We start from the raw sequence: 56,990 nt of genomic DNA, 5'->3' as shown, positions 1-56,990 counted from the left end.
AGCTGAGCCGCCCGCTCAACTAGATCAGGCTGACTAAGCGCCACCAGAAGGCGAGTTGCAATCGGCACATTCATTGTGGGCGTGAGAGGAGATGCACTCACAGCATCACGAGGCTTCAGCTTTTCTGTTTGGGCGTCATACACCTTTCCTTCATCCCCATCGACCACGACCCAATCTCCTGTCCGAATCTGCTGAGTTGCTTGCCCCGCTCCCACAATCGCTGGAATACCTAATTCCCTGGCTACGATCGCGCCATGACTCGTCAGGCCGCCTTGCTCGGAAACGATCGCGGTAGCTTGTTGCATCAATGGCAACCAATCTGGCGAAATTTCTGATGCAACCAACACCGTTTCTGGGGGAAGGGTAAGCGGCAGATGATCGCTATTAGTAAGGACTTCAGCCCGTGCGATCGTTCGTCCCCCCGATGCACCAACACCAACGGCGATCACCGACTGAGGCAATTCTGATTTAGCATCGGTGTCCTGATCCGGCTTGCAATACTGAACCTGAGTGACATAGAGAGCGTCTTGATAGAACTGCCATTCCAGCGCGATCGCCATGCCAAACTCGGTTTGCAATTGCTGTGCCAGCCTCAGAAAGCGCTGTAAGTCTTGGGGCTGTAGAACAAGCTGCTGAGAATGATTCCAAGGGTGGCGCTCCAACGGAGAATCTGAATCGCTGATTTGATAAACAATGGTCTGATTTCCGAGAGCTTGCGATGCCACCGTCTCACGAGCCAAATTGAGGTGATAGACATCTGGCAACACTTCACCCCGCTCGATCGACATCGGTAATCCACACGTCGCTAAAATTTCCCAATCAGTTGAATTGGCTTGCAAATACCCCGATGTCTCAGCCGAGCCAATCGGCTGCACAATCACTGCAAAATGAAGATCTTGAAGAGAGAGCTTGGCGCGTTGCAAATACACCAAATTTCGCGCTCGGAAAAGCTCTGCCCAAAGTTGCTTTAAGCCTGAAACAATGCTGTCTACGGTTCGCCTACATACCTGCGGTTCAATCAAATTCGTCAAATCTAATAAGGAAGATTTGGCAGAGCCGTTTTCTCCGAAGTTGCGCTTTGCGCTAATCGGGCTTACAGCAAACGACGGACGAAGAATGACCGCTTGCGAAGCTTCAGCGCTCTTGGGCGGAATGGTAGGCAGAAGTTTAAGACAGGGTTCTAGAGCCTTGATCCAAGCTTGGGGCAGCGGAGTCGCTTGGAAGGTCTGCCGAATTTGCCGTGCGATCGCTTGTAGTTGCTCGGCGTCTTCGACATTTAACCGCAAGGAAGCCTCAGCTAAGTCAGCAAAAAAGGGGTCTTCCTGGTGAATGGACGCCAAAAACTCTCGTAACGCCTGTGCCGAAATCACAAAATTTGGCATCACAGAATAGCCTTTCCGCGCTAGTTGGCTGAGATGAAGAGCTTGCTCTCCAACCCACACGGATTGCTCTGACTTGATTTCTTCTATCCAATAAAAATTGTCCACAGACCACCCATTTCTTCTATGCGGCAAAAACTATCCACAGATTACCCACGGTCTATAGATGGCAACAGCGATCCGTTAGAGCTTGCAAACCGTTTTCCTTGAAGTTCCGCTTTGCACTAATCGCGGTTCCGTCTGATTGTAGAACACCCTTTTTCCAGAGCATAAATTCTGAACAATTTCTGCATGATCGACGAAGCGCGATCGTTGAACATCACATCCTTATCTAAGGGCATTCTGAAAAGGTGTTGCTTGTTCCCCTCAAAACCTTCTGCGCTGCGGAGTCTGCAAAGCAACTCTTCAGTAGCCGAACCTAGCTGTGCCAACCTCAATGCGTCTAGATTCCGTTTTTCGTCTCTTCCTCAAGTCAGCTTGTCCTCTCTGTCAGCGCCCCACATCCACAGAGTTTTGTCTCTATTGCCAGAGAAAACTTGATCAGCAACGGTTTGCCAACTCATCTCAATTTTGGCACGAGTCCCCTCACGTTTTTACATGGGGCAGCTACGGTGGAGCGTTAAAACGTGCGATCGCGCAATTGAAATATGAGCATCGCTCCGATTTGGCAGTTCCGTTGGGTCGGCAGGTGGCTCAAGCGTGGCTCACCTCACCCATCCGTCGAGAGATCCAGCCGATCATTGTTCCGATTCCGCTTCACCCCGAACGACAACGGCAGCGCGGCTATAATCAGGCCGAACTGTTAGCCCGCGAATTCTGTAACCTAACAGGATGCCGATTGCAAGCTCACGCCTTGCAGCGCACCCAAGCTACCGAAGCGCTGTTTAAGTTGTCTGCAACCGATCGAGAACAGACGCTCAACGGAGCCTTCGAGTTAGGCAAAGCGTTTCAGCGTCCTGCTCAAAGCACACCCATTCTGCTGTTTGATGATATTTACACCTCAGGTGCAACAGTGCGATCGGCAATGCAGACCTTCAGACGTTATGAAATTGGTGTCAGAGGTGTCATTGTGTTAGCAAAAGCAATGCCGTCAAAAATAGACAAGCATCAATGCAGACACTAAGCCGCTGTCAATGCAACAAACTAATAACAACTCAACCCGAATCCCCTTTGAAGTATTAATAATGACAAATAAGCCCTTTACTGGTTCTGTTTAAACATTTTTGCGTCGGAGCAATTCATGAACCCTTCTGAACAAGTCGTTTTGATTACAGGTGCCTCCGCTGGTATTGGAGCAGCTTTAGCAAAAGCCTTAGCCCATCGCTGGACAGGAATTCGATTAGTCCTGGCGGCTCGCAGCCAAGATAAGCTCACTCACGTTGCCGATCAGTGCAGCAAAGCAGGAGCCGAAGTCATCACTGTACCAACGGATATGGCAGACGTGGCGCAAGTTGAAGCCTTGGCGCAAACCGCGATCGCGAAGTTTGGACGCGTTGATGTATTGGTGAATAACGCGGGCTACGGGCAAATGGGGCCGATCGAATTAATTCCGGCTGCCGCCGTGCAACGACAGTTCCAGGTAAATGTGTTGGGTACGATCGCGCTGATTCAAGCCCTAACGCCCGTTATGCGGAGTCAAGGCGGGGGAAAGATTATAAATGTCAGTTCGCTCGCTGGCAGAATTGCGTTTCCCTTTGGCGGGTTATACAGTGCCTCTAAATTTGCTCTAGAAGCGCTGAGCGACTCTTTGCGCCGCGAGTTATCCCCCTTCAATATTCAAGTCAGCGTGATCGAACCAGGCCCCGTCAGTACCGAATTCTTTGACGTGATTAATCGCGAAGTTGATGACAAAATTCCCAACGGCGGGCTAAATTCCCCTTACCGCGCTGCTTTTGAGAATCTTGAGAATCTTGACAAAATCACTCGTCGTCAAGCTTGGACCTCTGAACAGGTGGCAAAGGTGATCATCGAAGCCATTCGAGTGCCCCGCCCCCGGTGTCGCTATGTGGCGGCTACTGCCGGAGATTTAACGATATTTATGATGACTAAACTGCTGCCCACTCGACTGGTCGATCTGTTCTGGCAAAAATTCTACAAAATTGATTTAGTTGCCAAAGACTGGAAGAATCAGCATAAAGCAGGTTAAGTTCAAAGTACCTAATTTAATTTAAGCACTTGGGCAACTGCCGCTTAATCACTCAATTTAATCACTCAATCAAACAGCCCACATCAAACAGCACGTGATGGACTTACTGGAATATCAAGCGAAAGAATTGTTTCGTGGAGTCGGAATTCCGGTTCCACCTTCGCAGCGCATTGATCGCCCCGCCGATCTAAAAAGTCTTGCCATTCCCTATCCGATCGCGCTGAAGTCACAAGTCTATATTGGTGGACGCGGACGGCTAGGGGGCGTTCGGTTGGTGTCGAATACGATCGATGCGATCGCGGCGGCGCATACCATTTTTAACCTGCCGATTATGGGGGAATTGCCTAAGGTGCTGTTAGCCGAAGCAAAGTTTGACAGCAAACAAGAACTGTATCTAGCGGTCATTCTCAATCGATCGATTCGTCGCCCGGTGCTGCTTGGTTCGGCTCAGGGCGGCGTGGATGTGCAAACGGCGATCGCGCAAATGCAGCAGATTGTGGTAGATCAAGAGTTTTCGCCGTTCTATGCGCGTCGTCTTGCGCTGAAAATGGGCTTAAAAGGAAACCTTTTAAACGTAGTAACAGACGTGATTGAGCGCATGTATGGTCTGTTCCTCAGCCAGGACTTAGATTTGGTAGAAATCAATCCTTTAGCAGTGAATGCTGAAGGTGACGTAATGGCGCTCGATGGTAAAGTCACGGTTAATGATGCCGCTTTGGGACGCCATGCCGCTTTAGCGGCGTTAGACACGCGATCGGCACAAGGCGCAACACCGCATAAGCCTGCTTTGGCGCGTCTGCCTGAAGTGCTATCGACGGTGGATCCTGATGGGCAAATCGGGATTCTAGCCAATGGCGCAGGCTTAACGATGGCGACGATGGATTTGCTGTGTCAGGCGGGCGGAAAACCTGTTAATTTCCTCAACATTGGTGGCGAAACTCACTCTGATGCCTTGCCTGAAACCTTGTGCCAACGTCTAGAACAAGGGTTAGAGTTGCTAACGCGCAACAAGCAAATCAAGGTGGTTTTGATTAACATCGTGAGTGGAACGTTGTCCTGCGATCGGGTGGCTGAATCAATCTCAAAATTTTTGCAGCACCCGATTTCAATTGTTAAACCCGTCGGGCAGGTGAAGGATGAGATTCGCCTCAGTCGCGTTAAGCCGCTTCCAACTCTCGTAGTCCGCCTCGTCGGATCGCACTTTCAAGATGCGAAAGCGACTTTGGCTAAAACACCAACCATCCTGGTGGAAGACTTGGACAAGGCGATCGCCCAGGCTCTAACTTTAGTTAGAAATCGAGATACTTAACCTTAAATTAACCATTTCTTAAATTACCTTAAATTATAGATAGTGCCGTAAGAATACTGAATTTAACAGCATTATTCTTGTCACCATTGTTTAATCTAGGAAATTCTCAGATTTAGCCACCTATTCAGCAGAACTATAATAAGGTATCTCGTATTCTGCTAGTAGCGCTTAAATTTCTAACATTTAACCTGAACTTAGCTTTCGTTTATCCAGTTCAAACGCTGAGAAACTCTAATACTTGATATCTGAACTACTGTTTGGTAGCGGCTTGCAGGCGCATAGTAGAACGTTTATAGTCCCTACAGAAACGAGGGTTGTAACTCTCGCTATCCTAGTCACCTCAAGCCTAGTCATCCTCAAGTTTAGATTTGTATCCCTAAACTCCTCCCTCTTTATGAATTTTACGGCAGCTAACAAAGTCATTATTCAGGGCATCATCGAACCGTTAGGTGCAAGTTATGCTCCCTTGATGCAAGCCTATGGAACCACGGTGGTCGCTGGAATTAGTCCAGGATATGGAGGGCGATCGCTGGCTGGAATTCCGGTATTTGACATGGTGGAGCAAGCTCTACCAAGCGTTGGCGCAATCGATACATCAGTGATTTTTTCGGCTCCGTACGCGGTGTTGGATGCTGCCCTCGAAGCGATCGCGGCGGGCGTGCGAAAAATTGTTCTCGTGACTCAGGGCATTCCTCCGTTGGATATGGTGCATCTGATTCGCACGGCTGAAGCGACTGAAACCCTAATTGTCGGCCCTGATAGTCCTGGCATTATTGTCCCCAATCAACTGCTGCTCGGAATCCACCCCCCCGACCTGTACCGACCTGGCTCGGTTGGCCTTATCAGCCGGAACGGCACCCTAACTTATGAGATTGCTTGGTCATTAACGCAGGCAGGGCTAGGGCAATCCATTGCGGTAAGCATTGGCGGGGATGCGATCGTGGGGTCAACCTTTCCGCAGTGGCTGCAAATCCTCGATGAAGATGACCAAACGGATGTCATTGTGCTGGTCGGGGAAATCGGCGGAGATAGTGAAGAAATTGCCGCTCATCATATTGCTGAAGCGATTGAGAAGCCTGTCGTTGCCTATGTTGCTGGACGGAGCGCCCCCCGTGATCGACGGATGGGACATGCAGGAGCCATTATTGAGTCTCAAGCCACCGATTTTGGCCCAGACGTTGGCACAGCAGAAAGCAAAATTGCTGCATTAAAGCGCGCCGGAGTGCCAGTGGCAGACCGCCCATCTGAGATTCCAGAGATTGTGAAAAGTTTGTTACAGCAACCCGTGAAGAAGGCGGTTTGAAGGGAGTTCCCGCCCCCTTAGAGGCGTCCTTGCTTAGCAGGACTGTCTCTTACAGTGCTCTGCATCTAGACCCAAATCTGAAAAGGAGAACCTAGCGAAGCAGATGATTTCTCTGCATCTCCTGAATTTTGGCGCGAGATAGACATGCTTCTAGGTAGGGGCAATCTTCGCACCGAAGGTCTTGACCTGGATGTGCGCAGCCGCAGGGTGACTTTAGTAAGCATGCCTCGGGCAATGAGGTAGACTTCTGCCTAGCGCGTTCAGTGCATAGGTAACGCAAAAATACAAAAAAGTTTGGAGATTGCATAATTGGCGCTGTTGATCAGGATATTTAAAAAATAGCGAAAGCACCCTGGCTAAGAGTGCTTCCTTTATCAAAGCAATAGAAATCGGTACAGAACTTAAGATGCGCTAGGCGTCGAGTTGACTTTGACCTCAGCAGGCTTTACAAAGCCGACATAACCAGCCGCGATCGCTGTGAGCGCATTAAACCAAACGTTGTTACCATAGATTGGCATTAGACCAAACGTTGTATTGGTTGCAGGAAGCAATCCCATCAGCGCGATCGCAACGTACATCACTGCGAATCCTTGGTTATAAACCAACGATCCACCGAAGCTAGTTGCTGCGGCAATACCAAGCAGACCAACAACGATGTGAACAGCGTTATGTAAGTAGTTGGTTGGGAAGATGCCAAATAGATGACCATAGCCATCTGAAAACGATAGTCTCGGTACAAGGACATCTGTAACAGGGGCATCACCCGGAAGTTGCATGAATGCTGGAATGAATCCTGCAATTCCTATTAATAGAAATATGATGCCGAGAGTGAAGGCAACAGCACGTTCGCTGCTCACCAATTTTTTGAATAGATCCGAAGTTTGCTCTTGCATGTTATGACCTTGCAGAATAATTAGAGTGCATTTCAAGCAGTAGATCACGAACTAATTTTTGTCCTCTTGATAAGTTTCTGAGCGAAAAATATTAGCAGATCTACTGCTCACCTTTAGTTCCTATTCAAGAAGAATTTGGGCGAAAAAAATCAGCCAAAAGACATTACTTACCTTATCGGAAATCTCGCCCTTAATAGGGGGATAAACCGTTCTCTAAATTAGTCCTTTAGACTGAAGAATTAGAGATAATAGGAATATCTGAAAGAGCAAAGCATAAGTATGAGAATTCAGTCGTCCGTACTGGTTCATTTAGGATTTGGCAAATATGTGCGTTCTGACCAAGTGACTGCCGTTGTTCCCATTGAAGAGGAGCGGGGTCCAGGCCGTCGAACATTTATTCACTTAGAAGGTCAAAGCGAACCACTGGTGGCTTCCCGCGCTGAGGATTCGATTGTGCGGGATTTAGTTCAAGAGCCGCGAGAGGTGACACAAGCTCGGCAACAGCAAGAAGTTTTGCACGATCTGCTATCTGATTTGCAAAACTTGAATGGTACGGTTCGTCGCTTTACTCGTGACGAAGGTGGATTAGATCTCGATCGATTAGAGCGTCGAATTCGAGACATTATTGAAGAATAAGTTATTCAATCGTTTAGGTTCTAGCAACACTGCTAGAACCTTTTTATTTTATTCATTCCAAAGTATTCGACCTTAAGTTGGCATGTTGGTTGTTTAAGTATGGATTTGCTAATTGTTCAGAAACCTTATCTGGTAAATTAGACGATTAAGTAATCGCTGGGTTGGTCACCTCGCTTGTTAAAGGAATGGTGCAACGTAGAAGGGCATTGGGTACGATTAAGGCGATTTACTTCCGAGACTCCGACACCCCCAATTGAACCCCACTATGGAAATTCAGATTCAGACCTTTACAGTACATAAGCGTTTTGCGCTTACGATTAGCCGAGGCACAACGGCGCAAACGACGAATGTTTGGATCAGGATTGAGCATGATGGGGTAGAAGGATGGGGAGAAGCGTCACCGTTTTCGATCGGAGAAAACCCGCAAACGACTGACGCGATCGCACGCTCTCTTCAAGCGATCGCACCCCTGCTAAAGCCGCTCAGTCCGCTCGAACGTCAGCGCATTGAGCAGCTTCTCCACCAGGCAAACGTTCCATCTGCTGCCCGCGCTGCTTTGGATATCGCTTTGTACGATTGGCTAGGTAAATATGTCGGGCTTCCCCTCTGGCAACTATGGGGACTAGATCGCGATCGCATCGTTCCCACCTCGGTGACGATTGGCATCAGCACACCTGAAGCGGCAAAACAACGAGTCTTAGATTGGCTCGGCAAAGGAACGGTAGAATCGCCGTGGCGGGACATTCAAGCATTGAAAGTCAAACTTGGCAGTCCTGAAGGAATTGCAGCCGATCAAGCGATGTTTGAAGCGGTGCAAGAGGCTGCGCCTCAGATTACTCAGATTAGCGTTGATGCAAATGGCGGATGGGATGTGGAATCGACGCTGAAGATGTCACATTGGCTGTGCGATTCCTTCGGAGTTGCACAAGGTGCTAATCGCGGCGTTACGTACATTGAGCAACCCTTAGCGAAAGGGCGAGAATCTGAGTTGCCCAAACTCTTTTACCTGTCGCCGCTGCCCATTTTTGTGGATGAGAGTTGTTTCACGAGTCGAGATATTCCCATGCTGAGCGATCGCGTCCACGGTATTAATATCAAGCTGATGAAATCGGGCGGTTTATCGGAAGCATTGCGAATGATTCATCTTGCAAAAGCACATGATCTTAAAGTAATGTTTGGTTGCTATTCCGATAGTGCATTATCAAATACAGCATTGGCACAGCTATCACCATTAGCAGATTATTTAGATTTGGATAGTCATCTGAATTTGTTGGATGACCCGTTCATCGGCGCATCATTTGAGAATGGTAGAGTTGTCCCAAATGACCAATCAGGATTAGGAATTCGGTTTAGGTAATTGTGTAACTATCTTGTATTTGATTCAACCTTCTAAATATCTCTCTTCAACTGCCCAAACGCTTCAAATACTGCCTCTGGAATCCCTCTCGGACGCATAGTTGAAGTTTCTACCCAAACCCAAACGGCTTGCGCTTTCACTACCAAATTCTCTTCGCCTTGCTTGCGAATCTCGTAGTGCCGCACGGCACGAGTTCCCTTCATCGTTTCCGCCCAGGTTTTAATCTCAAGCAGATCACCCGCAACAGCAAAACTTAAATATTCAATCTCTAATTTACGAACAACAAACGCGCCACCTAATTCACGGAAGCAATTGAGAGTTAATCCTAGATGTTCGCAATGCTCAATCGCAGCTTGTTCTAAATACTGTTGATAAATTGCATTGTTCACATGTCCTAACGTGTCCATTTCATAATGTCGAACTCGCAATTTAGTGATAAACGCATCCATTGTTAACTCAGTTCCTGAGCGAGAGGACGACGAGGCTGATATTTCTCTTTTGCTGTTGCTTTTGAAAACAATTTTCCGGCTTCTTTGATGTCTACATTTCCGCCACTAATAATCACACCAATCCTTGCATCTGGAAATGACACAATTCCTTCCAATAAAGCAGTTGCAGCTAACGCTCCGGTCGGCTCGACTACGATTTTAAGCCGTTCCCATAGAAAGAACATCGATCGCGCGATCGCGGCATCTGAAACCGTTACCATGTCATCCACATACTTTAGAATCAGCGGAAAAGTGAGTTGACCCAGCGATCTCGACCTTGCCCCATCCGCGATCGTAGTCGGATTCTCCACCGTCTGTAATGTTCCAGTGTTAAACGATCGCGTTGCATCATCGGCGCGTTTGGGTTCAACTCCGATCACTTCACAGTTGGGAGAGAGGGTTTTCGCTGCGATCGCGCTTCCCGAAATCAATCCGCCACCCCCAACACACACCAGCAACACATCCAAGTCACCAACTTCTTCGATCAGTTCTTTGGCGGCGGTTCCTTGCCCGGCAATCACAGGCGCACAATCGAACGGTGGAATCAGGGTGAGTTGACGCTCTGCTAAAATCGTTTGCGCTATGTCTTCACGTTTTTGAGTGGTGCGGTCGTAGAACACAATTGTTGCCCCGTATTCTTTTGTCGCGGTTTGCTTCACCGCTGGCGCATCACTTGGCATGACGATCGTGACCGGAGCATGCATAATCTGACCTGCTAACGCCAACGCTTGAGCATGATTGCCGGACGAATAGGCTAAAACCCCTTGCTTGCGTTGTTCCTCGGATAGCTGAGCCAGCGCATTGTAAGCCCCCCGAAACTTAAACGACCCCGACCGCTGAAAGTTCTCACACTTGAAAAAGACTTCTGCCCTAGCTCGCCGATTCACCGTGGCTGAGGTCAAAACCGGAGTGCGATGAGCGATGCCAGAGATGCGATCGCTAGCAGCAGCAATATCTGTAAACGAGATAGACATAGTGAGTAATGCAGACTGCTTATCTAGTCTAATCCTGCTTAATAACTTCCCATGGCTTGAACCACGGGAAGGCTTGATTATTAGGACTATTCATTTTTGCAAAAGGTCTAATCCATCCGCTACCAAATCCGTTGCTACCAATTACTACACCGCTCCGAGCAAACTAGCTAACAGGGCTTTCTGAGCGTGCATCCGATTTTCAGCCTGATCCCAAACTTTAGAATGAGAACCTTCCATCACCTCATTCGTAATTTCCTCGCCTCGGTGCGCGGGGAGACAGTGAAGCACGATCGCATCCTTGTCTGCGTGGCTTAGCAAGTCGTCATTGATCTGATAGGGCTGAAACACCGGAATCCGCGATTCTGCCAAGTCTTCTTGTCCCATGCTTGCCCAAACATCGGTGTAGAGAACGTGCGTCCCTGTTGTGGCTTCAATCGGATCGCTTGTGAGCAGAATGTCAGAGTTGCCGTTTGCAATTTCACGGGCTTGCTCTACGATCGCACTGTCACACTGAAACCCTTCAGGAGCCGCAATCCGAACGTTCATGCCAACCAAAGCACAGCCTAGCAAGAGCGAATGCGCCACGTTGTTTCCGTCTCCTAAATAGGTCAACGTTAATCCCGACAATCCTCCAAAGGTTTCTTGAATCGTTTGCAAGTCCGCCAGAATCTGACAAGGATGCTCCAGATCCGTTAGTGCGTTGATCACCGGAATCTGAGCATACTCGGCAAATACTTTCAAATCCTGCTGATCGAAAGTACGAATCGCGAGGACATCGAGGTAGCGATCGAGGACGCGAGCAGTATCTGCGATCGGTTCTCCGCGACTGACTTGAGTGGCATGAAGCGGCAAATCGAGAACCTGTCCGCCTAAGTGATACATGGCGGTCGAAAAGCTAACGCGGGTGCGGGTGGACGCTTTGTAGAACAGTAGCCCTAGCACTGGCACATGTCCATCGACTTCCGCTCGTGGGCGAATTTTTCCTGCCTTGAGTTGAGCGGCAAGATCGAGCAAGTCTTTCATCTCATCGGTGCTGAGATCTGCCAAGCTCAATAAATCCCGTCCTTTCAGTCCTCCCATTCCGCAGTAGCTCCCTCAGTAAATAGCTGGAACGAAAATCGCTCCTCTGCCCAAAACCTGGTGCTAGAGGAGCGCATCTTAAAACCCTACCAAATCTACCGCAGATAGCCTAGAGGAAATGTCAAGGAAGCTTGGAGTTCACTGACTGAATAGCGGATTGGATGGCAGTTGCGATCGCGCCGCTCGGCATGGCGCTAATGATTTGCGGCTCGTGCTGAGTCAAAAACTGTTTGAACGCTTGATCTTTTTCGGCTTCAGCTAAGATCAATTGCTGGATAAATTCAAGCTGAGTTCCAGAGGTGGTTGCTACCTTTTGCTCGCTCAGTTGCATAAATAAACTTTGGAGAGTTGGAATCACTTGATTAGGATCAGCACTATTTGTAACGAGGCTGCGAACTTGGTCGGCGGCTTCGTGATATTCGATCTGCCCAGAGCCAGCGAGATTTGTGATGGTGCTGCCTGTGATGAAGAAGCTGTTGCCAAATGATTGTTTAGACAATTCCTTCAATGCTTCTGCTTGATTTCCAGTGACCCCAGCAAGCTGTTTAACTAACAGCTCACTTTCTGCCAACCGATGTTTTGTTTCTTCATAGTCTCGGTAAATCGAGTTTTTAATCGTTTCCTCTACAGTTATAGAGCCATCAGAAGGGTCTTGATAGACTGAGGTCAAACGTTCTTCAATGAGCCGTTCATTGAGCAAACTACTGGTGCTCTTGATTTTTGCCACCCAAAGTTTTTCACGCTGTTCTACGCCTCTAAGCTCTAAATTTAGTTCTGGAGCATTCGTCTGCAATTTGTAGAGTGCAAGACTGAGAGCAGCAATATTAAACTCGCCTTTGAAGACTAATTCCACCTCGTCTTCAGGTTCTGCAAACAATGAAGCAAATTCTCCCGGTTCAAAGTTTCTATCAATGGGGTAACGATCGCTAGGTTGTCCATCTTGATATTTGCGAAAAATATAATCACAGCGCACATCAGTAAAGCGAGTTTTACTGCTGACACTCCAGTCTTCAATGCAAATTCCTGTTAAATCTGCTCCTGTAAAATTCGCTCTCGCAACTTGGGCACGAACGAGAATGCTGCCTCGCAGGTCTGCCCCTCGCAAATCAGCTTCAGTGAGGTTTGCATCGATTAAGAAACTGCTCATCAATAAAGGGTGTTGCTCCTCTCAAAAACTTCGTTACTGAAGCGGGCATTACCGTATCATATAGAACATTCTCATATTCAAATTCGATTGTAGAACTGTTGTCAAACGCAGCTTCAATTCCCGCGCTTTTTCCACCGATCGCTGATAGCAAAGTCTTCAAAAATGAAATGCCTAAATTGAACTCTAATTTATTGGTTCTCAAGCCGCTAATAGTTCCCGCTTCAATATTTTCAAACACTTTCGGCAACGAGGGAGCCGGATCGACGATGAGATCAGTGATGTGACCGTAAAGGGTTGTAGTCGAAGCGTTGGGCGCACGCGATAGAACAAGTAATGGGGTAATTCCTGCTTTTGGTAGCCGAATTACGTTGTATCCGAGATCGTTTAAATGATTGATTGCCTGATCTTTGCAAGGTGGCATGTTTCATCACTTCCTGATAAAAGATATGGGAAAACTCTAATTTAAATTTGATTATTCCTTCCAATATTAAAGGTTCATTAAAGATTGGGTTGTACAAAACCAGATCGTTGCTCGCAGCAGAAAAAATTATTGGAAAAGCAACATTTTTGAAGAGGTTACTAACTTTTGTATTGCGGCTGTCGAACCATCAAAAATAGAATATAAAGTTGAAAAAACGCTTATTTATAATCGAAAGCGTTCCGCAGTCATCCAAATTAAGTTAACGCTGAAAGGTAAAAAAATGAAACGCTGGATACTCACATTTCTCATTCCATTGGCAATGCTTCAGCCTTCAGTGTTAGCGCAAAATGAGGGAGACAGCAACCGTCCTGCCCAACCGCAACCCACTCTCACAGCCCCTGCGATCGCACTACCGACGTTAACGTTACTAAAGCGAACCGGGCAAATTCAGCTTCAGTTAGTGAATTGTACGTGGGACTGCGCTCTGGCTGAGCTTCTGTTTCCGCAAAGTGCCCTGACTGACCGCGCTGAACTCTATTTCGATAATTCTGCACTAACACCCGTCAACATTGTCAGTTCAGCCGTAATTGTTGAAGGCAATCTGACAAATTATCAATTGCCGAGCCAAATTCCTTGTCAGGCGTCGAATCAATCGTCTTGTGCTGCGATCGCGCTGTCAGAAAATTCTAAATCGCTGCCCGCAAACCAAATCAGCAGTCTAGTTCTGACCTTCAATCGGTCGAATATGCCTCCGGATCAGTATACGGGAGCCGTCCACCTCACATTAGCCGACCAACGAAACCGTCTCATTTTGCCAATTGATCTGAGCGTGAGGAGTGGTCCGCTCATGCCATTGCTCGTTCTACTGTTTGGCATTGTTCTCGGTCGGCTGATCAAATATATGGAAAAGCGAGGCGAACCTCAAGCCCTAGCCCTTCAGGAGGTGAATCGACTTGAAGCAGATGTCGCACTGGCGAATCCTGAGGATCAAAAAATACTGGTAGGAATGATTGCTAAAACGCGAAAATTAGTATTTCGAGAACAGCTTGACCCTGCCAAAGCCAACGCTACAGCAATCAGAAATCGCTTGGATGTTTTAATTAAACTGCGATCTATAGAAACTAGGTTAGAAGAACGAGTTGAACCTTTACCAGAAGATGTCATTGAGGATGCGATCGCGACCATTGCTCAAGCGCGATCGCGAATTGCTCAAGAAGACGATGGTAAAGCAAAGGAATTGCTCGAGCAAGTAAGTGACCTGCTAGACACGATTGGGATTCGTGGCGGCGAGGAGTCAGAGATCCGTGAAACCGTCAGAGCTGCTTCAGCCAATTTAGAGCAGAACCTCAAGAATCCGCCTATTTTGATCAAAGAGCCAAGCCGATGGGAGCGTTTCCGGCGGTTTTTAGTCACGCTTTCTGGCGTCTCAGATCAAGTTCGGGCGGAAGCTACCTATTGGGTTGTGCGTCCTGTGCTTTCACTCATTCTATTAGCAGGTTTATCGCTTGTTGGTCTCAACACACTTTATGTGCAAAACGGAGCAACGTTTGGCGCAAGACCTTTCCCCGATTATTTGGGGTTAATTCTCTGGGGCTTAAGTGCAGATGTTGCCAGTCGAAGTTTGAGTAGTTTACAAGGTCAGAAAGAATAGTTCGGTGACTCTCTACCCGCCAGTCTTCGACGTGTAGCCCTTTTGACCAAACGGACAGAGATCTAGAACGACACAGCGATCGCACGCTGGTTTTTGATAATAACAACAGCGCTGCCCATGCAGCATTAGCACTTCATGGTTGTCGTAAACCTGTTGAGCATCCCACTCTGCAGGCAATTGGGATTCGAGAATGGCATGAGACGGTCCGACGGCAACGCTGGCAGGAATGAGACCTAAACGACACGCAACGCGATGATGGTGACTATCCACAGGAAGGGCACGACGCCGTAAGCAGCTAAACGAAAGAACGGCGGCACTCGTTTTTGGTCCAACGCCGGGAAGGGCTTCTAGCCATGCTCTAGCTTCAATTTCAGTCATTTCTGCCAGAAAGTCTAGAGAAAGCGGAGCAGTAGGGTGATCACGGCTGAGAAGATCGCTAATCAATTTCAAAACCTGTTGAATTCGTGGCGCTTTTTGATCTGCCCAAGTTGCCCGTGCGATCGCGGCTTCAACGTCTTTTACAGGCGCATCTCGAACCGCTTCCCAAGTTTCAAACTGTTCTCGCAGTTGAGCAAAGGCATGGGCAGAATCGGCATTGCGAGTCCGATGAGAAAGCAGCGCAGACACTAATTCACTCAACGGATCAAGATCGTGAAAATAGGCGATTGGGCACTCATATTCTTGGCAAAGTCGATCGTGAATTTGAATCAACTTCTGCTGAAGTTCTGGTGTCACTGTGAGTGGTACCAGTTTTCTCACACCCATAGCTGTAGATCAAACGAAGCGCAAAGACCCTTTAGTTGTAGGGCTATAAACTCTATGATTCATCCCTCTTAGATTGGAGATTAGAGGGTAGAAAAGATTGGAGTGAGATTTTCCTCAACTCGTGTAGGATCTACCGAGTCCAAGATTGGCTAATCCTCGGCGGTAGGCGATCGAGGTTTGATCTGCCCCAATATGAAACTCTGCACACAGATCGAGCGGCAAATCTTCCGGATACTGCGCCTCTACCACTTCCTTGTCTTCAGCAAAGATCTGATAGTTGAATTCGTACACTGGCTCTAGCGGCATGTCTTGATCAAAGTTGCGGCAAATCGGGCAAAATACCCGTGTCTTGCGGGCAGAAACGGGAGAGGCCGCGTTGAGGATGCAAAGCCGTCCGTCGTTTGGAAAATGAACCCTGAGCCGAGCGGTAAACGGAAAAAAGACTTCAAACACACGCAGCCATTGAAAGTCAGGAGGCGCTAAATCTTGCAACCCTTTGGGAAAATTGCTGACGGTACTGAGATATTTGGCGCAAATCCCGGTTGCGGTCTGCTCCACCTCATAGCGGGGAACCAGCGGATTGTTGCGATCGCCAAACGACTCGGCATGAACCCAGGCAAAGTGAGCCACGTCCAGAAAGCCTTCCATCTGTCGCCCTGAGGCCGCATCGAGATCGACAGCACTGGGCAGAATTTGCTGATAGTGCGGGTCATTCCACTCGTGAAACTCAGGCAAGGGAGGTTCACCTCCCGCCAGAGAAGTCCAAATCAAGCCGTAGGCTTCTTTAACGGGATACGTTTTGAGACAAAGTTTTGCGGAAATGCTGGCCGCTGGATCGGCTGGAATCAGCGCACAGCGTCCGTCTGCCGTGTAGTGAAAGCCGTGATACTTACACACCAGTTGATCGTCGCTAAGGTGTCCCATACTGAGGGGAACGCCGCGATGCAGACACAGGTCATTTGCCACTGATACACCCGTCGAGGTTCTCCAAATGACCAAGCGCTGGTCGAGCAGCGTTGCTGCGATCGGCTGCTCGTTGACCTCGCGGCTAAATGCGATCGGATACCAAAACGGAGCTAGGGCATCCCAATCGGATGGGGCAAAGGTACACCCTCTGGGATAGGTCGCTTTTTGAACGGTGTTAACCATATGTTATGACGGCTGACAACAGAACACGCACGGACAGCAACATGTAGGCTATACAATATCAGGCGTGAGAGGCGCGATCGCAGTTACCTTTGCTACTGAACAGTAAAATTTAATTCCGACGAACTTCTGTAAAGCGATCAACGGTGTACCAATTCACCCGCAATATAAACGGCATGAATAGCGCGATCGTCACCTAACATCATCATGCCAAACACTTTTTCTGCCAGTTCTTCTCGCAATTCCGTCTCTGTTGAGCCTTGTGCTAATCGGGTAGATAAACCTCCCGTGCGAGTTGCCATGATCGACGTTGCTTGCAAGTCTAGAACTACAAAATCTGCCTCTTTACCTGGATCGAAGTTACCCAGTTTGTCTTCTAACGAGAGTGCTCTTGCCCCTCCGAGCGTGGCTAAGAATAATGCTTTGAAAGCGGAGAGAGATTGGGTCTGAAGCTGGGCTACTTTATAGGCTTCGTTTAGAGTGTGCAGCATTGAGAAACTAGTTCCCCCGCCAACATCGGTTCCCAGCCCCACTTTTATAGGCTGATTGAGGGACTTGGCTTTGTGCAGTTTGAACAGTCCACTGCCCAAAAATAGGTTTGAGGTTGGACAAAAGGAGAGCGCCGCTTTTGCGGCGGATAGGCGTTTGAACTCATCCTCGCTCAAGTGGATTCCGTGGGCAAACACTGATTTTTCTCCAACTAGCCCAGCGCGATCGTACACATCAAGATAGTTCTTACACTCCGGAAAAAGTTCGGCAACCCACTCTACTTCTTTAAGATTTTCGGAAAGATGTGTGTGCAGATAAACATCAGGAAATTCTTGCAGCAGTTTTCCGGCTAAACGCAGTTGTTCATGAGTGGAAGTAATGGCAAATCGGGGCGTAATTGCATACAGTAAACGACCGTTGTTATGCCATTTTTGAATCAGTTGTTTGCTCTCTTCGTAAGCAGTTTCGGGCGTGTCAGTCAGATAGTCAGGGGCATTTCGATCCATCAATACTTTTCCTGAAATCATTCGCAGGTTACGACGGCTCGCCTCCTCAAAAAAAGCATCAACCGATTGAGGATGAACGGTCGCAAACACCAAAGCAGTGGTGGTTCCATTCTTTAGCAATTCATCTAAAAATAGGGAAGCAATGGTTTGAGCATAAGCTTTATCTCGAAACTTTCGTTCTGTTGGAAAGGTATATTTATTGAGCCACTCCAGAAGCTGCTCTCCGTAAGCGGCAATCATTTCGGATTGCGGGTAGTGAATGTGAGTATCAATAAATCCCGGCATAATGATCTTGCCAGGATACGTTACGATTTCAACTTGAGAATATTTGGCTTGCAGATCAGCATACGATCCAAAGTCTGCGATCGCGCCCTTCTCCACAATCAGCAATCCGTCAGGAATATAGCGCACACTTTCTGCATCAGATACATAAAATGGGTCGTTCACAAAATCAAGAAAAGCGCCCCGAATTGCCTGAGGTGACTGACTGCTTGCTGACGGCATAAGCTTACTCAAAATCAATTACAGCTAATGCTTGTTTAGAGCGATTTTACTAGTGAAATAGAGCGATTGATCTACAGTTGTGAATCAGTTTATTCTCTCAATAGGTAGTGAAAAGAACAATCAAACCTTTATCAAGAAAATAGAATAAGGGGCTACAAGCGACCTCTAAATTTCACTAATGTAGGAATCATACTCAAATCCGGAGCGCTAACAGATGAGTTCATTCGATTCCGAGCGTCCCCCCAGCGATCCGTCTTACACTCGTTGGCAAGCCGCGATCGCTCGTTACTTCAGATTTGGCTATTACAAAACCAACTTTCGCACCGAGATTTTAGCGGGCATCACTACGTTTATGACAATGGGATACATCCTAGTCGTCAATCCGATTATTCTCTCAAATGCAATCTTTCTTCAAACATCGGGCGATTTGTTCGCTCAGCTTGCGGTTGCAACTGCGATCGCCGCCGCGATCGGTACATTTTGCATGGGCATGTTTGCCAACTACCCGTTTGGACTCGCTCCCGGCATGGGCACAAATGCCTTTTTCGCCTTCTCTGTCGTAATCGGACTCAAAATTGATTGGCGACTTGCGCTGTCCTGCGTGTTTGTTCAAGGAATTATATTCATCATTCTGACGTTCACCGATGTTCGGCGGTTGCTGATTACGGCGATTCCTGTTTCCCTCAAACACGCTACAGCCGGTGGAATTGGGTTATTCATTGCTTATATCGGCTTGTCGGGTGATGTCGCCGCAGGCGGGGCGGGACTGATTGTTGCCAATGACGCGACGAAGACAGCGTTTGGAACCTTCGCTCAGCCGAATACTCTACTGGCAGCAATAGGACTATTAATCACAGGAGCACTGGTAGTGCGACGAATCAGAGGGGCGCTGTTATTGGGAATTTTGATCACCGCGGGGCTTGCCTGGATCTTCGGAGTTGCACCCATGCCAACCGAATTGTTTGCCTTTCCAGAATTGCCAAAAGATATTGTCGGACACGCGATCGGGGGGCTATCTCGCCTGAATGGGCAGAACTTTATCGACTGGTTAGCCGTTCTGTTTGTGTTTCTGTTTGTGGACATTTTTGACACGATTGGCACCCTCACTGGCGTCGGAATGCGAGCAGGATATATCGGTGCTGATGGCGAGTTACCGAGAGCAAATAGAGCGCTGATGGCAGACGCCGTAGCAACCACCGTAGGTCCATTGGTTGGAACGTCTAGCGTAACGACATATGTTGAATCTGTAGCCGGGGTCATTGAGGGAGGCCGGACAGGATTTACAGCGATCGTCATTGCTGCGTTATTTGCGATCGCGCTATTTTTCATTCCGCTCTTCAAAGCGATTCCTGCTTTTGCGACAACTCCTACGTTGGTGATTGTGGGAGCCATGATGTTAGTGGAGGTGAGAGAAATCCACTGGGATGACATGGCAGAGACAATCTCAGCGTTTCTCACGGTTTTTATGATCCCACTCACCTACTCGATCGCAGAAGGATTAGCGATCGGCTTCATCACGTATCCAATCTTAAAAACGTTTCAAGGCAAGGCGCGGGAAGTTCCGATCGCCACTTGGATCATTGCGAGTATCTTTATTGCTCGGTTCGTTTTTATGACCTTACGATTTGGTCGCGGTTAGGGAGCCTGTAGGCAGGGCAATCTTTCAGAGCTTGGCAATGTCGATCGCATCACAAGCTATCTATCCTAAAAACCGCTTCAGTTGTTTATACACTTCATCGTCATTCCGCTTACCCACTAGGATGACTTCTACCAAGTCTTCCTCAGCATCAAAGCGATAAATAATTCGATATTCGCCACTGTCCACACGGTAGCATCCTGGATATCCGATTAACTCTTTGCTGTCTGCGGGTCGCGGATCGATATTAAGTGCTAATACTTTTTTAGCAATTTGGGCAACGATTTTCGGCTGTAATCCTTTTAGAAAATCGAGAACAGTCTCAAGACCATCTAGCTTTGCCATGCTACAAATCGCTACTTTCCAAATTCGCTAAACGTTGAAGCTCGGCTGTAAAAGTCTCCACACCTACCATCTGAGAATTTTTGAGCGCCGTTTCTGCTAGTTGACCCAATGCACGATCTTCTAAAGCCGTCAGTTTATCGAGCAACTGCTGGTAATTTTGAGCCGACATGATGACATAGCCCGGTTTAGATTCTTCCGTCAGCAGAATTGGCTCAACGGCAGCTTTCTCTAAAACTTCGTCTTGCAATTCACGAACTTCTTTCAGGGAATAGCTTTGCATGGTGGTACAAACCTGAATGTTCTTTAAGTATTGTACTTGGATGGTTTAAGCGATCGCTTAAATGAGGATTATCGTTTGAGCGACGACGAACTCAGCAATCGCGGTACTTCTCTTGAATTTCTTGACGGATATGCTGTGTTTCCACAATGATAGGAGCCTGTACTATTTCTCATGGCGTCGTTTACTACAATCATGCCTAATGAACAGATATAAAAGAGAAATTTCGACGCTATCTACTGCAATAGCATCTTTAGGCATTGGATCACTGGTATTGCTTTCTTGTATCGTTGCGTCCAATTGGTTAGCAGTTCAGCAGGATACTAAGACTACTGCTAAAGAGAAACTGAATGCATCATTAGAAACTTCAAAGGCTATTTTTGGTGGTCTAGGAACAGTTGCTACGATCACGGGTGGTGTCGTTTTATATCTGAATTTTAGGGTTGCTAGTAAGACTGTTGCGATCGCGGAGAAAAATTTGAATATTGCTAAAAAAAAGTTAGAGCAGGACGAAGAAAAATTTAAAGAAGAATCTGAACTCACAGAATCGCGCCTCATTACAGATCGTTTTTCAAAAGCGGTTGAACAATTAAGTACTGGCAGACCCGTAGAATGTCTAGGCGGAATCTTTCTGCTGGAGAGGCTTGCAAAAGATTCTCCCAACGATCAATGGACAATTATAAAGGTTCTCAATGCTTATGTTCGAGAGAAGCTTCCGCGCTCCTCCGATAAGACGCCCAAAGGCAGCATCTCAAACTATGACAAGCAGCAAATTCAAGAATTTTAAACGTTTTAGGAAGACGCCAGGTTGAGCTAAATCAAGAAGGACTAACGCTTGATTTAAGAAAGGCTGACCTTCGCGGATTCAATTTTCCCCCAGGCAGCAACTTTTCAAACGCTGATTTTAGGGGAGCTAACCTTGCAGGAGTTACTCTTAAAGAAGTTATTTTCACAAGTGCTAATCTTCGCGATGTTGATCTTGAAGGCGCTGACCTTGGAGAAGCTGATCTTATAAATGCAAGCTTGCATTATGCAAACCTTAATAGAGCAAAGTTGAATGGAGCCGAATTAAGGGAAGCAAAATTAAACGGTGCGTTTCTCTATGACGCTGACTTTAGCGACGCCATACTTAAAGGAGCCGACTTGAGTTGTGCGCATGTACAAGGAGCAGTATTTAGAGAGGCTGACTTAGAAGACACTATTCTTTCATAAACTATCTTTTGGGATAGTAAATATTGGGAGCACCGCCATTGGGACTGGGAAATGCAGTCAGCTTGGGAGGATCATGAAGCTGAAGAAAATGAGCGTTATAAAGAAGAGATAGCAGCTTATTTAGCTGAACACCCTGAAGCTAATAAGCCTGAGCAGAAATGGAAGCCTGACTTTAGACAATCAAAGAACCTAAAGAAGGAACAATTGACATCTCACGATTGCAAAGAGGGAGTCTATGATGAGCATCTTCGTCAAGCTCTAGGTTTACCCGATTACGATTCTAGTGAATTTAGAGATGGCAGTTAGTACACTCTTAAACCTTTAAACCTGCACTTGGAACCGTTTTTCAAAACAAGGCCCCAGAGCGCACATGATGCGATCGGGGGCTTAAACCTATTCGCTTAACTCAAATTAGCGAAGACCACCTGTAACAGATGAAGGAGACAGATCCGACCAAGATTGCTTCACCAAGTCTTGATCCGCCTGAACGCTACCGAGGTAATTACCCGCAGGCAACGATGGGAAGCGCTTGTAGGGCACAACATCCTCACCAAAGTAGCGATCGTACTCCGCACTATTCACCATTGTGTCTACCGCAGCCTTGAGACCTTGACCCGCTAGAATCTTGTTGTACTCACGGATCTCAGACTGAGTTGCCGGGGCGCGACCGAGCAAGTGACGGAACAAGAATTCAATCACCTTCGTATTCGGATACGGCGCATAGAAGCGACGGACATAGATCTCCGAGCCAGCTAATGTCTTAACAAACTCGCGAACCGAGATGTCGCCATTGCGGAGCTTACTTTCAAGATCCGATCGCTTGAACTGATCGGGAACTTGACCGCTAAACACATCCATCACCTGGCAGTAGATCGCGTTGATCACCAGTTCGCTTTCGCCCTGACCCATGCCCGGATTCATCCGGTAGATGCGAGCAGGCTTACGGCGAGTTGTGCCAACTCCCACCTCAACCGACTGACCCCCACCATTTGCGTGCGATCGACCCAATTCAATAAAGAGCGGCTTGCTCTTATCGATTTGTCGCGCTTGCGCCGCAATGTTTTGCATTGCCAGTGCCGTCATCGGCATCTTCGCCGCATCCATGCGAGATTTGGTCGGGGCAAAGCTGGGAACCTCAAGCTTCTTATCTTGCTTGGTCAGCTTGTTATACAAGGTCTGCGAGTTCGGGAAGTTTGCCGCAGGCAAGGTCAAGAAGCGGTTGTATGGAACCGTATCTTCCCCAAAGGTTTCGCCGTATTCTGCGCTTGAAACCATCGTATTGATAAAGCCCTTCAGACCTTGGGTTGCCAAAATCTGGTTGTACTTGCGAATCTCCTGCTGATCGAGCGGCGCACGACCTAAGAAGTGCTTCGTACCGAGTTCAATCACCTTCGTATTCGGATACGGTGTGTAGAACTCCTTGATGTATAGGCTAGACGAACCGAGCGCTTCGATGAATTCCTTCAGGCTGATATCGCCGTTACTGAGTTGACTTTCCAACACACTGAACTCATTCTGAGCGACATAGGGTGCAATATCCCGCTCAAAGACTTGGCGATACGCTGCACCGATTACGACAGCAAGGTTTGACTTGTCGCTCACTTGCGTCAGCTTGAAGACCTTGGTTTGTTCGCGCTTCTTGCTCACGCCCTGATTGACACGGAACTGAATGTCAGGTTCGGTTCGCATGTCGCTCACTGCACCGAGTTCCACAAAGCGTGGGGTCTCTTCGCGATCGATGCGCATTCCGGTATCGGAAATCGAGCCAACGCGGGTACTTCTTAACGAAACTCCACCTGGAGTTAGGTAGCGCTCGTAAGGAACAACATCTTCATTAAAGGTTTGGCTGTATTCATCACTATCGAGAATGGCATCGATCAGCGCATAGAAGCCTTTCTTCGAGCAGATATCGAAGTACTTATTGATTTCCTGACGACCGTAGGTAGGACGACCGAGCAACCGACGGTGGATGTACTCCACTGCCTTGGTGACGTAGAGCTTCTCCCAGTACAAACTGCGGAAGAGGTTCGACTTAGCAAGGCGACGAATAAACTCACGTACGGGAATTTCACCGTTTTCAAGTTTAATTTCATCAACCTTGAGCCGCTGACCCTCATACACAGCGCGTCCAAATACTTGCAGATACGCTGCCCGGATCACTGCTTGAGTCGAACTTTCCGAGAACTTAACGCTGACGCCTTTCGAGTCTCCGCCACGTTTCGCAAAGCTGCGCGTGTAGCTAGGAACCTGATCTAGCTTAAACACTTTAGGACCAAGTGTTCCAGGAGAAATGCCACGGGCCTCTGGATTGCTCAACTGGTTATTAATTCCCGGACCACGATTGATCAAAATCCGGCGGGTGTCCTTACCAAACGGCGCTGGGCGAGCGCTGGGGTTCTTAGTTTCTTTCGGGAAGATTGCACCAAATTGAATTTCGAGCGGATCGTTTCCAGACCCATAGACGTGCTGATCGGGTAACGGGCGATCGTAGGAGGCAAAGGTTGTAAGGAATTGAGGAACCTTGCGGAAAGGCGCACTGTAATTAAATAGGTCTTGCTGCGGACCCCAGTTGCGACATTCTTGGGCTTCCTGACCAAGACCACGTAGGTAGGGGACAGTTTCTTCCCCAAAATAATCGCTGTACTCCCGAGAATCGACCAGAGCGTCGACGAGCGCGTTGAGACCACCTGCCGAGACGATCGAGAAGTAGTTTTGCACTTCTTCTCGCGAGGACGGACCGCGACCGAGAATGTGACGGAATGCTAACTCTAAAGCTCGGCTGTTGATGTACGGCTCAAAGAAATTCTTCCGGTAAAGGGGTGACTTAGCGAGGCGGCGGATGAATTCCTTCATCGAGATCGTGCCTTGCTTCACCTTCGATTCGAGATCCGATACGCTGAGCGAGTAAGCGCGAGTAATATCTCGCTCAAACACCTGACGATAGGCTGCCTTCACGACATCATTCTTCTCGGTACTCGACAGACCGGGCTTCATCGCATATTTCGGACGGCGCTCGGCAGCGTTGAAATAGATTTGTGGCAGTTGCAGACCCTGCAAATCAGTGGAAGTGCGCGGACGCAGCTTATCGGATGGCGTCGGCGCTTTGAACTCACTGATCAGCACGTCAAAATACTGACTCACGATCGTGGCGGCTTCTTCGTCATTGCGGAAGTAGCTCATCGACGCCACTTTCATCTCTTGCAGGGCAACGACTGTCGCATCTCCAGAGCAGGCGTTTTCGATGATTTCGCGCAGACCACGCGTGTTGACGGCAATGATATTGGGATCTCCCGCTACGATCGCATAAGTTGTGTAGCGCAAGAACCAACTCATGTCTCGCAGCGACTTCGCCATGTTGCTCGGACCATAGCGCGATACGTTGATCGCCCGGAATCCGGGAGGAATTGCCCCAGCGCTAGGAGTCAGGAAGAAATTCCGAATGCCGCCAAATAAGCCGCCCCCAGACCCTTCTGCATAGGTCACAGTTCCGAGCTTCATGCCCTCCTCGGTGTTCATCGTTTTGCCTGCCATCGACTTCACAGGCTCTTCTTGTGGCTTTTCTAAAAAGGCCATCGGGGAACCCCCCGTGAAGATGCGATTTGCCGCACGAGACACGATTAGTTCGGCTTTTTGCGTCAGCAACTCAGCAATGCCTAGGCGCTTGGCCCCAGACCCGAAATAGCGAGTTAGTTCGTCTAACTCCCCCCTCTGGAGGAAACGGTCTTGCTGTTCAGCTTGCGAAATTGTTGCGACGGGGACTGTTTGGTATAGTTGCGGGCGTGCAACCGAGCTTCCACCACTTGCCTTAACACTCATTAGATTCCTAAAGCTCCCATTACGGATCGTTACTGTGTTAAATCTGACCAGCATGTCACCTGGCACTGTCGTTTTTTGCTAAATCACCATTCGCAAACAGCGTCAGCTTAAAAAAGTTAGTGGTAAACAAGTACTCAGGCGCGACCAGTTCATTCTTAGAGTAAAACGATTCGGTGACTAACACTCGATTATTAACAAGTGTGTAGAAAACCTGCGTTTCACTGCCTAACCATCATAAAAGGAGAGAAAACCTATATGAGAATAAATATAAGTTTTGTAACAATAGATGTAACAAAGTAATTGCTCGTCCGTAGTTGCGGCTAAGCGTAGGGAAAATTGGAAAATGGTGTTGTAATCCTTACTGACTGCCGCTGCGTTCTAGTTTAGGAGAGGATTAATGGCGAGAAACAAGAGATGTAAGCCTTCGCTCAATCATATTTGTCCGATCTGCTGCATTCTGCCGCCTCACATGAGCGATCAGATTGTTCTGAACGGAGATTCGACGCAAAAAGAATGGGCGCTGCAAAGTATTCGGGCGTCCGAGCAGTTTCGGGAGCGTCGTGCGATCGTTGGAGCACTTAACTTCAATGTGGCGATCGCAGGAGAAAAGCGCCGCACTATCTTTGACGCGGGTACGGGAACTGATCTTCCTGGAAAGCGAGTGCGCGGAGAAGGTGATCCACCAACCGGAGATGTAATGGTAGATGAAGCCTACGATGGATCAGGCGCAACCTACGACTTTTTCTACGACATTTTCGAGCGCAACTCGATCGATAGCTTCGGAATGCGCCTAGATTCTACAGTGCATTTTGATCAGAAGTATGACAACGCTTTCTGGAATGGAAGCCAGATGGTCTATGGTGATGGCGACGGAGAGTTGTTCAATCGCTTTACAATCTCGATTGATATTATTGGGCACGAACTAACCCACGGCGTTACGCAACACGAAGCTGGATTGGTCTATAAGGGACAACCGGGCGCGCTAAATGAATCCATGTCCGACGTGTTTGGCAGCTTGATCAAGCAGCGTACCTTGAATCAGACTGCCGAAGAAGCGGATTGGCTGATCGGCGCAGGACTTTTAACTGACAAGGTAGACGGCACGGCGTTGCGATCGATGAAAGCGCCCGGAACGGCTTACGACGATAAAGTGTTGGGCAAAGATCCTCAGCCTGCGGATATGAGCAAAATTTATACCGGAAAAGCAGACAATGGAGGCGTTCATATCAACTCTGGAATTCCCAATCGCGCCTTTTATCTAGCAGCCAGCGAGATGGGCGGCTATGCTTGGGAGAAAGCCGGAAAAATTTGGTACATCGCGCTGACCGATCGGCTGCGATCGCAATCCAACTTCAAACGTGCTGCTAATACGACGGTGACGATCGCGGGTGAGTTGTACGGACGCGACAGTGATGAAAAGAAAGCCGTTCAGAATGCTTGGAAGACAGTCGGGGTGATTTAGTAGAGTTTGAACTGAGATGAAGACACTGGGATGAAAACATGAGAAAAGCAGTGTTATGCGCTATTGTTGCGGTACTTCTACTTCTTTCTTGTTCATCCCTTCATTCGTCTATGCGTGTCACCTTTGAGCGGAGTGGTGGATTTGCTGGATTGATCGTGACAACCTCAGTAGACACGGCAACCTTACCTGCTACTGAAACCGAGCAACTCCAGCATCTTGTTCAGTCGGCAAACTTTTTTGGATTGCCCGCCGAGATCCCGGCTGCCCCACAACCGGATCGGTTTCAGTATGAGATTACGATCGAAGATGGCAACCAGCACCACACGGTGAGAGTTGGAGAGGCAAGTGTTCCTGAATCGTTGCGTCCGTTGTTGAACTGGTGCATGGAAAAAGCACGGCGCGGTTAGTAGAATGCCCTCTCCCTGCGAGAGGGCATTTCAGGAAATCCAAGATTGATTAGGTTCTACGACGCTAGCCCAACTAACTTGGCGCTCAAGTCCCACATCTTCTTAGCTTTGTTGTCGTCACTCGCTTCATCAGACACTTCCTGCACAAATGACTGACGCCCTTGCTTCTGGCGATTGCCCCAACTCCAATACACACCAGACGTGTTGTACTCAGGATTGGCAACCACTTCTGCCACGCGATCGCCCGCTAATTCTTCAGAAACATATCCGCCCGTGATGTTCTTCTGAAACCACGGAAAGATCTTCTGGAACAACGGGTAGCTGTTGCGGAACAGGGCTGTTGTCGCGACGCATCCCGGATAGAGAGAACTGAAGGTGATGCCCGTTGAGTCGTGATACCGACGGTGTAACTCTCGCATCGTCAGCACGTTACACAGCTTACTGTCTTTGTAAGCCTTGCCTGCTTTAAACGGCTTGCCGTCAATCATTGCGATCGGCGCTTTAAAGCCTGCCTCAAAACCTTTGAGATCACCTAGGTCGGGAGGTGCAGGAATCGGAATCTTACCGCCCAGCTCCTTTGGATTGGCGGTTACAGTACCCAAAATAATCAGCCTCGGCTCTTGAGCGCCAGACTTTTGCAAGTCCTCTAGCATGAGGTTACACAAGAGGAAATGTCCGAGATGATTGGTCGCAACGCTTAATTCATATCCATCGACGCTGTATAACGGTTCTTTTAATAACGGCATGTATACAGCAGCATTGCACACTAAAACATTTAGAGGTCTACCGCTTTCCCTAAAGTTTTTCACAAACTGCCTAACACTCGTTAAGCTAGCGAGGTCGAGATGCATAATTGTGTAGCTGTCGGGCGGCATCTCAAGCGCTTGAACTGCTTTCTCCGTTTTCGGAAGATCTCGACATGCCATGATCACATGCCATTGCCCTGTCTGCGAAAGCGCTCTTGCGGCTTGCAAACCGACGCCTGATGATGCGCCTGTAATGACAACCGTTGACTTTCGATCCTGTTCCATGCTGCCTAAACTCCACCAATAAGCGCAAGTGATTACCTTTAGGATCTCATACCGTGGGTGAGTCGAGGGACGTGATTCTAAATGAAAGATTTCTAGAATTTGTGCATCCGATTAGCCGCGATCGCCGTACTACAAATGTTCATAACTATTCCCAGTTTGTCGTTTGTGTTCAATAATGTGACTACCCTCTTGAGCGCGTTGCGTTGGCGGTTCATTTGAGTTTCACTATTGTGCATCATGCAGTTTGAGTCATCTAGTAGCCCCGATAGTTCCTCTCAACAAACTGATACGGAACTCTACCGTTTGTTGAGGGCCGGACGGGCGGATGTTCTAGGAATTCTCTATGATCGTCATGTAGGACTAGTCTATGGAACGGCACTCAAAATTTTGACTGATCCTCAAGAGGCAGAGGACTTGACTCAAGACATTTTTCTAATGCTGGCTAAAAAATGTTCCTACGATCCGGCTCGCGGGTCACTAAGAACGTTTCTGGCGATTTTGACGCGATCGCGCTCGATTGACCGGCTGCGATCGCGCACTAGCTCTCGCGAATCCTTGAGACGATGGCAGACAAACCAATCTCCAGAGGGTGGGGTCGATTCTCCCTCAGAGTATGCCTCTCAACTCGAACAGTCTCAGGAAGTACAGGCCGCCCTCACGCAGCTTTCTAGCGATCAGCAGCAAATTTTGCGATTGGCTTACTACGAGGGGCTGAGTCAGTCTCAGATTGCTGAGCAACTCAATTTGCCTTTGGGCACCGTAAAAACCAGAGCCCGGCGGGGGCTAATTAAGCTGCGCCAAACGCTCACAGATTACACGAGGTAAGCATTTACTATGGCTGGGCCGCTGCCGTCAGAACAAATAGAGCTACTAGTTGCAGGCTATGTGTTGGGAGATTTGGATGCTGAAGAGGCAGAAGAATTTCAGCGGCTCTTGGCGACCGATCCTACGATCGCGCAAGCCGTCGCGCAAATGCAAGATGCGCTAGAACTCTCCTTTGCGCCGTCCGAGGCTGCGCCGCCTGCTCACCTGCGTGATGCCATTCTCAATGCCAATCGGGCTTCCCATGCCAATCGGGCTTCGGCTGATCCGAGTCCGTCCTCTGGCCGTAAATTTCCGATTCGGCTCAGACAAATCTTAGAACTTCTAGCAGCAGGGCTAATTATTGCTCTAGCCATCAATAACTATCAGCTGCGGCAATCTCAACAAGCGTCTCAAAGTCCAGTCCAGCCTCAAAATAGATTGACTTACGCACTGCGCAGCACAACTCCGGATCTACCAGCCGCCGCTACAGTTGCGGTCGATCCCAAGAGCCTGGAAGGAACGCTAACGGCGAAGAATTTGCCTCCTTTACCTCCAGGAAAGGTCTATGCTCTGTGGACAGTTCTGAAGCCAGGAGCGCCTTTCACCACCGATTCGCAAAATGCGATTTTAACGGATGTGTTTCAAGTCGATGCTCAAGGAAATGCCGCTCAAGCTCTTGCGGTGTGTGATGTTCATCGTTCTAGAGAATGGGTTGCCGCTGTTGCTGTCACCGTAGAGGATGCTGCTGCGCCTCAAAAGCACCAGAGTAAGCCCATTTTAGTGGCAGCTTTATGAAATTTGTCGATTCGCAAGGCTCCCCAAACCGCGTTAGCTTAGAGAGGATGGTTTGACGGAGTTTACAAGCATGGATCAGCCACTACACGTTGTGGTGATCGGGGGTGGAGCGGCAGGATTTTTTGGCGCAATTGCGTGTGCCAACTCCAATCCTCAAGCTCATGTCACCATTTTAGAAGCTGGGCATCAGTTCCTCTCGAAGGTTCTAATTTCAGGTGGCGGACGTTGCAATGTGACGCACGCCTGCTTTGAGCCAGCCTTGCTGGTACAACATTATCCAAGAGGCGGAAAAGCATTGAGAGGGGCGTTCTCGCAATTTCAAGCGCAGCATACGGTGGACTGGTTCCGCGATCGCGGCGTTGCCCTCAAGACCGAAGCCGACGGACGGATGTTTCCCGTGACCGATGATGCCCGCACAATCGCCACCTGCTTGATCGACCAAGCTAAATCATTAGGCATCACCCTCCGACTTGGTGCGGCAGTAAAGTCGGTTGTAAAAAAAGATGATGGATTCAAACTAGAGTTACGTTCAGGTGAAATCCTGAGCGCCGATCGCGTTTTGATTGCCACAGGCAGCAATCCAAATGGACATCAGTTTGCGCAAGCGCTAGGACATACGGTTGAACCACTTGTTCCATCCCTGTTCACCTTTAATGTAGTGGATGAGCGCTTGCAAGATCTTGCAGGCGTAGCGGTTGATCCAGTTCGATTGCGGCTGCAAACAGAGGACAGCAAAACGAAGCTAGAGCAGACTGGAGCCTTGTTAGTAACACATTGGGGCTTAAGCGGTCCGGCGGTGCTAAAACTGTCGGCTTGGAGTGCAAGATTTCTGCATCAGCATCACTACCGAGCTACGTTGCAGATTAATTGGTTGCCGCAGCACAATCCCGAAACGTTGCGACAAGAGCTAACGGCAGTGAGAAACCAAATTTCGAGAAAAACGATCGCGGCAAATTGTCCGGTGATGATTCCTCGCCGCCTTTGGGAGAAACTCGTTGCCAGTGTTGGCATCGATCCCGAAATGCGTTGGGCAGAACTTTCTAATAAAACAATGGCAGCCTTGATTGGAGAACTCACGCAAGGCAGTTATGCGATCGCGGGCAAAGGCGTCTTTAAAGAAGAATTTGTCACCTGTGGCGGTGTTAGTTTGAAGGAGGTCAGCTTCAAAACGATGGAAAGCCGATGCTGCTCTGGACTTTATTTTGCAGGAGAAGTATTAGATATCGATGGGGTAACGGGTGGATTTAACTTCCAAAGCGCATGGACGACGGGTTGGTTGGCAGGACAAGCCATGAGTCAGTAGCTAAAAACTAGCTTGCTAGCATTGCTGTACGCTTTAATGCTCAAAAGTGCTACTCAGAATAATTTTGCGATGCCCGAAATGGGGGAGCAATTTACTCAACAACATCTCAAAAAGCGGGCAGCGAGAATCGAACTCGCATCAATAGCTTGGAAGGCTATGGTTTTACCACTAAACTATGCCCGCGAACGTCTTTAATTCGCTGTTTGTCATAATAGCACAGTTTACTACTACATTCCTACCCCCACGACCTTACTGCTTGAATACTCCTACCAGCCTTCTGATGTTTTGACTTTACCTACATCTCCATTCTGACTGTATCATTTCTAAATTAATTCGCTAAAATGGCAGTCAGTGAGAGCAGTAGTTTTGCTTGTCACTAAATTTCGTGAAATTCAGTCGTTTCATGAGAAGTGGGGGACACCCACTTTTTTTATTTGGAGGGTAATCTGTCGATGGCGCATCCTTTAATTCCCCAAATTCTGGATCTAGCTGCTCCGGTAGCTCAGTCATTGGGCTTAGAAGTGGTGACAGCCGTATTTCATACCCATCAGAGTCCGCCTGTTTTGCGGGTTGATGTGCGGAATCAAGAGGACGATACAGGACTGGAAGATTGCGAACAGATGAGTCGCGCTCTAGAAGCAGCTTTGGATGAGTCCAATTTGATTCCTGATGCTTATGTTTTAGAGATTTCAAGCCCTGGAATTCCAAACTCGCTGACAACTGACCGGGAATTTACCTCATTTCGGGGGTTTCCAGTTATCGTTACGACCTCTGAGCCCTTCAATCATCGAGCCGAATGGAGCGGCAATTTAGTGCGCCGAGACGAGGATGCAGTTCACATCAACTTAAAAGGACGCTCGATCGCAATTCCTCGTTCTTTAGTGAAAACGGTTCACTTGGCTGATGGCGAAGAGTAACTCTTTCTAACAACTCAATACTACGGAGATTAATTTTATGTCAATGGTCGCTTTGCCCGGACTCAAAGACATGATCGATGGCATCAGTCGCGATCGCAACCTGCCTAAGCTATCGGTTCAAGCTGCCCTGCGTGAGGCGTTGATCAAAGGCTACGAGCGCTTCCGTCGGACTCAGAAGATGGATAGCAATCTGTTTGATGAAACCTATTTTGATAACTTCGAGGTTGAGCTAGACATCGAAGAAGAAGGTTTCCGCGTGTTGGCAACGAAAACGATTGTCGATGAAGTTCAAAATCTAGATCACGAAATCGGGCTAAAAGAAGTTCAGGAAGTTGCAGCTGAAGCTCAAACTGGAGATACGGTTGTGCTAGATGTTACACCTGATCAAGGCGAGTTTGGGCGGATGGCCGCCATTCAAACCAAGCAAGTCTTGGCTCAAAAACTGCGGGATCAACAGCGCAAATTGGTGCAAGAAGAATTTCAAGATTTGGAAGGCACTATTCTTCAGGCAAGGGTATTACGCTTCGAGCGGCAGTCGGTGATCATGGCGGTCAACAGTGGCTTTGGTCAGCCCGAAGTTGAGGCAGAACTGCTCAAGCGGGATCAACTTCCCAACGATAACTATCGGGCGAACGCCACCTTCCGAGTGTATCTCAAGAAAGTGAGTGAAGGCTCTCATCGCGGCCCTCAGCTTTTAGTGTCTAGAGCGGACGCAGGCTTGGTCGTCTACCTATTTGAGAACGAAGTTCCTGAAATTCAGGACGATGTCGTGCGAATTGTAGCGGTGGCGCGAGAAGCCAATCCTCCGTCTCGCTATGTCGGTCCTCGGACCAAAATTGCAGTAGATACCTTAGAGCGAGATGTCGATCCCGTGGGTGCTTGTATTGGAGCACGCGGTTCTCGAATACAAGCCGTGGTGAATGAATTACGAGGCGAAAAAATAGACGTGATTCGATGGTCGCCTGATCCAGCTACCTATATTTCCAATGCATTGAGTCCTGCACGTGTGGATGAGGTGCGTTTAGTTGATCCCGAAGGGCGACAAGCACACATCTTAGTCGGAGAAGATCAGCTGAGTCTCGCGATCGGTAAAGAAGGTCAAAACGTCCGACTCGCCGCACGGCTGACGGGCTGGAAAATTGATATTAAAGATAGCAAGAAGTACGACGCAGAAGCAGAAGGCGAGAAGATTTCAGCCGCGATCGAAGCCCGTCGTCAGGCGCAAGAAGCCTACGAGGAGGAGGAAGAATATTTGGATGAGGCTGACGAAACGCCTGAAACCGAGCCTCAAGAACCGCTTGTGGAGGTTGCTGCTCAAGGGGAATTGGAGTCAGAGTAGTGCTTTGTTAAGCAAAGGGTGAGGGACGCCTACGGTGACACTTCGCAAACAGGGAGAAAACTAGTCTTGATTCTTATTGGATCCCTCCTTGCGAAAGTGGAGCATTACCCTCCCTCATCCCTCCGGTTCTCTTCTGCCATCATGCTGCCAAACTACCGTCGCTGTATCAGTTGTCGCAAAGTTGCTCCGAAAGAAGCCTTTCTTCGAGTCGTCCGCCTCTATCCTTCCCATGAGATTGCGTTGAATCAGGGAATGGGACGATCGGCGTACTTATGTCCACAGAGTGGCTGCCTTCAGATTGCCCGTAAAAAAGATCGGCTCAGCCGTGTTCTAAAAGCTCCTGTTCCTGAGTCCGTTTATCAAGCGCTTACACAGCAGCTTGAGTCTCACCCACTAGTTAAGCGTCAGCAGTTGGGCAATGATAGACCTACGATAGAATAAAGGCAGCATCCTAGAAGCAAACTGTCGCCCAACACTCGCTATAATTGCGAAACTTAATAGACCAAAACAATCGAGACGCTAAGATGATCTCAAAATCGCTGATACAATCTATCCGTCTTTCATTCGTCTAGAATTCTAAAGTAGAGTGAAATTCTAATGGTGTGAGATAGGCTAGTCTGTAGAAGGCTGCTTAGCTAAAATCTTCTGGGCGGCTTTCAAGTTAAGTTTCTTACAGGCTTCATTTGCGAAGCCACTGCCACCAACTGATCAAATCAAATGTCGTTTTAGTCAGAACAGAAGGCAACTTATGTGACAACACGTGGATCGAACGAGGGAAGAGTGGATGAACAACGGCAAAGTCAGAATTTACGAGCTATCGAAAGAATTGAATTTGGACAATCGAGATATTCTTGCTATTTGTGAACAACTAAATATCGCAGTCAAAAGCCATAGCAGCACCATCAACGAGACGGAAGCCGAGCGCATCCGGTCTGCGGCAGAAAAATACGCCGCCAGCCATCCTGCTTCGACGAAGGCGCCTCCTGCCCGTCAAGCCGCCCATTCCCCATCTGTCGATTCTAGAAAGAAAACGCCCTTGAATATTCAGAAGAAACAGCAAATTTTAGAAATTCGCCGTCCGATTACCCGCTCAGCCCCACCTGAGCAGGCTCCCGAATTGCGATCGCCCTCTGCTCCTCAACCTCCAGCGGCACAAGCTCCAAGCGCTCCTGCTAAACCCAGTGAGCCAAGCCGCCCACCCGTGGCCGCTAATCCGCCTGCCGCTGCTAAGCCACCTGCCGCTGCTAAGCCACCTGTGGCCGCTAATCCGCCTGCTCCAACTCCAACCCCGGCTTCAGTGGTGGAGCCTGAGCCCGTTGATGAAGCGCCTCTTCCAGTCGAGGAAGTGCCTCCAGTTGCCCCAGCTGCTGTTGAGCCTCAGCCCGTAGCTCCTCAACCCGCCCCAGAAGCCCGGAAGCAGCCTTTGGCCTCTCCTCCCCCTCGTCCGGCTCCCCCATCGCGACCGGGCTTGAATAGCAAGCCAATTCTGAAGCGCGATCGCCAGCCTGAAGCAGTTGAGAGTGCTGAGGCTCCGCAGGAGGGACGCAATCAGCGGGATACCGCTAGACCCCAACGATCTGCAGCTCCAAATGGCAAACGTCCGGGTCAACCCGCAAAGCCTGCTGAAGGGGCAAGACCTCAGCAAGTGGTTGAATTGCGTCGCCCTAAACCGATGCAGGCAGGTAGCGAGGATATCCAAGATGGGATTTCCGTGATTCAGCCGATTCTGAAGGCAGATCGCCCGGTTAAGCCCCCTACAAGTCCTCAAGAGGCGGCTGAGCTTCAGCTCAATCGTCCGACTCCTCCTAAACCTAAGCGCGGGAAGGTTTGGGAAGACGAGGAGGAAGAAAACCAAGAGTCAGCGAAAGCCCCGGCCAAAGGGAAGCGTCGTGCTCAGCCTCGAATTGATGAGGATGATGATGATCTCGATTTGCTGGATGAAGAAGATGCAAGCGGTGTGACGTCTACTCAGGTCAGCCTGTCGTTAGCGCGTCCTGCTAAGCCTAAAGGCTTACCGGGCCAGCCAGCTAAGCCCGCTGCGATCGCAGCACCAACCCAGCGCAAAAAGGGAGGAAGCAGCCTTCGTGATCGTCGCGATCGCCGTAACCAGGAAACTAAGGTTGAGCGGCCAGAGATCATCGAAGTCACAGGTGGTCTAACTGTGCAAGAGCTATCCAATTTGTTGGCAGTCTCTTCGACTGAAATCATCACGAAGCTCTTCATGAAGGGAACGGCGGCAACGATTACCCAGACTTTGGATGTCGAGACTATCGAAATGATTGCCGAAGAGTACGGCATTCTGGTCGAGAAGGGTGAGAAACAGGCTGCCGCTAAGAAAGTGACCGAGATGGTCGATGCCTCCGATCGCGAACTGCTTCAACGGCGTCCTCCGGTGGTCACGATTATGGGTCACGTTGACCACGGTAAAACAACCCTCCTTGACTCGATTCGTAAAACGAAGGTGGCGCAAGGTGAAGCGGGTGGAATCACTCAGCACATTGGAGCCTACCACGTGGATGTCGAGCATAACGGCAAACCGGAACAGGTAGTGTTCCTCGATACGCCGGGACACGAAGCCTTCACGGCTATGCGGGCACGCGGTACGCGAGTCACAGACGTTGCCATTCTAGTTGTAGCTGCCGATGATGGGGTTCAGCCTCAGACAATTGAAGCAATTAGTCACGCGAAGGCGGCAGAAGTGCCGATCATCGTGGCGATTAACAAAGTCGACAAAGAAGGCGCTCAGCCCGATCGCGTCAAGCAAGAACTCACAGAATACGGTTTGGTACCGGAAGAGTGGGGCGGTGACACGATTATGGTTCCCGTCAGCGCAATTACAGGGGATAACCTCGATACGCTGCTCGACATGATCCTGTTGGTCTCTGAAGTCGAAGATCTCTATGCCAACGCTGACCGAGCCGCTAGAGGAACGGTCATCGAGGCTCACCTTGATAAGGCGAAAGGTCCGGTTGCCACCTTGCTGATTCAGAATGGAACGTTGCGAGTCGGTGACATTTTAGTCGCTGGTTCATCGCTAGGTAAGGTCCGGGCAATGGTTGACGATCGTGCTCAGCGTGTCCAAGCTGCCTCTCCTTCCTTTGCGGTGGAAGTTTTAGGCTTGGCTGACGTTCCAGCTGCGGGAGATGAATTCGAGGTCTTCCCAGATGAGAAACAGGCGCGGGCAGTCTCGTCGGCGAAAGCGGATGAACAGCGTCAGTCGCGGCTATTGGCAGCAATGTCGTCTCGCCGCGTCAGCTTGAATACTCTGTCTGCTAAGGCTCAAGAAGGCGAACTGAAAGAACTCAATCTCGTTCTCAAAGCGGACGTACAGGGTTCTGTCGAAGCAATTCTGGGATCGCTAAGGCAACTGCCACAAAATGAGGTTCAAGTCCGGGTTCTGTATGCGGCTCCGGGTGAAGTCTCTGAAACGGACGTTGACTTGGCGGCGGCGAGTGATGCAGTCATTATCGGCTTCAACACAACGCTGGCAACGGGAGCACGTCAGGCGGCAGATCGAGCAGGGGTCGATGTGCGAGAGTACAACATCATCTACAACTTGCTCGATGATGTCCAAGGTGCGATGGAAGGTCTGCTAGAACCTGAACTGGTTGAAGAACCATTGGGTCAGGCGGAAGTTCGTGCCGTCTTCCCGGTAGGTCGCGGGGCAGTTGCAGGTTGCTATGTGCAGTCTGGTAAGCTGATTCGGAACTGCAAGGTGCGAGTGCATCGGGGTAATCAGATGCTTCACGACGGCAACTTGGATTCGCTTAAGCGGATGCGAGAAGACGCACGTGAAGTCAATTCTGGTTACGAGTGTGGTATTGGTTTAGATAATTTCAACGACTGGAAGGAAGGCGATATTATCGAGGCTTACCGCATGGTGACGAAGCGTAGAACATTAGCCAGATAGATTGGATTCTATAACTTGTAGCCCACAGTCTGATGTCACTTGACGCAGGTTGTGGGCTACAAGCTTTTAGTACGTTTAGAAATCCGAATTGTGTAGTGTGGCGGCTAATGCCGTGCTGAGAAGTCAAGCTTGCGGAACATACGTTTGAGGACCTGCTCGACCGAGTTTTGGGTGATCCAAAGCTGCGCGCTCCAATTTCTGAGCTTGTGTAACGTTTTGCAACTAGAGTGGCGATTTGTAATTCGCGCGGCGTGAGTTGGCGAACGGAAGAAATGCCGAGTTGCGTTTCCTTCGGAGTTGCGCTTTGCGCTAATTGCGCTTCTTCTAGGGTTGTACTTTGCTCTGATCGCATCCTATTCATTGTTAGGTCCGGATCGGTGCGATCGCAATCGAAGCTCAGTCTAGAAACTTTTCCATCACATGATTGGTGAATTGTTCTCCCCGACGGGCAACCTGCTGTTCTCTAACCGTCGAGAATCCCACGCGCTGGAAAAACGGCTTTGCTGTAATGCTCACTTCAGCAAACAACCGATTTAACCCAATTTCTAACGCTTTTGCTTCAATTGCCTGATAAATCTGATTGCCTACGCCGCACCGCTGATAGGTCTTGTGAACGTAAAAGCAGTCGATGTGACCATTCGCTTCTAACTCTCCGAAACCAATGATTGTGCCTGCTGCATCGGCCACAAAGGTATATTGGGCAGAACAAATTTCAGCCCAGTTTCTAAAGTAAATGTCTTCTGGTGCCCATGCTTGGATCTGAGCATTCGAGTAGTCACGAATGTTAATTTCGCGCACGGTTTGATGGAATAACTGTGCGACTTGTTCAGCGTCTTGCTTATGAAATAACCGTATCTCGAATGCTTCATGCATGACTTCCCATCTCAGTGATTGGACTAGTGACGGTGGGCACGAACAGTTTGATTTCTCGCAAAAATCTTCAGCGCGTAGCTACGTTGCCTTCATGAAATTCTTGATGTCACGTTGCCGAAGAACGAATAGATTAAGCTGGACAACTTAATCTATCGCTACGTCTGCTGTTTCGTTCTCAAGCGCGATCGCTACTCTTCAGCATCATCTGTGGCACTGCCATAGAGAATCGGAAGACTAACATTCGTGATGCGTTCCGTTTTGCCAAGTTTGACAATGCGATCGCTCTTGTCATCTTTCCGACTCACTTCAACCGCATCAACCTCAATTCGCGCTAGATGATTTTCGTTCGTTAACAGAAACACCAGCGCTTCCGGTAGCACCGCAACAATGCCAGCGAGCATATCTGTCTTATTCTCAAACTGGAAGACTTGAGTACCAAGCTCTCCTGTATTGGCACGACGCAGCGATCCGATCGCCATTTTTTTGGCATAGCCCTGTTGCGACACCATCAGAAACGTATCGGCTTTCGTCGCGATCGCCCATCCGACGATCGTTTCTTTCTTCCCAACGCGCATTCCCATGTTGCCTTGCGCCGTGCGGCTGGCGATCGCAACTTGCTCATCCATAACTTCAAAGCGCAACACTCGCCCATTCGACGTTGCTAACACAACCTGCTCACCCAACTGCACTAAGCTAACGCCCAACAGCTGATCATCTTCTTTGAGTTTGAGAACGGTCAGCCCGCGTCCGGTAAGGTCAGCAAATTCAGAAAGCGCTAAGCGTTTGATTCGTCCTTGCCCAGTGAGGAGTAAAACAGATTGCTCATCGAGGGTTTCTGGCAAAATGAATGCCCCTGCGATCGCGTCTGGAGCGCCTTGTGCGGCGGCGGGTAGGAGCGTGACTAAGGGAGCTCCTTTCGATTTGCCCGTGGCTTGCGGAATATCACGCACTTTGATGGGATACGCTTTTCCGCTGCGCGTAAACACAACCAGCGTTTCTTTCGTGGTTGTAAATTGCGTCTGCGTGGCGAAATCGTCTCCGTCTTCTAGTCCGGCAGTGGCTGTATCATCATTGCGATTGCGATTTTGGCGTTCGTAAGATTTGGGCGTCATCCGCCGCACGTATCCCCGTTGCGTAATTTCGACAACGGTTTCTTGAACGTCTTCCTCGAAGTCAAATGACAGCGTGAAATTGGGAGATGCAGCGGCAGCGGACTGGATAGCGGTCGCTGCTGCTGGTTCGTCGCTACTGCGTTCTTTGAGGGTGAGAATGCGTGTGCGGCGATCGTCGCCATATTGTTTTTTAAGCGATCGCAGGTCTTTCTTCAGAGCTTTGAGCAGTTCGCGGCGATCGCTGAGCAGTTTGTTTAATTCCGCCATCTTTGTCGCGAGTTCGTCCCGCTCGGTTTGCAAGCTTTGATGCTCTAGGGCAGTCAGTCGTCGCAATGGCATTGAGAGAATGGCATCGGCTTGGCGATCGCTGAGATCCAATCGCTCTTGTAGCTGAAGTTTTGCGGTGCTGCCATCTGGGGCATGACGCAGAATGTCGATCACCTCATCCAGATTTGAAAGTGCCGTTAAGCGACCTTCGACAATGTGAAGCTGATGCTCCGCTTGCTCAAATTCGTGACGATATTGCCGAGTCAGCGTAACTTCCCGAAAGTCGAGAAAGCCTTGCAGCAACTCCCGCAACGTCATTTGCTTCGGCTGCCCGTTTTCGATCGCCAGCAGAATGACGCCGAAATTGCTTTGCAGAGCCGTTTGACGGTAGAGATAGTTGAGAATTTTGTGAGGATTAACATCCCGACGCAGTTCGATCACAACGCGAATGCCATCGCGATCGCTCTCATCGCGAATGTCGCCAATCCCTTCGAGCTTCCCTTGATTGACCAAATCCGCAATTTTCTCGATCAGACTAGCTTTATTGACCTGATAGGGCAATTCTGTGATGATAATCGCCGTTCTTCGGTGTTTGCCGCGCCCGACGTTCACTTCTTCCATGCTGGTGACGCCCCGCACCGGCACACTACCCCGACCCGTGAGATAGGCTTCTCGAATGCCACTCGTTTCGATGATTTCTCCGCCTGTCGGAAAGTCAGGACCGGGAATCAACGCTAGCAAATCGTCATCACTAATGGTTGGACGATCGATCAGCGCCACTAAGCCGTCTACCACTTCGTTCAAATTGTGAGGCGGGATGTTGGTCGCCATACCGACCGCAATTCCTGAGCTTCCATTGAGCAGCAGGAACGGCAGTTGAGCTGGAAGTACCGTCGGCTCTTGCTGAGAATTATCAAAGTTGCCAACAAAATCGACCGTCGCTTCTCCAATGTCCGTCAGCAATCCTTCGTTCCCGATCGCCGCTAAGCGCGTCTCGGTATACCGCATCGCCGCAGGCGGATCATTATCCACGGAGCCAAAGTTACCATGACCTGCCAGCAGCGGATAGCGACTTGAGAAGTCTTGCACCAGCCGTACCAAGGCGTCATACACAGATTGATCGCCGTGGGGATGATATTTACCTAACACGTCGCCAACAACGCGGGCACACTTGCGGTAGGGGCGGTCTGGGGTTAATCCTAGCTCGTGCATGGCATACAGAATGCGGCGATGGACGGGTTTTAATCCATCGCGCACGTCGGGTAACGCGCGACCGACGATCACGCTCATGGCGTATTCCAAATATGACTGCTGCATCTCCGTGTGTAGGGCAGTCGTGATAACCTGTCCTGTTGGGAGAATATTTAATTGTTTCGCCATGAGTCCTGTCCCTTCGTTCCGAGCTTTAGAATACGGTGCTGCAACTTCAGTGTAGTCATACTTATCCGGATTGCGTCCCTTAAGCGGTGATATCCGTTATAGGCTGAGAGCGCTTATTTTGCTTCATCAGTTGTTTTAGTGGTTTGTTTGAGTTTTAGTGGTTTGTTTGAGAATGTTGCCTGAAACATCGTGGTCTTGAAAATTGTGTATCGCCCATAGAGGCTCACCTCATGAAAACGGTTCTGATTGTAGAAGACGATTTGATCAATGCGCGGGTATTCTCGAAAATTTTGACGAAGCGGGGTGGTTTAGCGGTCAAGCATACCGAAAATGGGGATGAAGTGATCCAAATTGCTCAGTCCGGTGAAGCGGACATCATTTTGATGGATGTCTCCCTCGCTCGGAGTGCCTATCAAGGAAAATCGGTGAATGGTATTCAGCTGACTCAACTGCTGAAGGGCGATCCACAAACGGCTGACTTGCCAATTATTTTGGTAACAGCCCATGCAATGGAGGGCGATCGCGAGAATTTCCTTCAGCAAAGCGGGGCAGATGACTACATTTCAAAACCAGTGGTCGATCATCAGGCGTTTGTCGATCAGATTGTGGCGTTGCTGCCAGCAGAATAAGGTTAGGCATGAGATGCAGAGGATAAAGTAGAACGTACTTTAGTACTACTCTAAGCGTTTTTGGCAAAATCGCAGAAGATTATCTAGGGCGGCAAGATAATTGAAGATTGCTGGCGGCAGTTGGACTTACGGCTGAGCAAGCCGCGATCGCGCTGGGTACGCTGTTGAATCGACTGCCATTGCCAGTAAATGTTGATCCATTGTTTCTGGTGCAGAGAAATCAAGTGCGATGCAATGCAGCTCCTTTTGGATGTCCTGACATTAGACTAAGCAGGGCTGCAATTACTTCTGCACGTTACTTCTTCAATGGACAGACCAGAATAGTAGAATGACCAAATCGAGGAACGAGATTGTCAAGGCCCGATGAATTAGCTTATGAAATTTCAGCGTACTTCTTTAATTCTGGTCTTTCTAGCGATCGCGCTCGGTGGATTTGTTTACTATCAAGAGTTTAGACAGCCCAAGCCAGACGAAGCTCAGTCCACATCAAAGCCTATTTTTAACTTCAAAGAGGCAGATGTCACTAGCTTTACGGTAAAAACCTCGAAGCAACCTACGCTGGCATTTGAGCGGAAACCGGGAGTCGTGCCTTCGGTTTGGCAGATGACTGCCCCACAAACAACGCAAGCCGATGATGGCGCAGTGGCATTTTTGCTGAATTTATTAGCAACGGGGCGCAGCGATCGCACTCTCACTATTGCAACCACGCGCAAATCAGAATTTGGATTGGATCAACCCTCCGCCACAGTCGAAATCAAACTGGCCAATCAGCAGATTCATCAATTCGTTCTTGGTAAACCAAACTTCAATCGCAACTTTTTGTATGCTTTAGCTGATCCCCCAGTCAACACCAATCGAGAGTTAGCTGTGTTGCTAGTGCCGATCGATTTTCAAAACGCCGTCGATCGTCCATTAGATGAATGGAAGAAAGAAAAGCCGAAGAAAGATCCTAAGGCAACGTCTAGCCCTTCGCCCAGCAGCAGCCCTACACCTTCGTCGTCTAGCTCTTCTCCTCCTAGTAGCCCTGCTCCTTTTCCATCGCCTTCAGCAAGTAGTTCTCCCACTCCATCCCCTGCGCCTCAAACTAGCGTTAGTCCTACTCCTTCGTCATCCCCTGCGCCCTCTCAATAAGTTCAATGAGTACTCCAACGGCTACCCTGCTCATTTCCTGTCCTGACCAAAAAGGCTTAGTCGCTAAGATTGCCAACTTCATTTACTCGAATGGTGGCAACATCATTCACGCCGACCAACATACCGACTTTTCAGCGGGGCTATTTCTCAATCGGATTGAGTGGCAGTTGGAAGGGTTTCATTTGCCCCGTGAGGTGATTGAGCCTGCATTTCGAGCCATTGCGTCTCCCCTCAACGCCACCTGGCAACTTCACTTTTCGGATACGACGCCTCGAATCGCCATTTGGGTGAGCAAACAAGATCACTGTTTATTTGACTTGCTTTGGCGTCAGCAGTCGGGAGAGTTGCGGGCAGAAGTGCCGTTGATTATCAGCAACCATGAGAAATTGGGCGCGATCGCAGCCCAATTTGGCATCGATTTTCATCATATTTCCATCACAAAAGAAACAAAAGCAGGGCAAGAAGCAAGACAGCTAGAACTCTTGCAGCAATACAACATTGACTTAGTAGTGTTAGCAAAATACATGCAAGTGCTAAGTTCAGATTTCATTGCGAAGTTTCCAACAGTGATTAATATTCACCATTCATTTCTACCTGCCTTTGCGGGTGCAAATCCTTACGAGCGAGCGTTTGAACGGGGCGTCAAGATTATTGGTGCCACTGCGCATTACACAACCGAAAACCTAGATGAAGGTCCCATCATTGAGCAAGATGTCGTTCGCGTCAGTCACCGTGATAACACCGCCGACCTCATTCGTAAAGGAAAAGATTTGGAGCGAGTCGTTTTAGCGAGAGCAGTACGATTGCATCTACAAAATCGTGTGTTGGTGTACGGAAATCGCACCGTCGTCTTTGGCTGAAGTCTGTCTGAAGAGGTAAGCGCTTCTGTCATACATGTCGTTACTACAGAGGCAAGGCTCTCTATCGCTTAGGTAATTCTGATGACAACCTCCTCAAGTCCGACTCCAACTGAAACCACCGTCATTAATGGTTCCATGCAAGCGGCAGTCATAGCGCAATATGGATCGCCTGACGTGTTTGAGATCAAAAACATTGCGCCGCCTCAAGTCAAAGCCGATCAAGTCCTAATTCGAGTTTATGCATCCAGCGTGAATCCTATCGATTGGAAAATTCGCAAAGGGATGCTCAAATTGTTACCCGGACAGAAATTTCCCATGGTGTTAGGGTTTGACATTGCTGGAGAAGTGGTTGCAACTGGCGTTCAGGTAACACATCTCAACGTCGGGGATGCCGTTTATGCCTACTCCAATCAGTTTCCTGGCGGTGCTTATGCTGATTATGCAGCGGTTCCGGAGAAAGTAACGGCTGCCAAGCCGGAGAATTTGTCTTATCCAGAAGCGGCTTCCATTCCACTGGCTGCAACCACTGCACTACAAGCCTTACGAGATGCAGGAAAGCTCAACGCTGGACAACGAGTGTTAATCAATGGGGCGTCAGGTGGCGTTGGCATTTTTGCTGTGCAGATCGCAAAGCTCTTTGGAGCACATGTCACGGCGGTTTGCAGCACACAAAACATTGATCTCGTGAACAGCTTGTCGCCCGATCGCATCATCGACTACAAGCAAACCGACTTCACTCAAGAAGCCACATCTTATGATTTGGTCTTCGATGTCGTTGGTTCAAAGCCCTACTCCGCCTGCAAGCGTATCCTCACCGGAAAGGGAATTTACGTCACCACGCAACCCGATCCCAAGAACTACCTTCAAGCATTGCTAACCCGCGTTCTGCCTGGTCAAACCGCCAAAGTCATTCTTGCTAGGGCCAATCGCGTTGACCTCATTTACCTCAAAGAACAAATGGAAACGGGCAAGATTCGATCGATTATCGATCGAACCTACCCGCTTTCTGAAATTGCCGCTGCTCATGCCTATAGTGAGGAAGGTCATGCCGTCGGCAAAATTGCCATCACGATGGTCTAACTCTCTGACTCAAAATAATGAGGTGTAAAGTTGCCGTGCAATCCGTAGGGAACGTGGTGCTTGAAGTGCAGCCGCGCGATCGCGCCCTGCTCCACGTTCTTCGCGTCCAAAATGACGACTGAAGAGCGATCGCTTTTGCTGTCATATGCGATCGCTAGCAACCAACCGTCATCCTCATCACCCTGCACCTGGGTATACAGCCCAGACTCATCAGAGCGATCGCGCGGCACAAACACAGGTTCACCAACATATCCGTCCGGTGCAAAGCTGGCGACCGATCGCTCTCCCGACTCCACATCTACTTTTAGAATGGCTTGATGCGGTGCATTTCCACTCGAGGCATGAGCTGCTGCCATATAGATATAGCGGTGCTTCCGTCCCGCTACACCTGGATGCACGAACGGAAACTCGCAGCAGCGTTGCTCCAGAAGTTCGCGCTTGACCGTTTGATCTGCCAAATTGAGGTTAAACCGCCACAATTGACCAGGCGCTAACGCCTCGAAATCTGTTTGTCGATAGTCCGAACCCGGTTCAACAGACGGCAAGTTCTCGTAGCACACCGAATCGAGAATAATCTCTCCATCTTCTTCGTAAGCATTTGCATGGTGGAACACAAATCCTGACTGCGTTTCAAGAATTTGGGCAGTGGGGCGACCAGAAGACGTATCACGAGGAATAAGAATGATGCGCGTCGGCTTGTCAGGGCGAAACTTGATGCATTCCCCTGCGGACTTCATGCCTGCTAAGAACGGAATCGGATTAAAATCGACTGGATTTTGAAAAAAGATACAGTAGTTCGGCGTGATCGCGAAGTCGTGAATAAACGCGAAGCCTGGAACGGGATGATCGTGCTGTCGCACAATCTTGCCATTTAAATCGAGTTCGTAAATCGCGATCGTAAACGATAACCCTGCTTTGATCGAAAAGTTGACTAAGCACGGTTTGCCATCATCAAACTGGCTCACCGGATCGATCCACGGGTGAGCCGCAAACGGTGCGCCTTTCGACAGCACACCATCAAAGTATTCCTGTCCCAACGTTTCCAATGTTTGTGGATCAAGGCGATGTGGTTCTGCGGCTTCCCAAAGCGCCAACAGCTTTCCGCCCCAATACAGAACTTGAGTATTCGCGATGTTTTTGGTCCGAGTGTCAAAAGCATTCGCTAACCAACCTCCGGGCTTCTGCGTACCAAATACGCCCCGATACAAAATCTTGCCCGCTTTCTGCTCGGCCAAATAGCCTTCCGTTTTGACAAACCGATTGCGGAAATGAGCGCGTCCGTCTTTGATGGCGATCGCGCAGATCATTCCATCGCCATCAAACGGGTGCTGAAGCTGTTGCCCATTCACATCGAGCAATCCAGGACCATTGCGAAACAGCGTCCCTTCCAACGCTTGAGGAATTTCACCCTCTATTTCATCAATCCAGTACTCATATTCTTGATGAAGCGATCGATATCCCTTTTGCCATTCCTCAGTGTTATATGACGTAATCGGGACAGTAGAAGCGTGTTCAAACAGTTGCATATCGTCTGAATATCTAAAGTTGAATTGTGCGATTCAGGCAGTCGTCTTGATCCGCCGAAGGACAGTCTTATTTTGGCTCCTCAACAGGTTCGGGCTGTTTAGAAGTCCAAGCAGAAACCAGATTCGGCAAGAAAGATTGCCCGATTGGTTTTGCAGGGTCAGCTTCTAGAGCAGGCGCAGGCTGTTCAACCGACGTTGCTTCAACCGTACTAGGCAGCCAACCCAACAGCGGAAATGGCAGCAGCGTTGTGACATTCGTAATGACTACGAGCAGCCAGAGCTTATCGAAATTAGTGTCGGTTACTCCTAACCAGTGCGTTAACAGCGCCCCAAATTCGTAAGAAACCAACCCTGCCAGGTTCACAACTGACATTAGCAACGCAAACAGGGTTGCCTCCACTCCCGGTGGACATAATCTCGCGGCTAGAACCAGCACTGGCATAAATGCAATCTGTCCCATGACGGTGAGAATTAAACTGTCACCTAAACTGAACCAGCGATCGTCAATTCCCAGCGTCCGGTTAGCATGGGTCACGAGTAGCAGCATCGACATTCCTAGCACCGACGACAGCACAATTGACCATCCAAAAATTGTGCGAAAGGGGACGGCTTTCAAAAACCGTTGGAACACCCAAATGCCCAAGAGCGAAGCAATGCTAGTCACCAACCGGACTCGACCCAAAAACTCTGGCTCGAATCCCAATTCATTTGTAGAAAAATAGAAGAAAGCAGACTCAGCCGTTGGAGTGGCTTGCCATAAAAACAGAAATGCAGTGGGCATCCAAATCGTTTTTTGAGACACCGCTTGCTTCAGTTGCCCTAGCTGATGGCGCACCACTGACCAATCTGACTTTGCAGTCACTGGAGTTTCAGCAATGAACCAAGCTACACCAGAAATAATTAGCGGAAAGGTCGCTGTGATTAGAAAAATAGTGCGAGTATCAAAAACGTGCAGCAATAAGCCACTGAAGTAGGCGGTAATCAGCCCGCCTAGGGCAGAAGCGCCCCAAGACAGAGACTGTAGCGATCCTGCTCCGCTCACTGATTCATGTCTAGCACGCTCTACGACGATCGAATCGACAATGACATCACTAACGGCAACCGAGAGAGAACCCAGCGCGATCGCAGCCGTTGCTGCCCAAGGAGAGTGAACAAGCGTCGCCATGATCACCCAGGACGACGTACCCAAAATTCCAGATAGTACTAGGTAAGGGCGTCTGCGATATCCAAAGATAGGTAATCCATCGGAGATAAATCCAAATAGGGGTTTTATCATCCACGGAATCGCTACGATGCCCAACAGAGCGGATACTTCAGCAGGACTCAGCGCCAGTTCATCTTTGAGGAAGAAACTGACCGCTAATCGCGCTAATCCTAGAATGCCTTGGACAAAATAGACTAGCAAAATAGCGATTAACTCAGTCGTTGGCTCGTGACCAAAGAAAATCTTCTCTGTCACAGATGCCTTAATCTTCGCTAAACCAGAGTCAGAAACAATCATTGACGATTCGTTACAAATATCAATCAATCGTTCCTATGATAGCTCCATATCGAGTTTGCAGAATCTTTAGGCCCTAAAGTCAGCATTTCGGAACATATTTATTAAGTAATCTTTCGTTGAATTGACATAAGAATCGTGAGTTTCTCTAAGTTTGCAGCCGCTCAACGCGTTTTTTGAGTTTCTAAACTGCAACATTTAAGCGGTAGAACACGTTGATTCACGCTTTGACACTTTTTGTAATATTGTTTAACATAACGGTAGCCAATGCACCCCAGAGTATGACTACCATGCAAGATACACAAAGAATTACTGCTCCTGCTTCTGTAGAAAACCGTAACGCTTGGAAGTTTGGCTTTACTCCCCAAGCAGAATTATGGAATGGACGGTTCGCCATGATTGGTTTTGTTGCTGCTTTGTTCACTGAATTCTTTTCCGGTGAAGGAGTCCTACGTTTTTTAGGTCTAATGTAATTGAATCTCTCCTCTAAATTTTTGGTTAACCTAAAAGCTAGTCTTGCGGATGCTTCACACCGAAGTGTCCAATTTTTTATGGGGCTGAAGGACAAAAAGCACACGTTATTTCATATATCCATTGGCTGCTATTTGATAGCAAATGGCTAATAAAAAACCCGATGGAGTTGAAACCACCGGGTAGAGAGATCAAGATGAATTGAAATTAGCGAATGTACTCTTTTAGAACACTGTTGCGATTTGGGTGACGCAACTTGCGGAGTGCCTTCGCTTCGATTTGGCGAATGCGCTCACGAGTTACATTGAAGATTTGCCCGATTTCTTCTAGGGTCTTCATACGTCCGTCGTCTAGACCATAGCGCAATCTGAGAACGTCCTTCTCACGGGGACTAAGGGTTGCCAAAACTCCTTCTAAGTCTTCCCGCAGCAGGTTCTTAGACACCTGATCTTCAGGGGTTTCGCCATCCGACTCGATAAAGTCGCCCAAGCGAGAATCTTCTTCCTTACCGATCGGCGTTTCTAACGAAATCGGCAACTGAGCAGACTTGGCAATGAACCGCAGTTTTTCGATCGTCATTTCCATCCGAGTCGCAATTTCTTCTTCCGTTGGCTTGCGCCCCATTTCTTGCGACAATAGCTTGGTCGTCTTTTTAATGCGAGAAATGGTTTCGTACAAGTGAACAGGAAGACGAATGGTACGGGACTGATCCGCGATCGCTCGGGTAATTGCTTGCCGAATCCACCACGTTGCGTAGGTTGAGAACTTGTAGCCTTTTTCGTGATCAAACTTTTCAGCCGCCCGAATCAGACCCAAGCTGCCTTCCTGAATCAGATCTTGAAACGACAGGCCCCGGTTCATGTACTTCTTGGCGATCGACACCACGAGCCGGAGGTTCGACTGCACCATCTTATCTTTAGCGCGGCGACCCAAGTGCAAGCGATACCGAAACTGCGGCAAGGGCATCTTCACTTCTTCTGCCCATTCCGCATCAGACGGAACGCGGTCTAGCTTCTCGGTCATTTTGACCAGGATGCGCTCTAGCTCTAGCAAATCAGCAATCTTACGAGCAAGTTCGATTTCTTCGTCTGCCCTCAGGAGGCGAATTCGACCAATCTCTTGAAGGTAAAGCCGAATCGAGTCTTCGGTGTAATGCTTTTTCTTGGCTTGTGTTCGGCGACGGGTAGCCCGAGCCTTGCCTGACTTGCCCTCTTCTTCGACGCCATCAGAATCCTCTTGATCCTCATCTATGTCGTCGTATCCTCCCCCCAAATCACTCTCAAACGCATCTTCTGCAGGAGTGCTATCGAGTGCTTCAAGTAGTACGTCGTTGGCTTGGGTCATGCCGCGTTCCTCATGCTCCTTAAGTAGTCAAAAAGTAGTCGAAAAAATGTGGCAGCGGAAACAGTATCTAGCTCAGTCCAGCTATTACTCAACTTTAAGTGAGTCATCAAGCAAGCGACTCAATAGCGGGTGTTGAGGTCATTGCGTGGTGTGCATACATCGCCTACAAGTAGAACCATGCATGACAAAACCTGACATTCATCACGTTTATGGGAATTGTGCAAGCAAATAGGGTATCCTGCCTTCCCTGGAAATATACCGTTGGGCAGATGTACCAATGCACAAATCTTAATTGATAAATGTTGTAATGTCTCCCCGATTGTAGCCTTTCTCACAAAAGTTGCACCTATTTTATGAACCTTTATTTCTGAGGCTGAAAAGTGATGCCGATAGAAACACGCATTTGCAATGTAAACCTCAATCAAATCACCACTTGGGCTCCTTTACAAAAAGTCATCGAGCAAAGACCTGACTCCGCAATATTGGGATTACAGCAGTGATGTGAGAACGAAAGAGAAGCACTTTTATCAAAGCAAACAACTATTTCGCAGACCAAATCAGGAATAGCTGAAGCAGGATTTACTGTTACATCCTGCCCCATAGCATCTCCAAAAGCATTTGTGATGGTTTTGGGATCCTGAATTACGGCTCTATGATGATACGGTAGCCCAAATTTAAGGGATCAGACTAGGGGGAAATATTAAGTTAGATGTTGATGTCAGAAGAGCCAAAACAAACTGGGGGCGATGGCGAAACCGCTTTGTATCTCCTAAGTTGAACAGGCTTTGAGAAGGCCTACTCCTCTCCGAGAGTATACAAGCTGTAACAGGGTAAGTTGTTAAGAAATTAGAATGTTTTATGGTTTCAGAAGTACATTATTAAGAAGGCTTAATTAACAGTCGTACTAACTTGTACTAACTATTTAAAACTAATAATTTTACTAACTGCTTAAAAAGGATTACTAAAAGCATCACTAAAGGTGGGGCAATGCTGACCAAACCTGATCAATAGTAGAAAAATGATAGCCTTTCTGTAGAAGTTCAGGAACGAGACGATCAACTGTTTCTGCAACGTCTTCGCCACCGTCAGCGCCATCATGAAGAACGATAATGGAGCCGTTTTGAATCTGGTTTAAGACTCGCTGCACCACAATTGACGAACCAGGACGCGCCCAATCCTCAGGAATAATGCTCCACATTACAGTGCGGTAGTTCCAACGTTGCAGATAGCTTAGAGTTTGGGGAGCGAACAGACCGTAGGGAGGACGAACATCTATCAAGGTTTTAGGGTTGATTTGACACGTCTTAGCGATCGCAGTTTTTGTAAGATTTAGGGTTGCTTTAAGCTCGGTTGCGGTCAAACCCGTGAAGGCTTGATGATCATAGCCGTGTAGTCCAATCCAATGACCGCGCTGGTAAACCTGGCGAGCTAGATCGGGGTAATCTTCAACGCAGGCCCCTAACCAAAAGAAAGTGGCAGAAATCTTGTGATGGTCAAGGACATCTAGTAACAGGGGCGTATATTGCGGGTGGGGTCCATCATCGAACGTAAGCGCGATCGTAGGGCTATCGTCACGACCTGACCATAGGCACTGAGGAAACGTAGGCTTTAAAAGACGATGCAAGAAAGGATAAATCGGAGCAAAGGACATTGACTAAAACTGAACAAATTACGCGAATTCAATAAAATCTTAATTTAGCGAAATTAGATAGAGATCAAGAGGCTAAGCACCGTTGGCGAGCGGAAGCAGACTGAACTAGAGAAGAGAGAATATCACTACTGAGCGGTTTAACCAGGAAGCCATCAAAACCAGGATTTTGGTCTTGATACAACCAGCGTGGCATATGACAGTCTGTTAAAACAACGAGTGTAATGCTTTCTGAATCTGCGATCGCTCTCAGTCGATGCAAAGGCAATTCAGACCAGTCATTGCCGTACAGAATAACGAGGCAAGGAGGAGCCTGTCTCACTGTGGCAACAGCGTGTTCGATCGAGTCTGCGATTTGCACACGAAACTTTAGTCGTCCTAGAAGTGATTCTAGTCCGTATAACTCATCGCGCCGTTGTGATAACAGCAGAACGTAATTGGATTCAAATATCATAGTTAACCTTAGCAAGCTACTTGTTAATATAGCGACCGCAAAAGGCTGTTTTTTAGAGCAAATATCGCTATAAATGCTTCACTGATTACTTCTTCAGGTTTCTTTTGCGTTTAAGTGCTTCCACTTTTCTTAGGGTTTGAATCGAAATGGATTTTTGCTCTGAACGATTGGAACAAACAGTAAATTTTTAATGCTTCGTAGAAGATTTGTAAGATGTTAAGAACATGGCTAGAAGTAGCCAAAGCTAGGCCGGAAGAGGATTTGAAGAAGTTGTAGAAAGATTAAGATGCTGTTGCAGTACTTACTCGCATTATTAAAGAATTACTTCATTTCTAATACTTGTATCTGTCGTCACTAAAGGCGAAATGAGCATCCTTCTTTAGCAGAAATAGAAATAGATTTTCTTTAGACTTTAAAGGGATTTGTGAAGTAACCTTGAGCGATCGCTTTAATCATTCTGTGCATGAAATCATAGATTATTTCGTTGAAAATTTAACGAGATCATTAAGATGGATTCAAAGAATAAAATGCTCTACCTTGAGGAGTAGCTAATTTGGACTGTCCTGCTTCAATTAGAGCGCGATCGCGAATTCGGCACGAATCACAGACACCGCAAGGTTGCTCTCCGCCCTGATAGCATGACCAGGTTAGGGAGAGCGGCACGTCAAGGTGCAAGGCGCGATGCACGATATCAACTTTAGAATCCATCACAAGTGGAGCAACGAGTTTTGGCGCTCTGCCTTCGATTCCCGCCTTTGAGGAAAGGCTGGCCAAGGTTTGAAATGCCTCTAAAAATTCGGGTCGGCAATCGGGGTAGCCAGAATAATCGACAGCGTTGATGCCTAGATAGATCGCATCGGCTTGTTTGGCTTCGGCCAGGGAGAGCGCGATCGCAATAAACACGGTATTTCTCCCTGGCACATAGGTAATGGGAATTTCAGTAGGATTTACGCCCTCGGTCGGCACGGTTAACGCTTCATCTGTCAAGGCAGAACCACCCCACTGGGCTAAATTCACATCGACAGTGAAATGCTCTTGAATCCCCAAATGGCTAGCGACTTGTTTGGCCGCAAGGAGTTCGCGATCGTGCCGTTGCCCGTAGCGAAACGAGAGCGCAATGATCTCGAATCCATCTGCGCTCGCTTGAGCCGCTGAGGTTGCAGAGTCTAAACCGCCAGATAGAAGAACGATCGCTTTAGAAGCCATAAGAAGAGCAGGAATAGGAAACGCCTTTCTGATATTCTCATCGTTTCAACGCTTTCCAATTGCTGTTTCCTTTACCGTTGAGCAAGGTTTGGTGTACGCCCAACCAGTCCACTCATGAGGCGGAAGGTCAGCGATTTAATTGGTTGCACGGTTCCAAGTATCCAAAGTGCGATACGACGGAGAAAGACAACAGGTGCGATTTGAGTAGAAAATGTTCGATTTAGCACGTCAGTCACGCTCAAAATGATCAGGTTTTCCCACTGACGCCATCGCTCGTAGCGCTTGAGAACTTTAATACTAGAAATGTCTTCGTTGCGATCGCTCGCGGTTTGCAAGACTTGCGCTAATGCTGCGGCATCTCGAATGCCCATATTAATGCCTTGTCCACCGAGGGGATGGCAGCAGTGAGCCGCGTCTCCAATCAAGGCTAATCGCGAGGCAACATAGCGACTGCTGTGGAGCAATTGCACGGGGAAGACGTAGCGCTCGCCTTCCAGCTTGGGGTTACTCAAGTGCGCTCCATAGCGTTGAATGAACCGTTCTGTAAATTCGTTGTCGCTGAGCGCCAGCATTGCTTCGGCTTCGGTTTTTGGCACTGTCCACACGATGCGGCAGCGGTTGTTAGGAAGCGGCAAGATTCCCGATGGCCCGCCTTCCCAAAACCATTCATAGGCGGTGTTGTTATGAGATGCGTCGAGTTGAAAGGTGGCAACGACGCAGGCTTGCCAGTATTTCCAACCGTAGGTGCGGATGTTAGCTTGCTGGCGAAGCGGAGATCGCGACCCGTCAGCCGCAATGACTAACCGAGTCCGAATGGAATGAATCTGATCAGAAATGGCAACGTCTAAAATGGCATCCTCTGCCCGAAATTCTGTCTTCAAAACCTTGGCAGGACAAAGGTGCAGGACGTTTGAGCAGTGTTCAAGACTCTCTTGTAGTGCGGTCAGTAACACTCGATGTTCGGCAACGTAACCTAGCGTTTGTGTGCCAATATCGGTTGGCGCAAACTTTACAACGCTGGGATGGTTAGCGTCGGATAGGCGAACGGTCTTGTAGGTTTCAATCTGCGGACGAATGGTTTTCCAGACGCCAAGCCCTTGTAGAATCTGGCTTGAGAGTAGCGAGATGGAATACGCTTGGGCTTTGGCAACTGCCTGAGATTGGGTTTCTGCTTCGATCAGAGCAATCTTTAAGTTTGAATCTTTCAGCGCACAAGCAAAAAGGGTTCCGACGATGCCGCCGCCTACGATCGCAATGTCATAGGCATCGGAATCGCGCTGACTTACCGATTGGCTTGCGACTAGTTGCTCTAACGCCATTTTTCTAAACTAACGATACGAAACTTTACACCTATTCTCTCTCAAACCTCAAAACCTATCAACTGTAAGCGCTTCTGAATGATGAGTTGTGCTGCTTCAGTTTCGGAGCAACGCACAATGTCAAGCTTCTCTATAGGTTACTGAGGGATGAGGTTAAACCGCCGCAGACATGAGTTCTTCTGCCATGTCGAAGTTAGCCGTGGCAGTTTGTACGTCATCGAGATCATCTAGAGCGTCCATTAGTTTGAGCAGCGATCGCGCTTGATCAGAATCGGTAACGTCTACTGTCGTTTGAGGGAGCCACCGTAACTCCGCCTGAGTCACAGTGTAGCCCTTGTCTTGAAGAGTTTGGCTCAGCGTTTCTAGGTTCTCGACTTCAGTGAAGACTTCTGCAACTTTTCCGGTTTCGGCGTCGCTCAATTCATACGTGTCTGCGCCCGCTTCGAGACATGCTTCGAGCAGTGCCTCTTCATCGATTTCGGTTTGAGCCGAACGGCCTCGTCCGCGTCGGGTGTCATTGGCAATAAATGAAATTTCGGCAACGCCTTTTTGCTCAAACATCCAGCTTACACAGCCCGTTTCACCTAAGTTTCCGCCGTTTTTGCTGAAGGCTTCTCTCAGCGTTGCTGCCGTCCGGTTGCGATTGTCGGTGAGCGCTTCAATTAGAACAGCAACACCGCCTGAACCATACCCTTCGTAACGAATGGCTTCGAGCGTGTCGTTTCCTCCAAAGCTGCCAGCGCCTTTTGCGATCGCGCGCTCAATGTTGTCGTTGGGAATGCCTGCCGCTTTTGCCTTCTCGATCGCCGTTCTCAATTGAAAATTGCCCGTCGGATCAGGAACACCACTGCGAGCCGCGACGATAATTTCCCGCGAAATTTTGGTAAATACTTTTCCTTTAACCGCGTCAACTCTGGCTTTCTGACGCTTAATGTTTGCCCACTTGCTGTGTCCTGCCATATCTGAAGTCGAGTTACAGTACCAACGTTCGATATATAGGATATCTTGCAGTAATCTTACATTGGCAGCGGATGTGAGGAACCTTCGGAAGAGGCTTTGCCTGCGGATGGAACAGATATAGCGGATGACAGGTTTCTCTCATCTGTCTATCCGCTACATCCGTTAGTGAATCCGCTGCCAATCAGTTGTCTATATATCACGAGCGTAAGCGGTTAGATTGATTTGGGTCATCTCCTGTCTGGAAATCTGACTGGATCAACGTTCCCAAAACAACGTTATCTTTTACTTTTTAATTAGTCTAATATCCTTGAAAAAAAAACTAGCCGAACAGGGCAGCGCTGTATATCATAAGAACCTGATCATTGTGGTTCCTTTTTATTTCAACACTTTAGACAACAATAAAACAAAACACAGCAATGCCAAAGGGGGCAAAACAAATTGCGCTGCCAAAACAGCAAATGAATACAAAGCGAGTCCAGACAAATCAGGTTGCGTGTTGCAGTTGTAGTTTTGTTCTGGTGGTGGAAATCCACACATGCTGCCTAACGGAGCGTTATCAGGTTGTTTTTTCCCGCAACTTGATACAATAATCAGAGTGAAAACTATCAAAAGAACGTTTCGTATCACAATTACTAATTTCCGAACTGTTTTAGGAAGTTGACTACATGCAGATTGTAGTCAATTCCTTAAGTAAGGCTATCCTAGTCGTGCGATAAGCTCTTCAAGAATAGTTTTATTAACCGTGATTTTAGCAGTGTTCTCTTTGTTGTTTATATCATTAGCTTTTGCCGCCAGTAAACGTGACGCCTTGAATAAAGTAGCGGTTGAAGAATGCATAAATCGCCAGCGCAGGCAGTGTAAACACCATTGAGGCTGCCATGATGTAGTTCCAGTAGGTGATGTATTGTCCTTTGAAGGCATTTAAGCCGATGGGTAAGGTAAACATGGTTGGATCTGACATGACAACCAGTGGCAGTAAAAATTCATTCCAAGATCCCATAAAGATAAAGATGGTTTGCGCCGCTAAAGCGGGTTTGGCTAGCGGAAGCACCACCTGAAAAAACGTTTCAAATCGATTTAACCCATCTAATGCAGCCGCTTCCTCTAATTCTTTTGGAAAGTTGAGAAAAAATTGTCGCATCATGAAAATGAACGTGGCATTGACGACAGTTGGAATGATCAGTCCTTGATAAGAATTGAGCCAGCCTAATGATTTGAGGATCAAAAACTTGGGTAGCAACGTGATTTGCGCCGGAACAACAAGAACCGCCAGAATCAAGAAAAACAGAAAACGATTTCCGGGAAACTGAACTCTAGCCAACGCATAGCCTGCCATTGAGTTAAACAACAAGTTGAACAACGTCACGATTAGCGCAACGATCGCGCTATTAAATAACCACCGTCCAAACAATGGCTCTTGCAAGAAAATCTGCTTGTAGTTGTCAAACGTGAACGTTTGAGGAACGAAATTAGAGCCGCCAGATGAAATTTCTGCCAACGATTTGAATGACGCAGATAATGCCCATGTAAATGGAATGAATGTTATGACGGTATATAAAATTAATCCAACATAGAGCAAGCCGATCGGCCAGTGAAGAGGCTTTTTCATAATAGAGTTGTCTGGAAATAAGGCGAAAAATCCTTGAAAGCTTTATCTGGCAAGCATTTCAACCATTTTGGTCAAAAATCGCCACAACCTCTGCATAGTAGGCATTTCAGCCGTTTTCCTCCTAAGAGCCTAGCCGAAAACCTGAATTGCCCGCACCACAATGCAAGCACACGAT

52 protein-coding genes and 1 tRNA gene (1 of these 53 running past the window's edge) are annotated in these 56,990 nt (G+C 48.5%); 26 read left to right on the top strand and 27 right to left on the bottom strand.

The window, feature by feature from the left end; genetic code table 11:
* A protein-coding gene (locus AC5I6P_RS01820; RefSeq protein WP_495692053.1) for a putative PEP-binding protein crosses the window boundary here: on the bottom strand, positions 1-1,487 show its 5' portion. Its footprint begins 856 nt before the window's first position; only the first 1,487 of its 2,343 coding nucleotides appear in the window; it begins with the start codon at positions 1,485-1,487; its stop codon lies beyond the left edge, outside the window.
* 328 nt (positions 1,488-1,815) lie between these two features.
* On the opposite strand from AC5I6P_RS01820, the gene AC5I6P_RS01815 reads away from it, so the two are divergent.
* The 4 genes from AC5I6P_RS01815 (at position 1,816) to AC5I6P_RS01800 (ending at position 6,137) form a co-directional block, all read left to right on the top strand.
* On the top strand, positions 1,816-2,502 hold the full coding sequence (locus AC5I6P_RS01815) for a ComF family protein (protein WP_495692052.1): 687 nt from the start codon (positions 1,816-1,818) through the stop codon (positions 2,500-2,502).
* A 117-nt stretch (positions 2,503-2,619) separates the two neighbouring features.
* Positions 2,620-3,525, top strand: coding sequence for an SDR family NAD(P)-dependent oxidoreductase (locus tag AC5I6P_RS01810; RefSeq protein ID WP_495692051.1), 906 nt, complete (start codon positions 2,620-2,622; stop codon positions 3,523-3,525).
* Positions 3,526-3,622: 97 nt separating this feature from the next.
* Positions 3,623-4,834 (top strand): ATP-grasp domain-containing protein, encoded by a 1,212-nt coding sequence (locus tag AC5I6P_RS01805; protein WP_495692050.1) that lies wholly within the window; start codon positions 3,623-3,625, stop codon positions 4,832-4,834.
* Positions 4,835-5,228: 394 nt separating this feature from the next.
* Entirely contained in the window at positions 5,229-6,137 is a 909-nt protein-coding gene (locus AC5I6P_RS01800; RefSeq protein WP_495692049.1) for a succinate--CoA ligase subunit alpha, read from the top strand.
* Between the two features lie 401 nt (positions 6,138-6,538).
* Here AC5I6P_RS01800 and AC5I6P_RS01795 read toward each other — a convergent pair whose 3' ends face one another.
* Complete coding sequence (locus AC5I6P_RS01795) at positions 6,539-7,030, bottom strand: DUF4383 domain-containing protein (RefSeq protein ID WP_495692048.1); 492 nt, start codon at positions 7,028-7,030, stop codon at positions 6,539-6,541.
* A gap of 279 nt (positions 7,031-7,309) precedes the next feature.
* Between AC5I6P_RS01795 and AC5I6P_RS01790 the strand changes: the two genes are divergently transcribed.
* Complete coding sequence (locus tag AC5I6P_RS01790) at positions 7,310-7,666, top strand: hypothetical protein (protein WP_495692047.1); 357 nt, start codon at positions 7,310-7,312, stop codon at positions 7,664-7,666.
* A 265-nt stretch (positions 7,667-7,931) separates the two neighbouring features.
* Complete coding sequence (locus AC5I6P_RS01785; RefSeq protein WP_495692046.1) at positions 7,932-9,023, top strand: dipeptide epimerase; 1,092 nt, start codon at positions 7,932-7,934, stop codon at positions 9,021-9,023.
* Positions 9,024-9,055: 32 nt separating this feature from the next.
* Here AC5I6P_RS01785 and AC5I6P_RS01780 read toward each other — a convergent pair whose 3' ends face one another.
* The 5 genes from AC5I6P_RS01780 to AC5I6P_RS01760 all read right to left on the bottom strand — a co-directional run bounded on the left by AC5I6P_RS01780 (position 9,056) and on the right by AC5I6P_RS01760 (position 13,133).
* Positions 9,056-9,472 (bottom strand): acyl-CoA thioesterase, encoded by a 417-nt coding sequence (locus AC5I6P_RS01780; RefSeq protein WP_495692045.1) that lies wholly within the window; start codon positions 9,470-9,472, stop codon positions 9,056-9,058.
* A gap of 2 nt (positions 9,473-9,474) precedes the next feature.
* Positions 9,475-10,485, bottom strand: coding sequence for a threo-3-hydroxy-L-aspartate ammonia-lyase (locus AC5I6P_RS01775; RefSeq protein WP_495692044.1), 1,011 nt, complete (start codon positions 10,483-10,485; stop codon positions 9,475-9,477).
* A gap of 144 nt (positions 10,486-10,629) precedes the next feature.
* Positions 10,630-11,565, bottom strand: a complete 936-nt coding sequence (argF, locus tag AC5I6P_RS01770) for an ornithine carbamoyltransferase (RefSeq protein ID WP_495692043.1) — start codon at positions 11,563-11,565, stop codon at positions 10,630-10,632.
* A 121-nt stretch (positions 11,566-11,686) separates the two neighbouring features.
* The gene (locus tag AC5I6P_RS01765; protein ID WP_495692042.1) at positions 11,687-12,712 is read right to left on the bottom strand and encodes a pentapeptide repeat-containing protein; all 1,026 of its coding nucleotides are present in this window, start codon (positions 12,710-12,712) and stop codon (positions 11,687-11,689) included.
* Positions 12,678-13,133 (bottom strand): gasdermin, encoded by a 456-nt coding sequence (locus tag AC5I6P_RS01760; RefSeq protein WP_495692041.1) that lies wholly within the window; start codon positions 13,131-13,133, stop codon positions 12,678-12,680. Before AC5I6P_RS01760 ends, AC5I6P_RS01765 begins: the two co-directional genes overlap by 35 nt.
* A 280-nt stretch (positions 13,134-13,413) precedes the next feature.
* Between AC5I6P_RS01760 and AC5I6P_RS01755 the strand changes: the two genes are divergently transcribed.
* Complete coding sequence (locus AC5I6P_RS01755) at positions 13,414-14,784, top strand: Cdc6/Cdc18 family protein (RefSeq protein ID WP_495692040.1); 1,371 nt, start codon at positions 13,414-13,416, stop codon at positions 14,782-14,784.
* A 12-nt stretch (positions 14,785-14,796) separates the two neighbouring features.
* On the opposite strand, the gene AC5I6P_RS01750 is transcribed toward AC5I6P_RS01755, so the two are convergent.
* The 3 genes from AC5I6P_RS01750 to guaD all read right to left on the bottom strand — a co-directional run bounded on the left by AC5I6P_RS01750 (position 14,797) and on the right by guaD (position 18,194).
* A complete protein-coding gene (locus AC5I6P_RS01750) occupies positions 14,797-15,549 on the bottom strand; it encodes an endonuclease III domain-containing protein (RefSeq protein ID WP_495692039.1) in 753 nt (250 codons plus the stop codon).
* Positions 15,550-15,663: 114 nt separating this feature from the next.
* Positions 15,664-16,698 (bottom strand): Rieske 2Fe-2S domain-containing protein, encoded by a 1,035-nt coding sequence (locus tag AC5I6P_RS01745; RefSeq protein ID WP_495692038.1) that lies wholly within the window; start codon positions 16,696-16,698, stop codon positions 15,664-15,666.
* A 137-nt stretch (positions 16,699-16,835) separates the two neighbouring features.
* Positions 16,836-18,194: a guanine deaminase gene (guaD, locus tag AC5I6P_RS01740; RefSeq protein ID WP_495692037.1), complete on the bottom strand. Its 1,359-nt coding sequence runs from the start codon at positions 18,192-18,194 to the stop codon at positions 16,836-16,838.
* 214 nt (positions 18,195-18,408) lie between these two features.
* Between guaD and AC5I6P_RS01735 the strand changes: the two genes are divergently transcribed.
* Positions 18,409-19,833, top strand: coding sequence for an NCS2 family permease (locus AC5I6P_RS01735; RefSeq protein ID WP_495692036.1), 1,425 nt, complete (start codon positions 18,409-18,411; stop codon positions 19,831-19,833).
* Between the two features lie 60 nt (positions 19,834-19,893).
* Here AC5I6P_RS01735 and AC5I6P_RS01730 read toward each other — a convergent pair whose 3' ends face one another.
* Entirely contained in the window at positions 19,894-20,175 is a 282-nt protein-coding gene (locus AC5I6P_RS01730) for a type II toxin-antitoxin system RelE family toxin (protein ID WP_495692035.1), read from the bottom strand.
* Position 20,176: 1 nt separating this feature from the next.
* Positions 20,177-20,455, bottom strand: a complete 279-nt coding sequence (locus tag AC5I6P_RS01725; protein WP_495692034.1) for a prevent-host-death protein — start codon at positions 20,453-20,455, stop codon at positions 20,177-20,179.
* Positions 20,456-20,654: 199 nt separating this feature from the next.
* Here AC5I6P_RS01725 and AC5I6P_RS01720 point away from each other — a divergent pair, with 199 nt between their 5' ends.
* From AC5I6P_RS01720 to AC5I6P_RS01710, 3 genes are read left to right on the top strand one after another with little or no spacing between them, the layout of a single operon-like run.
* Positions 20,655-21,239, top strand: coding sequence for a hypothetical protein (locus tag AC5I6P_RS01720; protein ID WP_495692033.1), 585 nt, complete (start codon positions 20,655-20,657; stop codon positions 21,237-21,239).
* Positions 21,233-21,664, top strand: coding sequence for a pentapeptide repeat-containing protein (locus AC5I6P_RS01715; RefSeq protein ID WP_495692062.1), 432 nt, complete (start codon positions 21,233-21,235; stop codon positions 21,662-21,664). Before AC5I6P_RS01720 ends, AC5I6P_RS01715 begins: the two co-directional genes overlap by 7 nt.
* 51 nt (positions 21,665-21,715) lie before the next feature.
* Positions 21,716-21,970, top strand: a complete 255-nt coding sequence (locus AC5I6P_RS01710) for a hypothetical protein (protein ID WP_495692032.1) — start codon at positions 21,716-21,718, stop codon at positions 21,968-21,970.
* 105 nt (positions 21,971-22,075) lie between these two features.
* Here the strand turns inward: AC5I6P_RS01710 and AC5I6P_RS01705 are convergent, their stop codons facing one another.
* Complete coding sequence (locus tag AC5I6P_RS01705; RefSeq protein ID WP_495692031.1) at positions 22,076-25,480, bottom strand: phycobilisome rod-core linker polypeptide; 3,405 nt, start codon at positions 25,478-25,480, stop codon at positions 22,076-22,078.
* A 397-nt stretch (positions 25,481-25,877) separates the two neighbouring features.
* Here AC5I6P_RS01705 and AC5I6P_RS01700 point away from each other — a divergent pair, with 397 nt between their 5' ends.
* Together AC5I6P_RS01700 and AC5I6P_RS01695 are read left to right on the top strand one after the other, a co-directional pair.
* Positions 25,878-26,942, top strand: a complete 1,065-nt coding sequence (locus AC5I6P_RS01700; RefSeq protein ID WP_495692030.1) for a M4 family metallopeptidase — start codon at positions 25,878-25,880, stop codon at positions 26,940-26,942.
* A gap of 110 nt (positions 26,943-27,052) precedes the next feature.
* Positions 27,053-27,349: a protealysin inhibitor emfourin gene (locus AC5I6P_RS01695; protein WP_495692029.1), complete on the top strand. Its 297-nt coding sequence runs from the start codon at positions 27,053-27,055 to the stop codon at positions 27,347-27,349.
* 56 nt (positions 27,350-27,405) lie between these two features.
* Here the strand turns inward: AC5I6P_RS01695 and AC5I6P_RS01690 are convergent, their stop codons facing one another.
* Positions 27,406-28,380 carry a protochlorophyllide reductase gene (locus tag AC5I6P_RS01690; protein WP_495692028.1) on the bottom strand — a complete coding sequence of 325 codons (975 nt, stop codon included), beginning with the start codon at positions 28,378-28,380 and terminating at the stop codon, positions 27,406-27,408.
* Positions 28,381-28,617: 237 nt separating this feature from the next.
* Here AC5I6P_RS01690 and AC5I6P_RS01685 point away from each other — a divergent pair, with 237 nt between their 5' ends.
* From AC5I6P_RS01685 to AC5I6P_RS01675, 3 genes are all read left to right on the top strand, one after another.
* Positions 28,618-29,205 carry a sigma-70 family RNA polymerase sigma factor gene (locus AC5I6P_RS01685; protein WP_495692027.1) on the top strand — a complete coding sequence of 196 codons (588 nt, stop codon included), beginning with the start codon at positions 28,618-28,620 and terminating at the stop codon, positions 29,203-29,205.
* Between the two features lie 9 nt (positions 29,206-29,214).
* Positions 29,215-29,979 carry an anti-sigma factor gene (locus AC5I6P_RS01680; RefSeq protein ID WP_495692026.1) on the top strand — a complete coding sequence of 255 codons (765 nt, stop codon included), beginning with the start codon at positions 29,215-29,217 and terminating at the stop codon, positions 29,977-29,979.
* 70 nt (positions 29,980-30,049) lie between these two features.
* Positions 30,050-31,282, top strand: a complete 1,233-nt coding sequence (locus tag AC5I6P_RS01675; RefSeq protein WP_495692025.1) for a BaiN/RdsA family NAD(P)/FAD-dependent oxidoreductase — start codon at positions 30,050-30,052, stop codon at positions 31,280-31,282.
* 112 nt (positions 31,283-31,394) lie between these two features.
* Here the strand turns inward: AC5I6P_RS01675 and AC5I6P_RS01670 are convergent.
* Positions 31,395-31,465 (bottom strand) — tRNA-Gly (locus AC5I6P_RS01670).
* Between the two features lie 269 nt (positions 31,466-31,734).
* Between AC5I6P_RS01670 and rimP the strand changes: the two genes are divergently transcribed.
* The 4 genes from rimP (at position 31,735) to infB (ending at position 37,448) form a co-directional block, all read left to right on the top strand.
* Positions 31,735-32,199 carry a ribosome maturation factor RimP gene (gene rimP, locus AC5I6P_RS01665; protein ID WP_495692024.1) on the top strand — a complete coding sequence of 155 codons (465 nt, stop codon included), beginning with the start codon at positions 31,735-31,737 and terminating at the stop codon, positions 32,197-32,199.
* A gap of 37 nt (positions 32,200-32,236) precedes the next feature.
* The gene (gene nusA / locus AC5I6P_RS01660; protein ID WP_495692023.1) at positions 32,237-33,538 is read left to right on the top strand and encodes a transcription termination factor NusA; all 1,302 of its coding nucleotides are present in this window, start codon (positions 32,237-32,239) and stop codon (positions 33,536-33,538) included.
* A 141-nt stretch (positions 33,539-33,679) separates the two neighbouring features.
* The gene (locus AC5I6P_RS01655; protein WP_495692022.1) at positions 33,680-33,979 is read left to right on the top strand and encodes a YlxR family protein; all 300 of its coding nucleotides are present in this window, start codon (positions 33,680-33,682) and stop codon (positions 33,977-33,979) included.
* Between the two features lie 343 nt (positions 33,980-34,322).
* Entirely contained in the window at positions 34,323-37,448 is a 3,126-nt protein-coding gene (infB, locus tag AC5I6P_RS01650) for a translation initiation factor IF-2 (RefSeq protein ID WP_495692021.1), read from the top strand.
* Positions 37,449-37,844: 396 nt separating this feature from the next.
* On the opposite strand, the gene AC5I6P_RS01645 is transcribed toward infB, so the two are convergent.
* On the bottom strand, positions 37,845-38,321 hold the full coding sequence (locus AC5I6P_RS01645) for a GNAT family N-acetyltransferase (RefSeq protein WP_495692020.1): 477 nt from the start codon (positions 38,319-38,321) through the stop codon (positions 37,845-37,847).
* Positions 38,322-38,509: 188 nt separating this feature from the next.
* Positions 38,510-41,080, bottom strand: coding sequence for a DNA topoisomerase (ATP-hydrolyzing) subunit A (gene gyrA / locus AC5I6P_RS01640; protein ID WP_495692019.1), 2,571 nt, complete (start codon positions 41,078-41,080; stop codon positions 38,510-38,512).
* Positions 41,081-41,310: 230 nt separating this feature from the next.
* On the opposite strand from gyrA, the gene AC5I6P_RS01635 reads away from it, so the two are divergent.
* Complete coding sequence (locus AC5I6P_RS01635; RefSeq protein WP_495692018.1) at positions 41,311-41,709, top strand: response regulator; 399 nt, start codon at positions 41,311-41,313, stop codon at positions 41,707-41,709.
* Between the two features lie 83 nt (positions 41,710-41,792).
* Here AC5I6P_RS01635 and AC5I6P_RS01630 read toward each other — a convergent pair whose 3' ends face one another.
* On the bottom strand, positions 41,793-41,933 hold the full coding sequence (locus tag AC5I6P_RS01630) for a hypothetical protein (protein ID WP_495692017.1): 141 nt from the start codon (positions 41,931-41,933) through the stop codon (positions 41,793-41,795).
* A gap of 151 nt (positions 41,934-42,084) precedes the next feature.
* Here AC5I6P_RS01630 and AC5I6P_RS01625 point away from each other — a divergent pair, with 151 nt between their 5' ends.
* The 3 genes from AC5I6P_RS01625 to AC5I6P_RS01615 all read left to right on the top strand — a co-directional run bounded on the left by AC5I6P_RS01625 (position 42,085) and on the right by AC5I6P_RS01615 (position 44,780).
* Complete coding sequence (locus AC5I6P_RS01625) at positions 42,085-42,840, top strand: DUF4340 domain-containing protein (protein WP_495692016.1); 756 nt, start codon at positions 42,085-42,087, stop codon at positions 42,838-42,840.
* A 5-nt stretch (positions 42,841-42,845) separates the two neighbouring features.
* Positions 42,846-43,700: a formyltetrahydrofolate deformylase gene (gene purU / locus AC5I6P_RS01620; RefSeq protein WP_495692015.1), complete on the top strand. Its 855-nt coding sequence runs from the start codon at positions 42,846-42,848 to the stop codon at positions 43,698-43,700.
* Between the two features lie 81 nt (positions 43,701-43,781).
* Positions 43,782-44,780 (top strand): NAD(P)-dependent alcohol dehydrogenase, encoded by a 999-nt coding sequence (locus AC5I6P_RS01615; protein ID WP_495692014.1) that lies wholly within the window; start codon positions 43,782-43,784, stop codon positions 44,778-44,780.
* Here the strand turns inward: AC5I6P_RS01615 and AC5I6P_RS01610 are convergent.
* Positions 44,777-46,306, bottom strand: coding sequence for a carotenoid oxygenase family protein (locus AC5I6P_RS01610; RefSeq protein ID WP_495692013.1), 1,530 nt, complete (start codon positions 46,304-46,306; stop codon positions 44,777-44,779). The two genes, AC5I6P_RS01615 and AC5I6P_RS01610, sit on opposite strands and share 4 nt — an antisense overlap.
* Positions 46,307-46,373: 67 nt before the next feature.
* On the bottom strand, positions 46,374-47,807 hold the full coding sequence (locus AC5I6P_RS01605; RefSeq protein ID WP_495692012.1) for a folate/biopterin family MFS transporter: 1,434 nt from the start codon (positions 47,805-47,807) through the stop codon (positions 46,374-46,376).
* Between the two features lie 287 nt (positions 47,808-48,094).
* Between AC5I6P_RS01605 and AC5I6P_RS01600 the strand changes: the two genes are divergently transcribed.
* On the top strand, positions 48,095-48,277 hold the full coding sequence (locus AC5I6P_RS01600; RefSeq protein ID WP_495692011.1) for a chlorophyll a/b-binding protein: 183 nt from the start codon (positions 48,095-48,097) through the stop codon (positions 48,275-48,277).
* 205 nt (positions 48,278-48,482) lie between these two features.
* On the opposite strand, the gene rpoD is transcribed toward AC5I6P_RS01600, so the two are convergent.
* The 6 genes from rpoD to AC5I6P_RS01570 all read right to left on the bottom strand — a co-directional run bounded on the left by rpoD (position 48,483) and on the right by AC5I6P_RS01570 (position 55,206).
* Positions 48,483-49,619: an RNA polymerase sigma factor RpoD gene (gene rpoD, locus AC5I6P_RS01595; protein ID WP_495692010.1), complete on the bottom strand. Its 1,137-nt coding sequence runs from the start codon at positions 49,617-49,619 to the stop codon at positions 48,483-48,485.
* A gap of 973 nt (positions 49,620-50,592) precedes the next feature.
* On the bottom strand, positions 50,593-51,270 hold the full coding sequence (locus tag AC5I6P_RS01590) for a polysaccharide deacetylase family protein (RefSeq protein WP_495692009.1): 678 nt from the start codon (positions 51,268-51,270) through the stop codon (positions 50,593-50,595).
* Between the two features lie 64 nt (positions 51,271-51,334).
* Positions 51,335-51,721, bottom strand: coding sequence for a response regulator (locus AC5I6P_RS01585; RefSeq protein ID WP_495692008.1), 387 nt, complete (start codon positions 51,719-51,721; stop codon positions 51,335-51,337).
* Positions 51,722-52,225: 504 nt separating this feature from the next.
* Positions 52,226-52,927, bottom strand: a complete 702-nt coding sequence (gene queC / locus AC5I6P_RS01580; RefSeq protein WP_495692007.1) for a 7-cyano-7-deazaguanine synthase QueC — start codon at positions 52,925-52,927, stop codon at positions 52,226-52,228.
* Positions 52,928-52,998: 71 nt separating this feature from the next.
* Positions 52,999-54,246 (bottom strand): FAD-dependent hydroxylase, encoded by a 1,248-nt coding sequence (locus AC5I6P_RS01575; RefSeq protein WP_495692006.1) that lies wholly within the window; start codon positions 54,244-54,246, stop codon positions 52,999-53,001.
* 153 nt (positions 54,247-54,399) lie between these two features.
* A complete protein-coding gene (locus AC5I6P_RS01570) occupies positions 54,400-55,206 on the bottom strand; it encodes a YebC/PmpR family DNA-binding transcriptional regulator (RefSeq protein WP_495692005.1) in 807 nt (268 codons plus the stop codon).
* Between the two features lie 307 nt (positions 55,207-55,513).
* Here AC5I6P_RS01570 and AC5I6P_RS01565 point away from each other — a divergent pair, with 307 nt between their 5' ends.
* Entirely contained in the window at positions 55,514-55,714 is a 201-nt protein-coding gene (locus tag AC5I6P_RS01565) for a hypothetical protein (protein WP_495692004.1), read from the top strand.
* Positions 55,715-55,984: 270 nt separating this feature from the next.
* Here AC5I6P_RS01565 and AC5I6P_RS01560 read toward each other — a convergent pair whose 3' ends face one another.
* Entirely contained in the window at positions 55,985-56,815 is an 831-nt protein-coding gene (locus AC5I6P_RS01560) for a carbohydrate ABC transporter permease (protein ID WP_495692003.1), read from the bottom strand.
* Positions 56,816-56,990: the final 175 nt, after the last annotated feature.

This window comes from Myxacorys sp. (assembly GCF_059501405.1).
This window is presented reverse-complemented; position numbering and strand designations above follow the sequence as displayed.

What these genes read in the sequence shown, in the direction of transcription:
- AC5I6P_RS01685 (WP_495692027.1), top strand. Translation starts at nt 28,618, where the DNA reads ATGCAGTTTGAGTCATCTAGTAGCCCCGATAGTTCCTCTCAACAAACT.
- nusA (WP_495692023.1), top strand. Translation starts at nt 32,237, where the DNA reads ATGTCAATGGTCGCTTTGCCCGGACTCAAAGACATGATCGATGGCATC.
- AC5I6P_RS01700 (WP_495692030.1), top strand. Translation starts at nt 25,878, where the DNA reads ATGGCGAGAAACAAGAGATGTAAGCCTTCGCTCAATCATATTTGTCCG.
- AC5I6P_RS01790 (WP_495692047.1), top strand. Translation starts at nt 7,310, where the DNA reads ATGAGAATTCAGTCGTCCGTACTGGTTCATTTAGGATTTGGCAAATAT.
- AC5I6P_RS01570 (WP_495692005.1), bottom strand. Translation starts at nt 55,206, where the DNA reads ATGGCAGGACACAGCAAGTGGGCAAACATTAAGCGTCAGAAAGCCAGA.
- rpoD (WP_495692010.1), bottom strand. Translation starts at nt 49,619, where the DNA reads ATGACCCAAGCCAACGACGTACTACTTGAAGCACTCGATAGCACTCCT.
- AC5I6P_RS01605 (WP_495692012.1), bottom strand. Translation starts at nt 47,807, where the DNA reads ATGATTGTTTCTGACTCTGGTTTAGCGAAGATTAAGGCATCTGTGACA.
- AC5I6P_RS01645 (WP_495692020.1), bottom strand. Translation starts at nt 38,321, where the DNA reads ATGCATGAAGCATTCGAGATACGGTTATTTCATAAGCAAGACGCTGAA.
- AC5I6P_RS01725 (WP_495692034.1), bottom strand. Translation starts at nt 20,455, where the DNA reads ATGCAAAGCTATTCCCTGAAAGAAGTTCGTGAATTGCAAGACGAAGTT.
- guaD (WP_495692037.1), bottom strand. Translation starts at nt 18,194, where the DNA reads ATGCCGTCAGCAAGCAGTCAGTCACCTCAGGCAATTCGGGGCGCTTTT.
- AC5I6P_RS01795 (WP_495692048.1), bottom strand. Translation starts at nt 7,030, where the DNA reads ATGCAAGAGCAAACTTCGGATCTATTCAAAAAATTGGTGAGCAGCGAA.
- AC5I6P_RS01655 (WP_495692022.1), top strand. Translation starts at nt 33,680, where the DNA reads ATGCTGCCAAACTACCGTCGCTGTATCAGTTGTCGCAAAGTTGCTCCG.
- AC5I6P_RS01585 (WP_495692008.1), bottom strand. Translation starts at nt 51,721, where the DNA reads ATGATATTTGAATCCAATTACGTTCTGCTGTTATCACAACGGCGCGAT.
- AC5I6P_RS01695 (WP_495692029.1), top strand. Translation starts at nt 27,053, where the DNA reads ATGCGTGTCACCTTTGAGCGGAGTGGTGGATTTGCTGGATTGATCGTG.
- AC5I6P_RS01810 (WP_495692051.1), top strand. Translation starts at nt 2,620, where the DNA reads ATGAACCCTTCTGAACAAGTCGTTTTGATTACAGGTGCCTCCGCTGGT.
- AC5I6P_RS01600 (WP_495692011.1), top strand. Translation starts at nt 48,095, where the DNA reads ATGCAAGATACACAAAGAATTACTGCTCCTGCTTCTGTAGAAAACCGT.
- AC5I6P_RS01560 (WP_495692003.1), bottom strand. Translation starts at nt 56,815, where the DNA reads ATGAAAAAGCCTCTTCACTGGCCGATCGGCTTGCTCTATGTTGGATTA.
- AC5I6P_RS01635 (WP_495692018.1), top strand. Translation starts at nt 41,311, where the DNA reads ATGAAAACGGTTCTGATTGTAGAAGACGATTTGATCAATGCGCGGGTA.
- AC5I6P_RS01755 (WP_495692040.1), top strand. Translation starts at nt 13,414, where the DNA reads ATGAAACGCTGGATACTCACATTTCTCATTCCATTGGCAATGCTTCAG.
- AC5I6P_RS01625 (WP_495692016.1), top strand. Translation starts at nt 42,085, where the DNA reads ATGAAATTTCAGCGTACTTCTTTAATTCTGGTCTTTCTAGCGATCGCG.
- AC5I6P_RS01730 (WP_495692035.1), bottom strand. Translation starts at nt 20,175, where the DNA reads ATGGCAAAGCTAGATGGTCTTGAGACTGTTCTCGATTTTCTAAAAGGA.
- AC5I6P_RS01765 (WP_495692042.1), bottom strand. Translation starts at nt 12,712, where the DNA reads ATGAGCAGTTTCTTAATCGATGCAAACCTCACTGAAGCTGATTTGCGA.
- AC5I6P_RS01745 (WP_495692038.1), bottom strand. Translation starts at nt 16,698, where the DNA reads ATGGTTAACACCGTTCAAAAAGCGACCTATCCCAGAGGGTGTACCTTT.
- AC5I6P_RS01775 (WP_495692044.1), bottom strand. Translation starts at nt 10,485, where the DNA reads ATGTCTATCTCGTTTACAGATATTGCTGCTGCTAGCGATCGCATCTCT.
- AC5I6P_RS01750 (WP_495692039.1), bottom strand. Translation starts at nt 15,549, where the DNA reads ATGGGTGTGAGAAAACTGGTACCACTCACAGTGACACCAGAACTTCAG.
- AC5I6P_RS01815 (WP_495692052.1), top strand. Translation starts at nt 1,816, where the DNA reads ATGCGTCTAGATTCCGTTTTTCGTCTCTTCCTCAAGTCAGCTTGTCCT.
- AC5I6P_RS01720 (WP_495692033.1), top strand. Translation starts at nt 20,655, where the DNA reads ATGAACAGATATAAAAGAGAAATTTCGACGCTATCTACTGCAATAGCA.
- AC5I6P_RS01805 (WP_495692050.1), top strand. Translation starts at nt 3,623, where the DNA reads ATGGACTTACTGGAATATCAAGCGAAAGAATTGTTTCGTGGAGTCGGA.
- AC5I6P_RS01735 (WP_495692036.1), top strand. Translation starts at nt 18,409, where the DNA reads ATGAGTTCATTCGATTCCGAGCGTCCCCCCAGCGATCCGTCTTACACT.
- AC5I6P_RS01690 (WP_495692028.1), bottom strand. Translation starts at nt 28,380, where the DNA reads ATGGAACAGGATCGAAAGTCAACGGTTGTCATTACAGGCGCATCATCA.
- infB (WP_495692021.1), top strand. Translation starts at nt 34,323, where the DNA reads ATGAACAACGGCAAAGTCAGAATTTACGAGCTATCGAAAGAATTGAAT.
- rimP (WP_495692024.1), top strand. Translation starts at nt 31,735, where the DNA reads ATGGCGCATCCTTTAATTCCCCAAATTCTGGATCTAGCTGCTCCGGTA.
- argF (WP_495692043.1), bottom strand. Translation starts at nt 11,565, where the DNA reads ATGGGAGGACTGAAAGGACGGGATTTATTGAGCTTGGCAGATCTCAGC.
- AC5I6P_RS01710 (WP_495692032.1), top strand. Translation starts at nt 21,716, where the DNA reads ATGCAGTCAGCTTGGGAGGATCATGAAGCTGAAGAAAATGAGCGTTAT.
- gyrA (WP_495692019.1), bottom strand. Translation starts at nt 41,080, where the DNA reads ATGGCGAAACAATTAAATATTCTCCCAACAGGACAGGTTATCACGACT.
- AC5I6P_RS01575 (WP_495692006.1), bottom strand. Translation starts at nt 54,246, where the DNA reads ATGGCGTTAGAGCAACTAGTCGCAAGCCAATCGGTAAGTCAGCGCGAT.
- AC5I6P_RS01615 (WP_495692014.1), top strand. Translation starts at nt 43,782, where the DNA reads ATGACAACCTCCTCAAGTCCGACTCCAACTGAAACCACCGTCATTAAT.
- AC5I6P_RS01610 (WP_495692013.1), bottom strand. Translation starts at nt 46,306, where the DNA reads ATGCAACTGTTTGAACACGCTTCTACTGTCCCGATTACGTCATATAAC.
- AC5I6P_RS01680 (WP_495692026.1), top strand. Translation starts at nt 29,215, where the DNA reads ATGGCTGGGCCGCTGCCGTCAGAACAAATAGAGCTACTAGTTGCAGGC.
- AC5I6P_RS01675 (WP_495692025.1), top strand. Translation starts at nt 30,050, where the DNA reads ATGGATCAGCCACTACACGTTGTGGTGATCGGGGGTGGAGCGGCAGGA.
- AC5I6P_RS01785 (WP_495692046.1), top strand. Translation starts at nt 7,932, where the DNA reads ATGGAAATTCAGATTCAGACCTTTACAGTACATAAGCGTTTTGCGCTT.
- AC5I6P_RS01800 (WP_495692049.1), top strand. Translation starts at nt 5,229, where the DNA reads ATGAATTTTACGGCAGCTAACAAAGTCATTATTCAGGGCATCATCGAA.
- queC (WP_495692007.1), bottom strand. Translation starts at nt 52,927, where the DNA reads ATGGCTTCTAAAGCGATCGTTCTTCTATCTGGCGGTTTAGACTCTGCA.
- AC5I6P_RS01780 (WP_495692045.1), bottom strand. Translation starts at nt 9,472, where the DNA reads ATGGATGCGTTTATCACTAAATTGCGAGTTCGACATTATGAAATGGAC.
- AC5I6P_RS01760 (WP_495692041.1), bottom strand. Translation starts at nt 13,133, where the DNA reads ATGCCACCTTGCAAAGATCAGGCAATCAATCATTTAAACGATCTCGGA.
- AC5I6P_RS01705 (WP_495692031.1), bottom strand. Translation starts at nt 25,480, where the DNA reads ATGAGTGTTAAGGCAAGTGGTGGAAGCTCGGTTGCACGCCCGCAACTA.
- AC5I6P_RS01590 (WP_495692009.1), bottom strand. Translation starts at nt 51,270, where the DNA reads ATGTCCTTTGCTCCGATTTATCCTTTCTTGCATCGTCTTTTAAAGCCT.
- purU (WP_495692015.1), top strand. Translation starts at nt 42,846, where the DNA reads ATGAGTACTCCAACGGCTACCCTGCTCATTTCCTGTCCTGACCAAAAA.